The following is a 56,450-nucleotide window of genomic DNA, read 5'->3' on the forward strand; positions in this document are numbered from 1 at the left end:
TCCGGTTTCGATGTAATTCTCAAAGGAACCATATTCCCGGTGCGCGGTTTCAAAACTTGTGCAAAGATAGTCCTGGTCCACACTCAACGCTGTCTCCACTGCTTTAAGCATCTCTTCAGATGCACATTTTTGTCTCAGGCCGTCCAGAATCACCTGATTGGCTGCCGCCCGCATATGGTTTGTTTCCATATAATCTTCCATGATCGTATCCCGAGGCACTCCCAGAATCGTCAGAATCACTGCTGCGGAAATGCCTGTCCGGTCTTTTCCGGCAAAGCAGTGAAAGACAGTCGCTCCTTCTTCTGTCTCAAGCAGGATCTGCACAAAACTGCGGATCGAGTCTCTGGCGGTCCGGGTCGTAATAAATTCCCCATACAGCTTTTTCATATAGTCATGGAGCAGCTGTGCGTTCTGCATGTTCATCAACTGTTCCCTGCTTCCTGTCGCCTGTCCTCTTCCCATCAGCTTCTCTCCCGGGAAGAAATCAAGTACATACGCCCTGGCTCCCGGTACTTCGCAGTCCGGTGCCTTTCCCCGCTCTTCTGCTGTCCGAAGATCAACCACATTGACCACGTGATACTCTTCCTGTAAGCTACGGATCGTCTCCCCGGTCAGTTCAGACATATCTCCGCACCGCAGCAGCCGCTTTGGTGCAACTTCTCTTCCATCCTTTGTCCGGAGTCCTCCCAGATCCCGGAAATTTGCCAATTCTGCTCCAATCATATGCAGCCTCCTCCTTCGATTCCGCTTTTCTCTATACTAAAACAATTCATCCAGCAAAATATAATACCGGATCTTCTCCCAGTCCGGTGCAATTCCAAGTTCCTTGAACAGCAAAAGATCGTCATAACCGGAATACGCTTTCCCGTGAAATCTTCCGCTGTAATTCTGGGAAAGGCTCCGGTAACAAAGTGCGATGTCGCACCATTTATCTGCAATCCCTGCCCGTCCAAGATCAAGATAGCCTGTCAAACGGTCTCCTTTTCCAAATACATTTGGCAGGCAGTAATCGCCGTGGGAGAGAACTGCTTCTTCCTCCGGCCGGTTTCCTAAAAGCCAGTCCAGAAGTTCTTCCGGATCGCGAAATCCATCCGTCCCAAATGTATCCGGCTCCACATTGTCAAGATCTACCCGCCCCTGTTCCACCTGCTCTGCCGCCCGCATCAGCTTGTGATCGAGCCGGCAGTCGGCCGGGCATCCGGAAAGATCCACTGCCCACAGTCTTTTTAATCCTTCTGCCAGCACCTTTGTCTGAAGAACAGGATTTTCCATGTAAGTCTCCTCACACATCATCTCCCCTTCCAGCCTGCTCATCAGCAGAAACTGTTCCTTCCCGGACTCTTCTTTTACGAGAATCCCTGGAACCGGAAGTCTGTCCTGCAGCCACTCCATCATACACAGTTCCTGCTCCGTTTCCCTGCTTTTCCTTTGCACTTTCAGCACCATATCGGAAAACAGCAAAATCCGGGAGCCGGACATACCGGTTTCATCGATCTGGTACTCTTTTCCTTCTATTTGATTTCTAATACTTTGTGGTAATTCCATACTCCATTTCCTCAAACTTTTCCATTGGTTCGTACTTCTTATTTTACTCAATGGCAGGATAGAAGTCCAGTCTCTCTATTTCTGCATCAATTCTGTTTCACAGGCCAGAAGGAGCTCCCGGATCTCTTCATTCAGATCTCTGTGCTGGTCTTTTGGCGGCTCCTGTTCCAGCCGGAAATAAAAGTCCACGTCCACTTTCGCCTTGTGAGGCCAGCCTCTCCTATTCTCTTTCACATCCCGTACATGCATCCGGACCTTGGCGCATTTCTCTTTCAGAAGAGGAATCAGGCAGAAGTACAGGTAGTCCTCGTCAAAGGACAGATGCCCCAGTACCTTCCCTTCCCGGTTCTTTACGAGAATCCGGTGTCCCTGAAATGCTTTTGGATAAATGGGAACTCCTTTTTTCAGTTCTCCCGTTGCCTGGAAAGCTTCGCCCGAGCCTTCTGCGCCGACCCACGCCCGGAACTGATAAACCGCCCTTCCCTCCAAATCGATCATCTTCGGCTTTGCCGCTTTTCTCAGCGCCGCCAACGGATCAATGAACTGCCGGGTGAGAAGATGAAAGAGCTTTGCCTGCACCTGAAAGCGATGGTCGCTTTGCAGGGTATCCTCTTCCCGGAATGTCCCCTGTCTTCTCTCCACCTGTTCCAGCAGCTCTTTCGCAGCATGACGGAGGCTTATAAGAAACAGACTGAATTCTTCTTCCTCCGGGTCCCACATATACTTCCCCCGGGCCGCCTGATAATACAAAGGCTCCCCTTCCACATCCATACTGTAATGCAGGTAGACATTTCGTTCGCAGAAGGCATCCGCATTGACTGTGCCCGTCCATTCCCATTTCCGTCTCTTTCGTGCAGACCGCAGGATCGGGACTTCCTGTTTCATCAAAAGGTGATAGGCTTCATTCATCTGCTGCACCCGCCTGATCTGTTCCGGCCGGTCCGATCCCAGAGCGTCCGGATGATACCTCCGCATCAGGCTGCGGTACTTCTTCCTGATCTTCGCTTTATCCTCGCCCTGCACCACATCCAGTATCTCCATCGCTTCTTCCAGATTCATGCCTCTTCTCACCTCATTTCCTCTGCTGCTGTTTTCCGTCAAATCCGGACAGCCAGTTCTAGTGCAATCATGGCAATCCGGTCTTTTTCCATCAGTTTTGCGTCATTGCCAAGACTTCTTATATCCCATTGTTCCGCGTCCAGATTATCCGCCGCATAGAAAAACTGAAACAGTTCTCTTCCCCGGAATCTGGCTGCAGCTGCATTGGCGGAACATTCCATATCCACACAAATACATCCCTGCAATCGGATCCACAAAATCTTCCGCATTGATTACCGCCTTTTGCGATGGATCAAATTCCTTTAGAACCATACTCATTCTCCTCATTCCTTTAAAATAGTACTGCTAATTTTTCATAATTTTATCTATTTTTGATATTATAGCAGAAAAAGAGACAAAAATGCCTCTTTTTTCGTTCTATCAATTTGAATCTGTGCTGACAATCAGCCGGATTTTTTCTTCCTTCATCAATGCGACAACTTCCTTGATATTATGGACATCCTTCTCTGTCTCGATTCCACCGAATCCCACCTGATCCAGATCATGGCAGTCGCTGCCGGAAACCAGTTTCAATTCCGGATATGCCTTTCTCCATTCATCCAGCTTTTCATTATGATTCCCGCTGTTCGGACGCTGATTGTATTCCACTCCATCTAAAAATTCCGGCTCACGAGGTACACATAGTTCCCGGAACGGATGTGCCTGATAAAATAACGCACCGCAGGAATGGCAGAGATGATAGATTTCTTCCTGGCTTAGGAAACAAAGATCCGGATGTTGGAATAAAAAGTCCTCGTCGATCCCGTAAATCAGGAAATCTTCCTCGTTCGGTTCCAGTCGGATTTCCACACCAAGCATAACCTGAATTCCATACTTTTCTTCTGCCGCTTTAGCTTTTCTGTATCCCAGAAGATACCGTTCTATTTTCTCCTCGTCCGTCTTTCCAAACTCGTTCAGCAAAACGGAGTCAAAGTGATTCGTAATCACAAGCGCATCATATCCCGCTTCAGCGTATGCTTTCATGATTGACTCTGCATCTGCTTTTGCGCAGGGACTTCCCTCACTTGTATGGACGTGCATCTCAATTTTCATAACATTTCTCCTTCCTGTCTCACATCGGAAACAATGTCATCTGCTCATAATCTGCCTGTCGTTTCAGTCCTTCCGGCGTCTGGCACAGCATTGCTTCAGCCGCTTTTTCGTCCCGGAGCCAGTCCTCGATCTGATCCTGTCTTAGAATCAGCGGCATCCGGTCATGAACCGGTTTCATCGATGCATTTGCCTCTGTCGTCAGAATCACAAAGCGTTCTTCATTCTCCATGATATCGAAAAATCCTGCCAGATAAAGGATCTCTCCATCCTTGCTTTTAAAGGTATTTTTCTCTTTCCTCTGATTCCACTCGTAAAAATGACTTGCAGGGATGACTGCCCGGTGATACCGGATTCCGTCCACGAAAATCTTTTTCTCCAGAACGGATTCAGCCCTTGCATTGATCAGCACGCCACTCTTTTGAATCCCCGGATAGCCCCATTTTACACCGGAAAGACAGATTCCTTTTCCATTCCACTTCAAAATCAGCGCCCGTTCTGTCGGGCGGATATCACGCCCCAGGCATACGTTTTTGGCTTCGCTGTCCATCTCTGTCGCGAACGCTTTTAGTTTCTCCAGGATTGTCTCATCAATGTAAAACAGGCTGCACATCTTTTGTCCCTTTCCGGCGTCTTACTATTTCATCGCTTTTTTGATCCACTGATTCACCTTGTTCTTCGCGTCCTGAATTCCGTTACGGATCGGGTACACAAGATCAAGCTCTGATACGATCTCATTTCCTTCCAGCGCCTTATGGAAGTTCTTCCATGTATTTCTCATATTACCACCATTGCACACCAGAAGATAGATCTTCTTTCCTTTTATTTGATTTTCACTCAGAAATGTGTTGACTGCCGGCGCACAGGTGCCAAATCTGCACGCCTCCCCACACAAAGCGGAACATACTTTTCATCGGTTTTCATCCGCCACGGTAAGTTTCAGCACGTCGGCGTCAATTGCCTCCTTCATTTCTCCTACAAGTGCCTCTGCATTTCCTTCATAAGAATAATAAACAATTAAAAATCTGTGCTTTTTTTGCTTCGATTCTTGACTCTCACGCTGCGTGATACGGTATGATAGGGATAGAAGGAGTGGAGCACATGAAGACAATAAGTCAAATCGCAAAATTGAGTGGAATCAGTGTACGAACACTGCAATATTATGATGAAATCGGACTGCTGAAACCGTCCAGTCTCTCGGAATCCGGATACCGCCTGTACGACGAAGAGGCCCTTGGAAAACTCCAGCAGATCCTGACGTTGAAAGAACTTGACTTTTCACTGAAAGAAATTCAGCACCTTCTGAGCGGGGCAAAATCTGACCGCGCTGCGGCATTTTGCAGGAAAAAACATCAATTTTTAATTGAACGAGGGCATCTTGACCGGCAGATCGAACTTCTGACCCGCTTGGAAGAGCGCGATACGATTGATAATCTCCAAGAATATGATCTTTCTGAATATTTCCGCGCACTGGAAGAGTTCAAAACCAGTCACAAAGATGAGGTTATTACCTACTGGGGAAGTGAAGAAAATTTCGACCTGTTTATTCAGCAAATCCGTAAAAGCGAGACACAGGCTGCCCGCCTCGCCGTCCAGGAATTCGGCAGTGTCGAGGCGTACACTGAGGCAATGAAATACAATCTGGAACATTTTTCAGAAATCATGAAGAAGTGGCAGGCCCAGATTCCAGAAGAGTTGAAAGCGAAAGATCCGTTTGTCAAACTCGCCTCTCATAAAGGAGAACCCGTTTCCTCAGATGTTGTTCAGCAGCTTGTCCGGGATGCAATTTCCCGGGCCAGAGACACCGCATCTTCGGAGCTGTTCTGCGATCATGCATCTTACTGCGATCTGATCATCGAACTTTACTCCGGTGACTACATTCAGGCTGTCACAGACACAAAACACGGAACCGGGTCCGCTGAATATATTGTCAGCGCATTTCAGTATTATCTGGATCATTTCCGGGAGCGAGGATAAGATACCGGAAATAAAAAATAGAAAGAAAAAACCGGGAGGATCGCAAACATACTGCCTCTCCCGGTAGTTTTTGAAATTAAAATCAGAACAGTTCCTTCAAATAGGCTATAAAAAATAGTATTCCCCCGCCAATCTCTATGACTGCCAAAATCAAATCCCACTTGTTTCTCAACTTTAGAAACATCATCAGTTCCATTGAACCGTAAATCGTACAGAAAATAATCCATGCACTGTAATTTTCTCCTTTGTCTGCCCATGATGCCAATATAGAAAGTACCGCGCACATAAAGATACCAAATCCGGCCGCCATTCTTCCAGCCCACATCTGAACATTGCGTTCCCTTTCATCCACAATCTTGTTTTCTTTTCTGCTTTTTAATAAAACTTCTTCTTTTTTCATACTGATTCCCTCCAAATAAGGCCAGGTTTGCTTGTAGCCCTCAGCATATCATCGACAAGTAAACTTGTCAACAGATTTAAAATTACTTTCTTTCTGGAAAGAATCGATGTAACTTCTACTTTTAAAAAGAACGTTTATTCGTTCCTCGCGGAAAATTCACGAATATAGTCTTCCGTCTTTTCCATGATCTCTCTCATAATCTCCAGATCCCGTAGCGTTTCCCCGGTCTCCATGGAATGATTGGCATGCTCCGTCAGATAAAGAGGAATCTTTCTTTTCTCACATTCACTGACAATAACTTCCGTCTTCGCCCAGTCATCTCCGGTTCCGTGAAAAACAATTCCTTCCGTCCCGATGGCCTGAAATGACGCCTCCACCGGGGTATAATAGACATGTCCGGCTCCGATCCGGTTCATTGCATCATAGGACGCCGCCAAAGCGGTCCCGATACTCTTGGACAAAAACAGTATTTTATCATAAGAACCAAAGTCAATTTCAGAAAGCTGTTCTGCTACCTTTGCAAGTGCCTGTTCGTAGGCGGCATACATTTTCTTTGCGTCTCCCTTGATGCCCGATGGAAGTTTCCCGTAATCTGCGCAGACAATCTCATATCCGTACCGTCCGACAATCTTTCTGCTGTAATATAAAAGCGGCTTGTCCGCATGATATCCGACTCCTGGAAATACTACTGCTATCTTCTTCATCGTTTCCTCTCCTTTATTCCAATTTTCCTGTTTCTCTCTCATGTTCTACGAACGCTTTTTGTATCAGTTCTTCCAGAGACTTCACAAACCGTTCATCATCCTCTGCCGTTCTTTTCTTCGGCCCCTTCAGGTGATTCTTTTTGGAAGCTCTTCTTGCTTTTCCGGCAAGATGCCGTTCCATCAACATCTGGTCAATATTATCATTCGTGTACCACCTGCCGGACTGATGGATGCAAAAAGCCCCTTTTCCAAGAGCCATTGCCGCCACTCCATAGTCCTGCGTCACCACCAGATCCCCTTTTTTGCACAATCCGATCAGTGCAAAATCCACAGCATCCGCTCCGGAACCAATCACCTTCACTTCACTATACTCTGACTTCAATACATGATTCGTATCGCAAAGCAACGTCACAGACACACTGTATTTCTTTGCGGTCTCTTCCACTATCCTGACTACAGGGCAGGCATCCGCATCTACATAAATCCGCATCCATTCATCCTCCTATAAAGGAAACTGTTCTTTCGGGAACGTATAACGCGGAAGTCCCTTGCTGTGTTTCCCATATTCAATCGCTTCCGCCGGACATTTGCAGATGCAGGCCATGCAGTGCGTACATTGATCTCCCCATACCGGACGCCCATGATGGAACCGGATATTATTCATCGGACAGACTTTTGCACATTTTTCACAGGAAATGCAGTCTCCCGTTACATAAAACTTTTTAGCATGTACAAACAGTGGATAAAACACCTGATTGACCGGACCGCTGCTCAGTCTGTCCACCGGAGTGATTTTAGCCGGAGGAAACGGAAGCTTTTTCTGAATCCGCGAAACCGCCTCATCAATCCTTTTCTCCGCACGGCGGATAATTTTCACCGCCTCCTCTTTGTGCGGTGTCTGAAACAAGGCTATATAATTTTCCGGCATCACGATTTGCATACACCCCAAATACTGCATCTGTTTTCCCGCGCAAAGCTCCTGCAGATATTTCCCGGCATTTCCTGCATTTAATCCGCACGTCATAACAAAATAGATCTTCTTATTTCCTGAAAGTTCTGTTCTCTTTATCCATGCTTCCAGAATCCGCGGGATTCTCCACGCATAAGTAGGCGATACAATCACCCAGGGCCTGTCCGAATATACCTCTCTGCTGTCTCTGTTTTTCAGTCTGGAAAACAAATCCAGTACTTCATCCCCGACAGCCTTTCCAATTCTCTTTGCCACATACTCACTGTTTCCTGTTCCCGAAAAATATAAAATCACGTTTCTTTCCTCCTTCCATTCGTTACTTCTTCCAACACGATTACAACTTTCCTGCAACGATCAGATACCGGTCATTGTCACCGCCTACCTGTTCTGTAATAAAAACGCCTCCGCTCTTTAAAAGCCGGTAAAGTTCCGGTGCATCAAAGTCGCCGTGACGGTTGATAATCAAATCAAAGCTCTCATCCGGATAAGGGATTTTCGCCGGATCCTGACACTCTTTAAAATGAATTCCCAAAGGCAGCAATGTTTCCCGGCACAGTTCCACATTCGGAGGGTATCCCTCCGTTGCGGATGTCTTCTGCCACGGATGTCCAAGCGAGAGCAGAAATTCTCCCCCGCCGGTGTCATAATCCAGAAGTTCTGCATCCGATTTTCCCTCCCTTGAAATATCGTTTCTTACTTTGCATACACAAAAGCGCCCATACAGGCGCTTTTGTATTCCAGACAGCGTTGCTGCTATCTCACTTCTATTTCTCCAGCTTCTCCATCAATTCCCGAATCTGATTCTGGAGCCTTGCATTTTCTTCTTCTTTTTCTTTTAAGGATGCTTCTGTCTCCCGCAGTCTGCTGTCTTTTTCCTGTAGCACAGTTTCCTTTTTCTGCAGATCTCCTTTAAGTCCGTCAATTTCTTCCTGCATCTCATCAATCATATACTGTACCGTGTTCCGATCCAGCTGCAACAATTCTTTTGAGAACATCTCCATCACCTTCTCTACATTCTGGCACAGTTCGTAGATCTCCTGATACATCTGTTTGAACTCCGGATATTCCTTCAAAAGTTCTGCAATCCTCCGCGGTTCATCTGTACTGAAAAACTCAAGCCATGCCTCCAGTCTGTTTCCTATACCTTTATTTTGCACAACATTCTGAAATACGTCAAGCGGAATGTATACATATAAACAAATAGCCGAGTTTCTGTACAGACATCCAGAAATTCTTCCTGCTGCCCTTCGTTCCACTGCCGGAACATCTCAGAGAGTTTTTCGCTTTCGGAAATCTCCTCTAATTACTTCTTTGCGCGTGCGTATGGTTGGAAAATACGTCTTTAAAATCGTTGCCATAACCATGTTCCTCCTTTTCTTTTTTCAGTTGTCATTTCGTTCATTTGCGGGTTTTATGACTCCGATGTGGAGTTTCCGAAAATGAGAATGCCTTTCGGCAAAAGAGATCTTCTTCTCTGATAGAAGAAGACAGAAACGGCAGTCAGAATGCCGCCAATATAGATAGTTTTACTGTAGCACAACGAGCTTCCGCAATCAAGAAAAAAAGCCTGCACAGAACAGCCATTCTGCGCAGGCTTTTTTCATCCAGGATAAAATTCTATAAGACGAGAGACGGTGCTGTATATACGCGGGCACCAAGTTCTCCGTCCAACATGTAAAGGGCTCTCGGATCGGATCCGAACAATTCATACTTCTTGATCAGATTTTCCGCATTGGTCTCTTCTTCTCCCTGTTCTTTTACAAACCAGTCAAGGAACTGCATCGTACGGAAGTCTTTTACCTGATTTGCCGCATCGTAAACATTGTGAATCAGTCCTGTTACATACTGTTCATGCTCATATCCTGCCCGAAGTGGATCTGCAAATGACTCGTATTTCTGATCCGGCTTGTCAATGGCCTCCAGAGTCACCTTACATCCATTATTCTGTAAATATTTCAGAATCAGCATCGCATGGTCGCGCTCCTCCTGAGCCTGAATATTGTACCAGTTGGCAAAGCCGTCCAGTCCCTCTTCTGTATAATAATTTGCAAAATCCAGATATAAATAAGCGGAATAAAACTCCTTATTAATCTGAGTGTTCAGCAATTCTGCTACTTTTGCATCTAACATCTTCATTCCTCCTGCATTTTCCTTTTTTCGTACGGCAACATATACCTAAATCGAGTTATAGCACCTTCCTGCCGCCATGTCAAGCGCACACTCTCACCGATCTGCTAACGTCCACAGCCTGATCCTGTTTGTCCGGCCAGCGTCGGGATTACCCCTCCCTGATCCATCTCGCCGCCTGAGGTGCATAGTAGGTAATTAACATTCCCGCACCGGCACGTTTCATGGCTGTCAGGCTTTCCATCACTACTGCTTTTTCATCAACCCAGCCATTCAGGGCCGCCGCCTTTATCATGGAATACTCTCCGCTGACACTGTAGGTGCATATCGGAAATTCAAATCTGTCACTGACTGTTTTTACGATATCCAGATAGGCCATCGCCGGTTTCACCATGATGATATCGGCCCCTTCTTCGATATCCAGCTGTGTCTCCACAATGGCCTCTTTTTTATTCCTCCAGTCCATCTGATATGTCTTTCTGTCCCCAAATGCCGGCGCAGAATCCGCCGCCTCCCGAAACGGTCCGTAAAAAGCCGACGCATACTTTACAGAGTAAGCCATGATGAGCGTATCCTCATATCCTGCCTCATCCAGTGATCGGCGCATATGTCCGATCCGTCCGTCCATCATGTCAGACGGCGCTACGATATCCGCCCCTGCTCCTGCACAGGATACTGCCGCTTTTGATAAATATGCAAGTGTCTCGTCATTGAGGATTTTTCCATCCCGCACAATCCCGCAATGGCCGTGATCCGTATACTCGCACAGGCAAATGTCTGCAATACAGATCAGATCCGGGAAACATTCCTTTGCCATGCGAAGTGCGCTCTGAACCGCCCCATGTTCATCCCATGCGCCGCTGCCGCATGCATCCTTGTGATCCGGCACGCCGAAAAAGATCACCGAACGTATTCCGGTTTCCCACACTTCTTTCAAATGAATTTTCAGCATATCCACTGAATAACGGTAAATTCCCGGCATGGATGGAACCGGCTCCTTCACCTTTTCTCCTTCCACAACAAATACCGGGTAAATCAAATCTGTCACTCTAACATCTGTCTCATGAACCAGTTCACGGACAGCCGAAGATCTTCTTAATCTTCTTGGTCTTCTTATCAATTCCATCATTTAGCCTTTCTTTTTCCTGTCAAGTTCATTTTCCTACTTACTTCTGCCGCCATAAATGCGCGGTCCTGGTTTGATGCGGCAGTCTCCAGGGAATTATATAAACTTTTTTCTCTATTCCAGAGTTCCAAGAGAAATCCGGTACTCGGTCTGCACATGGATCTTTCGTATCCCGCATCTTTGCTCCGGTTTCTTTTCGACATACACATGCTCTCTCACCGGATAAATCCGAATCGTCATCTGCTTTGACCAGTCAAAATATTTCAGTCCGATCTGCCAGTCATTCCCTGTATAAAACCAGTCACCGCACAGTTCTCCGTCCATCCAGAGTTCGGCCCTGTCTCCGTCAAATCCTATAATAAGCCAGTAGTTTTCCGGAAAGTCTTTATCCGGATATTGAATGTTCATTTCATACTCCGTATAGTTCTGTCCTTCTGTTATCCTGCTGATTTCTGCTCCCGAATGTTTTTCTTCACATCGATACGATATTTTTTCTTCCGACGGCAGACAGCAGATCTGTCCATCCGGACTGTATGTGAGCAGATCGTACTTGTCTCCCGCCCGGCAGAATGAACTCTGTTTCCGCCATCATGCTTCCGAACTCTTTCAGCATCAGATGATACGGCCGAAGGTGATAAAACACATCATGAATCCTTCCATACTCTCCGACCGGTGCCTGGAAATCATAGGAATATACCGGGAGATCATTTAAATAACCAGTATCTTTTGACTCCTGAAGCGTACTGTACCTTCCCTTTGGATTTGTCCCTCCATGGTACATGTAATATCCCAGAAGACTGGCTCCGCTTCCAAGCTTGCAGATCACCATTGCACATGTGTCTTTTTTGTCCACCACAGGACGCCGGTGCATCGTTACCTGCACGCCTCCGCCCAGCTCTGCTGTAAAATATGGATATTTCTCCGTGTCATAAGTAAATTCCTGTTCCCGCTCCTTCTGCAGGTCACTGCCAATACTTCCATCATCCTTATTGTGAGAAAACAGATAATTCGCATTCAACGGCATCTCATGTATGTGCTGTTCCCATGGTGCATCGCAGTATCCTCCCAGGACAGGAAGCATCTCCCCTTCCGGGACAATCGCTCCGCCCCATCCTGTAGCCGTATAATACGGCACACGGAACCCGGCTTCTTTTGCCAGCTGTTTGATCGTCTTCATATGCCGGACTCCAGCCTCTCCGGTCAGACCTCCACAGTGTCCGTATTCATTTTCCACCTGAATACCAAGCACCGGCCCTCTCTGTTTCCAGAGAAAACCGTCCGTCTGCCCGTAAATTTTCTCGAAAAACCGCTTCACATAAGACAGGTAAAGCGGCTGATCTGTCCGCACTTCGATTCCCTCTTTCTGAATCAGCCAGTCCGGGAATCCTCCATTCCTGCACTCGCCATGACTCCATGGACCAATCCGCAGAAACACCGGCATTTCACACTTCCGGCAGATTTCCAGAAATTCCCGAAGGTTCCTTTGCCCTTCAAAATTCCATTCTCCTTCCTTTTCCTCATGGTGAATCCAAAACACATATGTAGCCAGAATCTGTACTTCTCCAGCTTTCATTTTTTCAATTTCTTCTTCCCAGAATTCGCTTCGGAACCTGGAAAAATGAAACTCTCCCATTACAGGAATCCACGGCCTGCCGTTCCTTGTCAGGTACCGGTCCGTCGCCCCCAAAGTCCTTTCCGGACAGGAAGGATCATCATAGCCAAACGGAAGCTTTTTCCTTTTCATATTCTTCCTCTCCTTATCACAAAATGTTATGAACTCCTCATTCTGTCCAGTATATCACATTTCAGGCGAATAAAGCGGCGTTCTTTCTGTTTCTTTCCAGAAAAAAAGATCGGAATCCTCTTTCATTGATGATTCCGACCTTTTTTCTGGATTTAAGCCGATACGGCCGATGATTTTGATGTTCTCTTTCTGAGCAGTTCCTTTCCCGAAGTTACAACGATGGTCACGCCAAGGATCATCAGGAGAACCGCAACGATCAGCTGTAGTCCCTCGACCATAAATACGCCTTTTCCGTCAGAAAATGCCTTGACCAGCGAGATGAATCTCTGCACAAGGGCGGTAAATGTGACAACCAGCATAATCACAAATGGAGGTACCAGTGTCCTGAGTTCTCGACCTGTCACTTTCAGAAATACACACAGTGTAATCAGTACGAGAGCGCTCAGCAGCTGATTGGCGCTTCCAAACAACGGCCAGATATTCGAATAGCCGACCTGAGTCAGAATATAGCCAAATACCAGGGTAATCACCGTTGCGAAATATTTATTGCAGAGTACCTTTCTCCATCCCTCCGCATGCTCCATATCATCCACACTGAACAGCTCCTGGAACGACATCCGTCCGATCCGCGCAACAGAATCCAGCGTTGTAAACGCAAGCGCTGATACACACATAGTCATGAAACTCTGCGCCACATAGACCGGAATGCCGAACATCTCAAGGAATCCGGCCACTCCTGAGGAAAAAATCTGGAACGGCGTGCCGGCCGCTGCTGTCCCGTCTGCTCCTGCCGCCGCACCGGCAACACAAAGAGCGATAACTGCCAGCAGACTTTCCAGGACCATTGCCCCGTATCCGACTTTCAGCATATCCTTCTCATTGGAAACCGTCTTGGATGAGGTACCGGAAGAAACCAGGCTGTGAAATCCGGATACTGCACCGCAGGCAACCGTTACAAACAGAATCGGGAACAGCGTTCCGAGATTCTCATTCTGAAACCCGGTAAATGCCGGAAGATTCATGGACGGATGAGCAAACACCAGGCCCAGCACCGCTCCGGCGATCATTCCGATAAACATAAAGGTGGACATGTAGTCTCTTGGCTGCATGACAAACCACATCGGAAGCACTGCCGCCAGAAAGATGTAAAGGAATGCGATATATACCCACATCTCTTTTCCAAGAATTACCGGGAAATTCATTCCAAATACAAATGCAAGCACTGTGCAGACCAGTCCAAAGACCGCTTCTTTCCATCCGGTCAGTTTCAGCTTATGCTGGCTCACTCCAAAGATCACCGCAAACAGGATGAAAAACAGAGAAATACTTCCCGCCGCTCCGTTTACAGTGGCATTCTCAGAAAGTGTCCTCACTCCGTCCGTCACAACATAGGCATTGAATGTATCCGCTACCATGTCCGCAAATGCCGCGATCACGATCAGACAGAACAGCCAGCAGAATCCAAGAAACAGCTTCCGTCCCGTCTTTCCAATATACTTCTCAATCAGCAGCCCCATGGATTTTCCATCATTTTTTACGCTCGCATAAAGTGCACCAAAGTCCGTGACAGCTCCAAAGAAGATTCCTCCGATGAGAATCCAGAGCAGTACCGGAAGCCACCCAAATGCTGCAGCCTGAATGGCCCCGGTTACAGGTCCTGCACCTGCGATGGAAGAAAACTGATGGGCAAAGACGGTCCACCCATCTGTCGGAACATAGTCCTGCCCGTCATTATGCAGAACTGCCGGCGTCTTCGCCTTCGGGTCGATTCCCCATTTCCTGGCAAGCCAGCGTCCGTACAGCGCATATGCCGCAATCAGACAGACCGCCGCCGCTAAAACAATTACCAGTGAGTTCATGATTTTCCACTCTCCTTTTCTATCAGGCCAAACGACCGGTTCCTTCCCTTTTGGAGGGTTCCGACCTGCGAATCAAGCGCAGCGGTAAAGAACAAAGTTTTAATTAAAACAAAAAAACGCCCTCTGACAGATTGCTCTGTCAGAAGACGAAACTTCTCTTCTCCGCGTTACCACTTCTGCTTACCGGACAACGTCCGGTCACTCTGTACTGTCGTCCGGACTAATCGTACGGATTAACAGCTTTCCCTCTAACGGTGGAACTCCGGTCCGGGCTACTCACTCACTTTTCACCCCGACTGCTTGCAGGGGATGGCTTCCTCGTCATGCTGTTTCCTCACACCAGCCGGAAACTCTCTGAAAGCATTGGTACACAGGAAGTCCTGTCCTGTTCTTCGCATTGGCTTTTTAATTTTGTTTTATTATAGCTCTTTTAAACAGATTGTCAATAGGAAAACCGAGTGCATTCTGTTTTTTTGTCAAACATGAATAAAATATTTTCTCTTCATCCTTGCAATTTGTGCATGATTTCATCACTTTAAAATGTTTTCTCAGAAAAGTGCAGACTCCTTATTTATCTTTTCTTTCAGATCCAGCTGCGGCCCAAAAAAACACTGTAAAAACGAATCCCACTATGAAAAAGAGAATGAGAAAAATCTGTTCCCCTGATTCCATTCCCTCTAATCCCCCGTAACTCTGATAATCAAACAGCGTTAACAAAAGAAAATAAACGCCTCCCACAATCCCCTGTATAACCGGACTGGACATCCGAAACATTCTCTCCGGAATCTTCTTGTCCAGATAGACCGCACAGGCAAACGTACCCACACAGACCAGCCCGCATAAAATCATCTCCCTCGTCGGCGGCAGCCACTCGCCGTCACCTTTCAGGACAAGGAGTAGCTGGAAGGCTGTAATAAAAGAAAACATTAAAATGTAAATGATAATCTGAAATCCATACAGCTGAGACCTGCCGACCGCCGTCATCAGCAGTTTCTCCGTCTCTTTCTGATACTGCTCCGTCTCGATCCGCTTGCCCGCCAGCAGCTCGCTCACACTGATATCCAGCTCCCTGCACAGGTCTTCCATAATATGGACGTCCGGAAACGCCTTTCCGTTTTCCCATTTGGAAACAGCACGGTCCGTTACATGGAGTTTCTCTCCCAGCTGCTTCTGTGTCAGCTGCTTTTTCTTTCTACATTCTGCTATAAATTTTCCAGTTTGATTCAGGTTCACCATAACTTCTGCCCCCTCTCTCTGAAGAAAGGATAACACAAAACCGCTATTTTTGCACTCTACCATCGGTTGAATGCCCTGATTTCCTGTATAAAACGATTTCTACATAATCCATTCCTTGTTTTCGCGGTATGGCCTGGTTATTTCCACGATGTATACCACATCGTAATCCTGAAATAAATCTTTGGTAACATTTGGATTCACCCTGGATCCTTCTAAATAAGCTGCCCGGATATTCTCATCCTCCAGTGCAATTTCTTCAATCAATGAGAGCATTTCTTTTTCAGAACGCATATAAGTTTTCCCCTTTTTATGATTTATAAATTTAGTTTTTTCACATATGCCGGCTGCAGCCGGTAATACATTTCTTTCGACTGTTGATTTTATTATATCCGGCTGCTTTGATCCTGTAAATGAGAGTAAATGAAAAAATTCTCTGAATAATTGACAGAGAATTTTTTCATGGTATACTATTTAGTGTAATTATAAAAAGAATACGGATAACGATAGAGTGAACAGGAGTTCATGAAGGGGTGCACCACCACGGGTGTAATTCTTTGTGGACTCCTTTTTTATTGCAGAATGACATTTGATTCCTTCCGTGTCTTTATCCATACAGATTCTGCAGCGCACTCTATCCTGTTCATCCGGGAAGGAGGAAGCGATGGTCCGGATAAATGGAGAGGACAAACCGTTAGAAGAACCAACCACACTGCTGGTTTATCTGGAGCAGGAAGGCTACCAGACAAACCGGATCGCTGTTGAAAAAAACGGTGAGATCATTCCCAAAAGCTGTTATAAGGAAACTTTACTCCACAGCGGGGATGTACTCGAGATTGTAAGTTTTGTAGGAGGGGGCTGATATGAGATTTACCGAAAGAGAGATACAGGAGGCACTTTGTGAACGCCACACAGCAGCTATACAGGAAAAGCTGAACCGTGGAAGAGTCGCCATAGCAGGTCTTGGCGGCCTGGGTTCCAATATTGCTTTTTCCCTTGCAAGAATCGGAACAGGACACCTTCATCTGATCGATTTTGACCGGGTAGATCTGACCAATCTGAACCGGCAGCAGTACCTGATGCGTCATGTAGGTATGTTCAAAACGGATGCTTTAAAAGAACAGCTGCTGGAGATCAATCCTTATCTGGATATCCGGACAGACTGCGTCCGGGTCTCTGATGAAAATGTCGCTTCACTTTTTAAAGAAGACACCATCCTGTGCGAAGCCTTTGATGTCCCGGAAAATAAGGCCATGCTTGTAAACGGTATTCTGGAAAATTACCGGGATCTGATCATAATCAGCGCTTCCGGAATGGCCGGATACGGAAACAGCAATACGATTCTTTCAAAGAAAATCACCAGCCGTTTCTACTTGTGCGGGGACGGGGTCAGCGATTCACGCAAAGGCCCGGGCCTGATGGCCCCCAGGGTGGCACTTTGCGCTGCTCACCAGGCGAATCTGGCTGCAGATCTGATCATAAACGGAACAGCCGGAGACCGTCTATGAGAAAACAGATTTCAAACACTATTTTATAAAGGAGAAAAACAATGATAGATTTAACAAAAGACACATTTTGTCTGGGAGGACATGAATTCCAGTCACGTTTCATACTTGGATCAGGGAAATATTCCCTTGAACTGATTAAGGCAGCTGTTGAGAACGCAGGGGCCCAGATTATCACACTTGCACTGCGCCGTACAAATCAGGACAGTTCGGCAAATATACTTGACTATATTCCGGAAGGTGTGACACTTCTTCCAAATACATCCGGATCAAAAACCGCAGAAGAAGCAGTCCGCATCGCCCGGCTGTCGCGGGAAATCTGCCATAGTGATTTTGTCAAACTTGAAGTGATTCCGGATTCCAAATACCTTCTTCCGGACAACTATGAGACGATCAAGGCAACCGAGATTCTTGCAAACGAAGGATTTATCGTTATGCCGTATATGTATCCGGATCTCAATGCCGCCAGAGATCTGGTCAATGCCGGCGCCGCATGTGTTATGCCTCTCGGTGCCCCGATTGGATCCAATAAAGGAATCTGCACAAAAGAATTTATCCAGATTCTCATCGATGAAATCGATCTGCCTATCATCGTCGATGCCGGTATCGGCCGACCTTCCCATGCATGTGAAGCCATGGAAATGGGTGCCGCCGCAGTCATGTCCAATACCGCTATCGCTACAGCAGGAGACATTCCCGCAATGGCAGGCGCTTTCCGCAAAGCAATCGAAGCAGGACGTACTGCATACCTTTCCGGCATGGGACGGGTAATCGAAAAAGGGTCCAGCGCCTCCTCCCCGGTTACAGGAGTGAGTCAAAAATAGATTCTTTGAATGAGGCATGGCCGCTGCCCGGTCAAATGTGGTTTCAGCTTTGTTTTACGCTGAAAAACAAGATATCAGATACAAAAGGAACAGGAAATAAAATCATGTACAACGAAATTGATTTTTCAAAAGTGATTGCCGTCTCTAACCGCCATCTGACACGGCTTCCATATCTGGATCAGGTAGAACGAATCTGCAGTTTTCAGCCTCGTGCTTTTCTTCTCAGAGAAAAAGATCTTCCGGTCAAAGACTACCTGAATCTTTCCCTGGCTGTAAAAAAAATCTGTGACCGGCATCAGGTCACGATGATCCCTCACTTCTATCCTGAAGCTGCAGACGCTGCAGACACGGATATCCTTCATTTACCGCTCTGGAAACTGAAGGAGCTGAAAGAAAAAGGCGCCGGCCGTCTTACGGGGATGCGGATCGGCGTTTCGATCCATTCTACAGAAGAGGCAGAAGAAGCTGCCGCTCTTGGAGCATCCTATGCAACGGCAGGTCATATTTTTGCTACCGACTGCAAAAAAGGACTTCCACCGCGAGGTCTCGATTTTCTGAAACAGATCTGTGACCGCTCGCCGATCCCGATATACGCCATCGGCGGGATCCGTCTGGATCCCGAACAAATACAAACTGTGTTGAAGCACGGAGCATCAGGAGTATGTATCATGTCTCAGATGATGGGCATGTAAAAAAATAGTTAACAAAGATAGGGGCATGTTATCTGCCCCTATGCTTTTCTTTCTTTTTCTGCTTTTTTATTGACTGTATCATAAGAGATGTTTTATTCCCACCGAAATGAAATGGCAGTTTTCCGCCTACTTCTTTGCATTTGCACCGAAGCGACTGTTTCATTACCCTGAAGATTCCCCACATGCCGGATTCCACATCCCATCCAAAACTTCCTGACCGGTACAGATAGTCGCCCGGACAGGAAGCTCCGTCTTTCAGTTCCATATCAAACCGGTTCCCGATGCTGATTCCTCCCTGAATCGGAATCTCTCTGGATAAGGCATCGTCAGGCTGTTCCCTCCACAAATGTCCGTGAATGGCAAGTGATACATTTCGCGGCTTATCCGCCGGCATCATCGTCTGGAAAATGACCCTGTCCCCGGAATATGCTTTCCATACGGGTGTTGCAGGATCGCCGTGAATTTTGCTGCTGAATACTTTCCAGCACGTATAACAGTCCATTCGGGTCATAATCGCCGTACGAATTGTATACGATTGGAATCTGAATCGCTTCCAGCGTAAAACGGCGAACCTGGTTCTGACAAGGGTACTGGCACAGCTGCATGGATTACTCTCCCTTCTGCTTCAAAAGCCGGAGATAGTGGTTTGCCTCCCGGAGCACATGGTCTGCCAACAGCGGAAGAATGATGGAGCGAATCTCGCATCCGGTTATTCCCTTTGTCCCCGCTGCCTTAAAATCACGGTACTTCTTTGTCGTTTCCAGTGTTTTCCTCGTCAGTCCGTTCATGGCTCTGCAATCCTTCTGCCTTGCCTCCTCCAGAAGTCTCTGATAATCACCGGCAAAGGAATCTGCCGTTTCGATCAGTTCGCCTTCCGTCGGATCAAGCAGGCCGCGGATAAACAACGCATGTTCCATCATGATCTGATTCCAGAACCGCTCTGTCTCAGCCATCTGTTCCACCGATTTGCAGGTTCCATCCTCCAGGGAAGCAATCATCTTCTGATATAATTCCGCCTCCCGGATGATATGCTCGATCAGCAACGGATAGTTGGCCGTGAACAATCTGCAGCAGGTCACTTCCTGCAATATCTGCTTTTTAAACTCAATCAGCCCGCCAAGCAGGTGCAGAACATGATGATTCAGCTGGCGGATCCGCCTGGCCATTCTTTCGTCCTTGCATGCTTCTCTTCCCGCCTGCAGATTTTCTTCCGCCTGTGTGATCCGGACATCGATCGGAATCTTCGTAAGTCTTCCTGTCTGCTGCTCCGCCATAACCGTGTATTCTGTGAACACTTCTCCGGAACACAGCACATCCTTTCCTACCATGCCGTCCGAAAACCGTACGGTCTGCCACAGTACCTTTTCAAATTCGTCCCGGTACCAGCTTGCTTTGCTTCTGTATCCCGTTTCCCCGGCCGGGAATCCCGCCTGAAGAAACAACGAATGTTCCTTCATGATTCTTCCGAAAAATAAATGCGTTTCCAGTGATGCTCTTACATAGTTTTCCATATTCATGCACATCCTGATATTTCCTATTCTTTATAATATATGATGGGATTGGGAATTGGATATTATAGAGAAATGGCGGTATGGCCCTTAATACCGGGCCATACCGCCTGACTACTGTTTATATTCTTGACTGCGTTGCAGACTTCTTCTAACACAACGTTCCCTGATACACTCCCTTTTCCAGACGCATATAACATTCCTGCAGGTTCGGATTCATCATGATCTCCATTACTTCTTTCATTCCTTTGGCAAGTTCTTTTTTCATAAACTCCGCCATAGAAATCCAGTATACCGGGCCCTCATCTGAACTTTGCAGTTCCCCGGAAAACTCTTTCGTCTGATACAGAAAAATCATATTGTGTGTGTGCGCTTTATTCCAGTGATAGATGCCGCAAAGCTCGGGATTTTGGATCACAAGGCCTGTTTCCTCCCGGACTTCCCGGATCACTGCTTCACGAAAAGTTTCTCCCGGCTCTACATGCCCGCCCGGAAACGTCGTCCCGGTATAGCTGTCATTCATCTTGTCAAGAGCCAGAACATTTCCCTGCTCATCCTGAATCATGCACAGATTCATAAAGCAGGCTTTCTCTTTGTACTTTTCTTCACCAACATTCAGTTCCCTCCGCACCCGGCTGTTCAGATCCGAACGCTTCTTTTTGTAATGATGCCACACCTCTTCATAAGGGATCCAGATTTCCGCCTGCTCAATCCTGTCGTAAACCTTCTCTACGACATCATCCAGATGTGCTTCATTCGGAAACACGTAGTTCTTTTCATAATACGCCTTTGTTTCCTGATACATCCATTCCGCAATCCGGTTCTTTTGCTTCAGCTTCAGATGGGAATATTTCTTATTGGTTTGAAGGAGATGGCCATCGACAACTTTATGATTTTTCATAAGTACCTCCACACCAAAATCTTATCACTTCTTTCTGTGCCTCGATCTATTCTTCCATAATCTATCTGTTCAGGATCAACTTTACTTCCTGCTGTAAGTCTTCACTGAAATCTGCCAGATCATCGAAAGAAATCACTCCAAATCTGACAAGACTGATAATATCATATATGGCTTTGGATTGTTCCATATTCAGAATTACTCCCGGGTGACGTCTGTCGGTTTTAATCTTCTTCTCAAGCTCCCAAAATTTATCGGACGCATTTTTATCCTCTGCGCTTAGCAAGCTAATATATTCCTTGATCAGACGGGCCATATAATTCTCCTGCCAGCCAGGTAATTTTTCTCGAAAAAGTTTCCAGTCTCTTTTGGACATTTCCATTTCTACTCCTTCCTTTAGTACAATGATTGAAGCTCAATAATCTCACTCACTGATGTCATACTCATCTCGCACAACTCTATTAGTTTATGAATCAAAGATACTTGTAATATCCTGATATCGGTTAATTACACGATAAATCTCCACATATTCGCTACTTACTTTATAGATAATCACATAATCTTCCCATATCGCATATTTATAATCTGTCCGAAAGCTGACTCGTTTAGAAAGATTTGTACCTATTCCCGGAAACATCTGGAGATTCTCAAATTTACCATAAATCTCGTTTATAGTCTTTGCAGCATACTCTTCATTATCTTCTGCAATATAATCCCGGATATCTTTTAAATCCTTTACAACAATCGGATTAATCCGCAACTTTAACATCTTACTCCCCCATAAGTGCTTTTAGTTCATCCAGATCAAGCCATCCTTCTCCATCTTTCACTGCTTCTTCCGCTTCCTGCAGCTTCATCCAGAGCTTCTTCTCTGCATGATCACGCTCAAAATCTTCAATATCCATGACCACATAGCGCCCCCTGCCATTCTTAGTAAGATATACAGGCTCTCCTTTACGACAATTCTTCAGAACTTCATTATAATTTCTCAAATCAGATACCGGCAAAATGTTTGGCATATCGTTCAGCTCCTTCCTTCGATTTCTATTGTTTCTGTTATCTTTATTATACGAAAAAAGCCGTAAAATTCAACGTAAAATTTTACAGCTTTTTCTTCTGTTTGTTCCCGTAATCAGTGATTCTCCAACTGAATCCGCATATCACAGGAATCACAACCGATCACTGTGTGTGAACTTTCCTGTTCCAGCAGAGTCACATTGCCGCCACAGAAAGGACAGATCCAATTTACTTTCTTTCCCGCTTTCAGGGCTTCCATTTTTGAGACAAATTCCTCTGTATTCACATTCGCTTTCTTGCATCTTTCAGTCCAGTCACCTCGAATCCGCTTCTGCAGTTTTCCATTTTCATCAAAGATCACCTGATCTCCCTCATTGATTTCACGATCATACAAAAGCTGATCCGGTATCTTGACTCTCTTTTCTGCTCCTGCCTCATCCTGCAATGTCACAACAGCCATAACAGGCTCATCATCCATTCGCTCTTCACAGCCAAAATCTATATCTTCCTCTATTTTCTGTACTTTGAATATCATTGAGGTCCCTCCAATACTGTCTGCTAATCCAGTTTCATCAAATCATCCGGATAAATATTTCTGGCACGTCCTAAATCAGGAAAAGCATTGATTTTTGATTTTGATGTTTTAAATCTGACCCGATCCCCTGCCTCCAAAGGCGGAAATTGGTCGATCCTGTAAAAAAGCCAGTCGCTTTTTGCATTCTCTCCGTCCGGCGGATCCGCAATATGTCCTTTGATTCCATAGCATCGAAACTGTTTCTGGGCTACTTTTCTCACGCAAGAAATCTCTGTTTCGTAATAACCTTCTTCGTCTTTCTCTATCTGATAGCCGCCCTCCACTATCTTTTTCGCCTGTTTGACATAATCTTTCGCCTGCTTATGAAAGTCCGCTGTCTGATATTCCACCAGCACACCACACCGATGCAACTCATCATAAATCACACTTAAATCGTCTATGCTGATCAATTTGCGCATCTGCATTCCCATAAGCGGAGTTTTATTTAATCGGTCATATGGCACTGTTACCAGAGGAAAGTAATGCTTGCTCATTGCCCATGCTGCACCCATTTCCACAAGACAGAATGCACTTTGTTTCTGTATCCGTAACAAGCCGCACAACTAATGTAAACATTGGAATTAATTCATCTCCCCAATCCACTAGCGAACCGGAAATGACTACATTTTCATTTTCTATAATATCCTCTTTCATCAATGCAAGCCGCTCTTCGCTTTTTCTTTTAGTGGTATATTGCGGATTGGCAGGTACCCAGAAGTAATCATCTGTATCCATAAATTTATATCCCAATTCTTCACTGATTTTTCTGCCTAATGTACTCGTTCCAGAGCCTGAAGCTCCATAAATATGTATTACATTTTTCATATTTCAATCGCCACCTTATCTAAGCCTGATTTGAAATAAAATGTACTATTTCTTTTCCTGGTTCAAGTATATATGATACCAGGTCTAACGGATATACCTTTATGCACTTTTCTACAAATTTTTAATGCGTTTTAATGCGTGTGAAACGCATTAAAACGCATTAGAACTCATTAATTACCTGCCATTTTTCTGTCCGTATGGCCTCCCACATATTTTATATATTCCACAAACTTCCATCCGGCATCAGATAGAGATTTCCCTTTTCTACGCAAAGCTCTTCCCCGGTCTCCATATCTATTGTCACTACATATTCATGATAAACCGGATCTTCCACCCACCGTGAAAGAAACAGCACATTGCCGTCTCTGCAGATCATGCTTTCGTTGTCTCCGATCGGGAACTTCCTTTTTACCGGCCAGATTGCCTCATATTCGTTATGCGTCTGCCTTCCCAATATCCACGGAGTCATCTCCAGCTTCAGATTGTAACAGTCCTCCACTTCATCCAGATCCAGGGAATGCAGGATCTCCGGTTTTGCCCCGGGAATATAAGTGTAGATCAGAATTTTCCGCAAAGAAAAATCTACTGCCAGAATCCCAAAACGATCCTTGTCCCAAACCGGATTCTCATAATAGACATGTTTCTTTTGTGGGAAGGGATGGTACACTGCCCCGTCAGGATAATGAAAAAAATAAGGGCAATTACCCGGAAATTCTTTCCCTTCTTTCTCCATAATTTCCGCGTCAAACAAATCGCATACATCTTCCTCAAAGGCAACTCCCAGATACCATTCCTCCGAACCTTCCACACGTTCCACATACATCTCGGGAGTCATGAATTTTTTTATTCTCATAGGATACTTCTCCTTTCTCATGCCATTCATCCTCAAATTTACTTCATACTAGCATGGCACAATTCGGCCCTCAAGGAAGATATCTGTAATTATTTCTTAATGTTTTTAAAAACTCCATATCCTATACTTTTTCTATTTGTTTTTCATCATCCTAATAAAGTTTTCGATAAATCTTCTCCAGATCGTCAGCCCCAAATTTCACATAGCTCTGGCCCAGTAGACGCTGCTGCGATTTCTCCACACTCTCGGCAAAACTTCGGATTTCTTCTTCTTTCATTCCGTATTCATGAAGCGGTGTCCTCCGGACCAGGCCATCCAGCAATTTTTCAATCTCCTTGTAAACCATATCAGGTTCACACGAAAAAATTTCCGCCAGAAATGTATTCAGCTCCAAGATTCCTCCATCTGGATTTGTTTCCTGATATGCCTGGAATACTGCTGTCAGGAACTGATAATTGGCCTCTCCGTGTGTCACATGGTAAGTTCCGCTAAGCGGATAGGACATAGCATGCACTGTTCCTGTTCCGGCAATGGCAAAGGAAATGCCTGCAAGATCACTGGCTATCAGAAAGTCTTCAAACAATTCCTCTCTGCTGTCTGGTCCTTTCTCTTCCAACATACGGAAGCCCTTGAGAAAAATCTGCATAGCCTCTTTTGCAAACATCCGTGTATACAATGTACTTTTCGGCGATACATAGGACTCGATAGCATGGATCAGGGCATCAATCGCACTCGTTACAAAAAAGTGCCATGGCAGTTTCCCGAGAAGTTCCGGAATAAGTACCGCCTGATCCGGATACATCTCCTCACCGGCCAGTCCCAGCTTTGTCTGAAGAGCTGTCATCTCCGCGATAGATACATTTGACACCTCTGCACCGGCTCCACAGGTCGTCGGCACAGCAACCAAGGTCCGTATCTTTCTGACCGGCACCTTCCTTTGATAATATTCCGCAGCTTTTGCCTCTCCGTCCAGCACCAGGATCTTTGCCATATCAATCACTGCTCCGCCGCCGATCGCAATGACCCTGTTACAATCCGTTCTTCTGAAATCTTTTAACAGAGCATCTACCATCAGATCTGTAGGTTCGCCCTGTCCGTATTCGCTTTTAAAATGTACAACAGCACCGCTTGATCGAAGTTCTTGAAAATAAGTCTCAAATACTGACTGACTCGTAAAAACAAAGTCTCCCTCTCCGATCTGAAACTCCTTTATAAATTCACTCGCTTTTTGATATTTGTATACTTCTGTAATTTCCTGAAATAATTTCATCCTCTGCTCTCCTTCCAAATAGTCCAGTCCGGCAATCCCTGATTCCCGTTTCATCTGGTCATCTTTTAATCTATTTTTGATATATTCTCATTTTATCACAAAACACGGTCAGCTACACAGACAGCTTCTTTAACATACTCTCCGTCCTTTTCTCTATCAGAAAAATACAATTATTAATATACTGTCTGTACGCCGCTTTCGCTTCATCCTCCTGAAGGTTCAGGCCAAATTGTCTCCCCGGTAAATAGCAGTTGTTTTTTGTACTGATCTTGTATTGATTGATACGCCGGCATTCTTCTTTTACCAGCTCATAACATCCTTCCCTGCAGTTGGATATGGACAGGGAGATGACGTCATAGTTCCCATTCACATAATCATTGAGCAGGAAGAAATCAATAAAGTTTGAAAACCCTTTCCATCCTCTTCCAAATAATTCGAACCATTCTTTTTCTTCACAGATCTCCTGCCACAAAGACTGTTTATGGCTGGATACCCCTTCAAACCCACATTCATAGGCATTCTTGATTTCATCCAGACACAAATCGATCCTGTCATAGATACCTTTTCCGCCTTTCGTTGTGTTGATGGAAGGAGTCTTTCTCAACCAAAGCATATGCCCTCCGAGAAGTCTGGTCCTCTTCAATCCCTCTCCGATCTCCCTGTCTGTAAATCCATATTCCAGTCTGGCCCAGTTCCAGGAAGGTCCGATGTAGTCTGACCCGTATCTACGACCTTCCTCATCCGTAAGTTCCGTCTCCTCTGTTTTTGAAAATAACAACTCATTTTCCGCATAATTCGTTTTCCCACCAAACACTTTTGCCAGATCTTCATATAATCTATGACTCCGGCAATCCGGATCCAGGCTCTTCCTGCCACAATCCTTATCATAGCAGTATTTTTCGGGATCAAATGCTCCTTTATTTTTCATTTCCAGAACATCATCAATATAGCAATAATCTCTGTTCATCTTAATTTTCTCCATATTTTTCATATAATCTCCTGGCTTTCTCCGCCACCTGGCGTCTGATACTCTCCGGTTCCAGAACTTCCACCCGGTCACTATATTGAAGTGCCCAGTTCACCATTGCAAACGGGCTGCACATTACCTCCACAATATCACTCTTTCCCACGAATCGGAATGTATCTCCAAACCAGTCGTGAAGAAAAGTATAGTCTGCCTTTTCCCGCACTCTTGTTATCTTCAATCTGATTTTTACCGGCTCATCAAAAGCCATGTTAAGGTGTGAAAGATGAAAGTCTTCACTCCATTGCTTTGGAAGATTTTCCACGCTCTCTTTTTTCAATGCCGGAATTCCTGGAATTCCAAGTTTTTCATCACGTCCCGGTATCTCCATTTCTCCCATCAAATCCACTCTCCAGATAGACATATTCCGGACAATTTCTCCGTTGATCGTCACCTCTTTACATGCCAGAAGATAATATTTCCCTCCATTTGCAACAAGGTAATACGGGCTCACTGTATCTTTCTCTTTCCTGACAGGTTCCAGTTCCTTTCTCCTGTTGTAGCCATAAAACCGAAATCTGATCTGCACTCTCTCCTCAATCGCCTGCTGGATCATCTTGAGATTCTCTCGTATTCGCCCCTGATCCGCAAGCTGCGGTTCATTCACTCTGCAAATCTGTTTTGCTCCCTTAGGATAAAATTTTGTTGTAAGATGGCTCTCTATCTTTTCTATGAGTTTCTCCCCGTCTTCAGGTGTCATTGTCTTTGAAAATAAAATGCCTTCTATCAGACTGTTGATCTCGTCGTAAGAAAATATATGATGATAGTACAATCCCCGGATCGGCATCCGCTGGGTACCCTCTTCATCTTCTTCCTCAGTTCCTTCGCTCCCATATCGCTTGGCAAAGGCGTCAAAAACAATACGCCATTCTTCCTCCGGATTTATCCTTTCGTTACTGTCCGAATTCATGGCATTTGCCATATTCACTATAGTATCATTAAATGTTTCCTTGTTCCCGATATATTGCTTCAAATACTCAATCTTTCTCAGATCTGACTGCTTCACCTTATGCTCCTGATCCGTATTCTTTTTCAGATACTCAAGTATTCTGTAGGATCTCTCATATTTGGATGGTTTATTTGAATACCGCTCTGCCATACACCATTTCCTTTCAAACTACAGGGCAAGGGCATTTAGCCCCGCCCCCTTTTCTTTTATCTTAATATAAACTGATAATGATGTACAACGATATTCTCTTTCTTTTCCTCAAGAGGGAAAATCCAACGAATCAGCAGATCTGCTTTCTCCTGCGGTTCAAGCCATTCCGGATGCTCAGCTACCTGATCTCTAAAATCTTTATTCCAGATAACGGCATCCTCTCTCGGGTATTTCCCTTTCCTGTCATACATCGTCACTTCATATTCACTGTTGTAGATCTCAACCAGTATCTTTAGCCCGGTATGTTCGTAAAACTTCTGAAGTTCTGTCGGATGAAAGCTTTCCGGAATGATTTCTAAAAGATTCTGCACTTCAGGGATATATCTGTTCTTCATCAACTCAATAAATCGCAGATGCTTTCCATTTCTTGCATCCAGTTTCAGATAATCTTCGACAGCCTGAAAATGATTGATCAGTATGTTTTTCTGCGGTAAACCCATAAAAGCACCTCTTTCTTGATTCTCATGAATCACATATTCTCTTTTCCATGTACGTTACGCTTTTCATTATACAAAGTAAATGGGCGGAAAAATCCGCCCATTTAACATTTTTTCACTATTTTAACCTCTCCACTTTTATTCACTCTTTCCCGTGTCAATAATCTTTTGTAAGTTAAATCCATGCCAATCGCTCCCAGTGGAGTGGTAATCAGAATTGCCAGTACTACAACTAACAGCACAAGTCAGATCAGCAAAAATGCGATGAAAAAGCAGTATATAAAATTCTTCTGGTGATTACGGATCAGAGTAAGAAGATTAATGTATCTTCTCCAAAGATTCCATAAAATAACCTCCCTTCAATTAAATGTCTATTGTATCTTATTTTTTATACGCAAACAGGCTTCTGTGTGCATAATCCAATGTCTGGAGAACGGCATTTGAATTAGTCCACGAATATCTTTATTGCACCAATAATCAATCAGCCAATTTGCTTTTTCATCTTCCTTTACCACCTTCAACGATTTCAGGTATTCTTTTCTTTCTATCGAAATTTTCCTTTTTAATTCATCATAAGATAACTGTTCAAGCATTTTTTCTGTGCTTTCCCGCACTTCAAAAATATATGAATATAATTCTTCCAGATTCAGCTGTTTTGAAAAATCTGCAATCTGCTGTTTCACGAGTTCATTTCCTGTTGTAATGATGGGCGAATTGATACGCTTTTGATAATTTCCCACAAAAAATACTTGTTCATCTTCCTTTATCACCGAATGTGCTACGATATCTTCAATACGGAAAATATGCCAGATCGAATAAGCGATCGTCTTACTATGATAGCCATCAGCATTAATGAACGGGATCGAGTTAAAATCTTCTCTGCGTAGTTCCTCTTTTAAAGATACTAAGGTTTGCATTAACTGACTTCGTAAACTGAACAAAGTATCAACCCCCATCTTATATGTATCTTTCTTTTTAATTTGTCCCTGCATTGTTTTATTAAGTTCAGACCATTCTTTATTCATGTTCTATTTACTCCTTTTCTATTATTTTACCAAGATTGAAACAAGAGTAACAAGATTAATTTTTCTATAATTGAAAAGCACTTGGGCAAGGAGTCATAAATAACTCCTTGCCCTTCATTTTGTCCTTCATTCTGAATTATCTCAATTCACTCACTTCTATTGCATAAATTTCCGACCACTCATTCATGTTTAGCAATTCTTCCTTTTTCGCAATTCCCGAATACCCATAAATAAGCATTCCATTCTCTTCGATATACTCTGCTGCCTCTTTGTATATTTCAGAAGTCTCATTCATCATTTTTAAAAATGATTCTTGTTCTCCCATATATCTCAGCATACTTTCAAAATGGGTCTGCATAACCTCTGTATTCTCAATTTTATTCTCCAAAGGCTGCGTTTCTTCGTCATGATTCCATATAATCATCTCTGGATATTCCTTTGTGTCCCATCCCAGATTACATGAACGTAACAATTCGCACTCAATGCCCAGATTTTGAATTCTTCCTCCAGTATATACGGCACACCAGTTAGCATATGAATTCTTTTCCTTTTTAAATTTAACAAATTCATTGTAATCGACCATTTTATCCAATGTTGCATAAAAAACATACTTTACATTTTCTTCTAAGCCTTGAAGAGCTTCTGTGGCCTGTTCTCTGGTTCCACCTGAGAAAAACATCTCTTTGCCCGCTGCCTCTATCTCACGAAGCGATTGTTCTTTCAAATCCTCTAACTGAAACCAGGCAAATACATTATCGTGAGGTGGATTTAGCAAATTCATATCATAAAGATTCAAATTTCCTTTATTCAAGGCACCTGCAATATTCGTAAATTTCCCATTATAGGAAACATTTTGATAAATGTTGATATCATAATTTCCATAACCTTTATCTCGTACTACAACATTATCCCGAACATATCCTGGAATTTTTAATTCTGTATACACCCTGAGATCCAAACTCATTTGATTTGTATTTTCAAATATCTCCTTTCCCGGGTCATAATAAAACAATGAAACAATGTTAGGAAATACAAACAAAATCAAACATACAATCACAATGACAATACTTCCAGTGATAATCCCCATTTTTATAAATGCCTTACGAATACTTTTTTTAATCATACCTGCAAATTGTTCTGTTTTGTCGTATTCTTCACTTTGATTATACTCAACATGTAATTCTTCACCTAATTCATCTTTTTCAAATAAATATTCGCTGATTGCCTCTTGTCTTTCGATATCCTGCTCCACTTTCTTTTGAAGTTCTTCCGGCAATTTCTTTTTATCATATAATTCTAATAATTCACGGTACTTCATATCCTTCCACCTCCATCAATTTCTTTAAATCTTTTTTTGCTCTGTGACTAAGCACTCTCACATTTTCCTGGGAAAGCTGTAAAACATTTGCAATTTCTTTTAATGGCATCTGCCCAAAATACTGTAGCTCCAGTACTTCCCTCTTAACAGGGGATAATTTTTGCATTGCTGTGTACAAAATTCTTGTCTCCTGTTTGGAAATATATTCTTCTAGAAATTCGTCAACCTCTAATTTAGAAATCTTCTTCAAATATTCCTCATCACAAATTTCCCGCCTGTTTCGTTTATACAAATTGTAAAAAAGATTTCTTGCGACTTTATACAACCATGCCCGCATATTTGTGTGATATTCCGGTAATGCCAGGATTGCTTTTAAGAAAGTTTCTTGTAATAAGTCTTCTGCCAACTCTTTTTGCTGGCACATAGAATACAAATACAAAAACAATTCTTTTCCATACTGATGATATAATTGTTTTATCATTTTTTCTTCCAAGCATCTCACCTCTTTTTCATAACTTAATCCTATCTACCCATATAACAAATTAAATGTCAATATGTTACACATAAAAAGAGAGGGCCGCTCCATCATCTGATTTGGATGACTTTACGACCCTCTCTACGCTTTGGACTCCATCATTTATATCCCATAAATTGGTCAGTGCTAAACTTCCATTGTACCTGAATTCTTTTTAGCAAGCCCTCTTATCAATACGCCAATCAATACGACTGTATCTACAACTAACATTGCTATAATATTTTTTACTATTCCATAAATAAAAAGTATAGAAAAAAGTTCCACTGATAAAGCAAGGAAGCACATATAGTTTGTTAAATACTCTGTCATAACCTCACAATAAAAATTCATCTGCAATTTTCCGTAAATAATCGGCCTGACAAAATAACGGATTACAATACACGCTATCGGATAAGCAAAAATAAATTTCTTGTCCCGTAATGATACGTTTTCTGATATAATACTTCGTATATCCTCAATAGAAATTCCCAATGTTCTAAGATATGCAATCTTTTTAAGATTCTCTATATCGCTATTGGAATAGTCTCTATAACCGTTTCTTTCATTTCTTACAGGAACAATCAGTTTTTCTTTTTCATAAAAGCGTACATTTGAACGTGATAACCCTGTCAGTTTTTCAACCTCTTTTATTGTCATATCATGCACCTCTTCTCAAGCACCTATATTCTATTTTTGAATATAAATTATAAACAGTGTTTACAGTCAAGCAGAACTTGCAGCAATCAACACCTTAAGCTCTGAAGAACTACATTGTTTTATTAAGTTTACACCATTCTTTATTCATGTTCTATTCCTTCTCAAATTGCATATTCTCGAATCTGCCCTCCCTTCATTTACCGAAAAAAACTTGAATCCTATTTTCGATTTCAGAACGATATGATAGAATGGGGAGGAAATTGAGAGAATACGGGGAGAATATATATGAATCTGAAAGCAAAACTGGAAAAACTCAGGGAACACCCATTGGTTCAGGTCTTGGAAAATAATCCTGGAAACCCGCGCACACTGGCATTGATCGAGCCCTTATGGGGCATTCCTTACAATCTGATCGCACCGTTTGCCACGCTGTACATGTACACCCAGGGCATCACAGACGTGCAGATCGGTCTGATTCTATCCATCGCCATGGTGTTTCAAGTGTTTTTCTCATTTTCCGGTGGCATCCTGACCGATAAAGTCGGTAGAAAATTCACCACCATGATGGGCGACTTCTTTGGTTGGGCACTGGCTTGTCTCGTATGGGCTATATCCGACAACTTCTGGCTGTTTTTACTCGCTGCCGTCCTGAACTGTTTTGAGCAGATCAACCAGACCGCGTGGTACTGTCTGCTGATCGAGGACGCACGCTCAAAAGACCTTGTCAATATCTACACCTGGGTGAGCATCGGCGGTCTGGTGTCCATCTTCTTTGCACCGCTTTCCGGCTTGTTTGTCAATGCCTATTCGGTAGTACCGGTTGTGCGTGTTCTGTATCTGCTTTTCACCGTGTCGATGATCATCAAAATGCTCATCACCTTGAAATTCTGCAGGGAAACAAAGCAGGGGAAAATCCGACGTGCCGAAACCAAGGGTGTTTCCGTTTTCCAAATGCTCGGCGAATATCGGCAACTGATTCCTTACCTTCTGAAGGACAAGGGCGCTCTGAAGGCCGTTGCCGTTTCGGTCCTGCTGTATATCAGCAATATGGTAAACACCAACTTTTTCGGGCTGTATGTAACCCAAAGGCTCGGGCTTTCTGAAAACTACCTGGCCGTGTTTCCGATTTTAAACGCTGCCGTCATGCTTGTCTTTATGGTCGGTATCCAACACCGTATGAGCGTTGCAAAATTCAAGGTTCCGCTGTGGACCGGGCTCGTTCTGTACTGTGCAGCTGCTCTGGTGTTGATTCTCTCTCCTGTCAACAGTTTGGTGCCTGTTCTTGTCTACGTATTCACTGCTGCCGTTGCCGCCGCATTGGTGAATCCGCGCAAGGATGCACTGCTCCAGCTCAGCATCAACGCACAGGAGCGCGCGCGCCTGAACGCTCTGATCATGGCCTCAACCATTGCACTCTCCTCTCCGTTCGGCTACCTGGCCGGATGGCTTTCCAGCCTGGACCGCCGTCTGCCCTTTATATTTACCATCGCGCTGTTCATTCTGGCGATGTTGGTCATCGGCCACATTCAGGATCCCCAAACAGAGGAAGCACGCGCCTGAATAAAACGACTGCATCCTCCATTTGTCGAGAAAATAAATTTAACAAACTCAGACAAACAGAGAGCCGGAAAGTCCGCTGTTTATGCGTCTTCCCGGCTCTCTGTTTACTATTCGCCACCAACATATAACATAATTGTTAAATGCCAAGTTGACTTTTATGGGTTTTTATATTCGTAATATCCTTATTTTACTCATTATCCATGGTTTCCGACCAAACAGGTATCATACGGGTATCACGAATATTTCTCCTTAATCGCCCTATCTACATGGTGCTAACACCATGTAATTCTATCCAATAAGCCAGGATTTATAGGGACTTTACCGTACCTTTTTGAAAACAATTAGTCGTCATCCCAAGACGTTCCCATCAGCTCTTTTATCTCAGCACCAGTCGCATAATCGCAACTAATTTCTTCAACCGCACAACTCTCACAAACATCACCGTTTGGATAGTATTCATTATATATTCCAGCCCCATAAGAACGACCGATTCGTCTTCTTGCATCAGAAAGTTCAAATTCTTCTCCACAAAATTTGCATATTGGCATAGCAAATCCTCCATTTAACTAATTCTTATAATTTCTAAAATCTTCTTCTGATTCGTAAATATCATCAGAAGAAATACTATTTTTATGACCGCATTCTGTACTTTAGCTGAAGCACCATTAACATCACCCTAACATCACAGCAAAAAAGAAATCCCAAGAACGCCCATTTTACAAGGATTCTTGGGATTTACTAATTATTCAAACTCGTAAACCAAATCTAATTCTATACAGTTTTGTATAGAATATTTGGTTCTATTTGATTTTATTTGTTTCCAACTGTCATGTTTCTATGGTCTGTCTCTGCTAGTGTTATCAATTCGTTATCATGATGATGTTATCATGCTCACTTAAATGTCTGGGTCTGCCTTATGTCTTGCTTTCAGTCTTGCATGCACATTTGAAGCTCCGTATAACACATCTGTGACTGTCACTTTATCCGGATCTACAATGTAACAGACAAGATAATTATCAATTACCATTCTGCGCATTCTCCAAGATCGTTCCGGCTCTACCTCGAAAACCGGACATCTCTCAGGATTACTTTCCAAAGTGAGAATTGCATCTGCAATACGATTATATTGACCCATAGCATTCTCCGCTGCCAAAAGAACATCTGCTATATAATCATAGATCCCTTCCATATCGTCAAGAGCTGTCTGGGTAATTTCTACAATCCGTTTCCCCATCACCTATGAGTCTCCCTAAACTTTTTGAATGCTTCTGCAGCGTTCTCTGTCCTTCCGGCTCTGTAATCATCATAACCTTTCTGAAGCTTCGCATGAAGAGCCGCATCTGTCATCTGAGAGGCATCTATATCTGCCGGTGCCTTTGGAAGCGTAACGGAAAACGGAATCCCTCCAACTAAAACTACTTGATTCAGGAACATATCGACAGCCGTTGACATTGGTATGCCCAGACGCGAAAGAACTGTCTCTGCCTCTGATTTTAATGTGGGATTAATCCGTAGATTAAGTGTTGCTGATTTCTCCATAATGTCACCTCCGTTTATACTTTAATTGTAACGTCTTCGTCGTTACGTGTCAATAATGAGTTGTAGAATAGTTTAATACTATTTCTTCTTTAGCCCATATCGACTATAACCTCTGTATATTCTTAACTTCCTGACTTTTTCTCACTCAAACTCGGCGTGTTTCCCGATGTTATTAACTATATTTGTTTAGGTTTTGTGTGGATTCATGCCGATATTTACTTCTATTACATCAGTTATTTTGGTTTACTGATTTTCTGTTGCCAAAATGTTGCCACGCCTTTATTATAGCAAATTCTTGCAGATTGACACCCTATTTTTGAATGTTACGCAATAAAAGCCCGTTTTCAGGGCGATAGGCATAAAATATCACCTATGTTCCTATTTTTCATCATGTAACCACTGAATGAATTCTGGAACACCTGGCAATATCTGATTGCCATGATAAATCACACCATCCATATCGCAGATAAACCTTTTTTTCTCGTTAAAATCAATTATGGAATTTCCCATATTCATATATGCCCTGCCTTTCTTTTTCTTTAGAGTACGCCTTGTTCTTTTACTTCTGAAAAATCTATTTTCTACGACCATTGTAATATCGTATCATACGCACATAAAATCAAATACATAACGGCGTGAAATCAAAGTAAATTATTCTATCAGCAGAACCTTTTATGACAATATATCTTTTACACATGTACTCCGATAGTCACTAGGCGATATTTTATATCTTTCCTTAAATACCCGGTTAAATGTTCTCTGACTTTCAAAGCCACTATCCAGGCAAATATTTGTAATAGAATCACTCGTATTTTCCAAACGATGACATGCGTAGTTGAGCCTTGCATCGTTAAGATACTGGTTGAAATTCCTATGAAATGTTTTGGAAAAGAGTCTGGATAAGACATATTTGCTTACTCCAAGGTCTTTCGCCATCTCTTCCAGTGAAAGCTTCTTTTTGAAATTTGCTGATATATAGGAAACCGTCTGGTAAATAAGGTCATTGCTCCCCACATGGCTCTTCTCTACCAGATTCAGTTTTCCTATGCAGCGTGCCAACACAATTTGAAGATAAGCCTGTGCGACTGTAATATCCGACTGTTCTGTCTCTAAGATCGCATTGATAACCCTATATACCTCCGGCTCAACCTTTTCCGCTTTGATAACTGGATATTCAGGAGCCATGGACTGCATGATATCTGCAAATTTACCAATCGTAAAGGGCGATGCGATCAGATAAGTCGCTTTATTTACACCGGGTGTCAGTACCTGATAGTGATGAATAATATCCGGAAATACAAAGCCTATATCTCCTTTTTCCATATGGTAAAGTTCCTGTCCGACACCAAGCTCTAATGTTCCACTTGTTACACAAACAATCTCCAGTGCATTATGAAGATGTGGTTCAATATGTTTTGACTTTTTATTTACTGCTATGATCTCCTCTTTTGTGTCAACATATTTTAACTGCATGAAATACTCCCCTTTGCAACATTTGTCTATATCTTCTTTCGATTTGGCAAGCAATCCTTTTTCATCTATCCTATAATCAACTTGTAAACAAGGAAAGGAGGAATCGCAAATGAGCAATCTTAAAAAATATCTGAACGACCTTTTAGTATTCTACGCTGACTATTTTGAGCATCCATATCATGTATAAATACTAAAAGGACTATTTTGTGAAAACTGAATATTTTTTCTTAAGACCATTTCACAAAAATGAAGTGGTCCTTTTTTTATAAACTTTCAATAAATCTTTTGAATGCAGCTTTCCCGTTAAGCATTCCAATTGCTTCTTCTATATTCAAAATACTGTCCCCCGCTCTTTTGCCTGTTTCATTGTTTCATAATATGTAAAAGCATTGTCTAATTGAAGATTCAATCAGACAATGCTTTTCCCTTCAAATTTTACTCCATGTCTGATGCATCTGTTACTTCATCTGCAGTGATTCCTTTTTCTGCTTTCAGTTTCTTATTTGCACCTTCTACATTCATTCTTGAAAGTACAAACATAATCAATACATCAAAGATTAATGGAAGCCACAGATACATAAACTGCATCATATCAAGTGCGGACTGTGGCTGAGTTGCATTTGTTCCAACGTAACCACTGAAATCAAGCATCCATCCAACAACAGCCGTTCCAATACCTCCACCGATCTTTACACCAAGAGACGTACAAGAGTACATAGTTCCGTCAATTCTCTTTCCCTGTGTAAGATAAGTGTATTCAGAGCAGGATGCGATAACCGCATTCATATCTCCCTGCCATGGTCCCTGTCCTAATGCTGCAAGAGCCGTAAATGCCATCATCAGCGGAACGCTACCCATATATCCGGCAACAACAACAAGTGCTCTACCGATAACTGCTAAGATATAACCTCTTAAGTTCAGTTTGTACATACCTTTCCACTTACCAACTAAAGTTGGTGTGAAAATCAAAGCAATGATCAGTGGAATATTAACTGCCCATGCAAACTGTCCGAACAAGTTTTTGTTTTTCAGTACCCATGTCATGTAATAAATACCGGCTCCAATCATGGCACTGTATAACTGCTGTAAAATGTAAGTTCCACAGATCATCATGTAATATTTGTTTTTGATAAGAAGCTTAAATGCCTGTACCATTCCGTACTTCTCATCCTCATTTTTTACTTCCCCTTCGTTAAGTTCCTCTTCTGGAAGTTCTTTAACAGAAAGAGCAGAAATTGTATTTACAATAAGACCAATAATTGCATAAATAATTGCTACAGTTCTCCATGCAGCTGCATCTCCACCACACTTATCTACAAATCCAACTGTAATTGCCTGAATCAGAAGGCTTGTTAAAAATGCAAAAATGAAACGGTAAGATCCCATCTGCACACGTTCTTTGCTGTTCTTTGTGATGAGTGATGTAAGTGCTGAATATGCAATATTATTAGCTGTATAAAACACACCATTTAACAGTGTATAAGAAATAAAGAACCATGCATATTTAGCGGTTGTTCCCCAGCTGACTGGTACTGCAAAACAGCAGACTAATGTAATGGCACATCCAATATAGCCATATAACATCCAAGGCTTTGCTTTTCCCATTTTGCTGTGTGTTTTGTCGATCATTGATCCAAAGAATATATCTGTAAAACCATCAATTAATTTTGATACGGCAATCAGGGTACCTACGACACCAGCAGCAAGTCCTACTGAGTCTGTCAGATAGACCATCATAAAAGATGTCAGGAATGCATAGACTACATTACCTGCGATATCACCTGAACCATATCCAATTTTGTTATACCATTTTAAATACTTTTTTTCTTCCATAGAATTCTTTTGCTCCTCATATTCATCGCACTTAGAATCTCAAGATGCCTAACAGTATGGTGCCTAATTCTAAATTTTTTTGCTTTGTTTTTGTCTGATTGTTCTGTATATCCGGACTTTACAAAACACCCAGACTCTCCTTCCTTGTTAACGGGTTACTTAAAACTTTATTATCCCTTTACATACGGAACCAGAGTAAACTGGAACCGGAATAATACATCATTAAATCGATACTGATCCAATACAACCGGACCACAACTGTTAGAACCTATTCCATTTAATGCATAGTCAACACAAAATACCATGCTGTCTGATTCTGTCAATTCATAATTATGCGTTTTCTTCTCAAGTTCTTCCTGTGTATAATAAGAAGCATTGAATGAAAATGCCTTTTCTGCGGATGCCACAATTCCATATCGGCTGTTGTTAAGCTCTACATATTCACAATCATAATGGCTTCCGTTTTCCTGTGGACGGATATAGTCCTCATGTAAATCCCCTACATTTGCCCGGTACAGACCGTGACTCGCTGCCTGATGTTTATCACGATAGCTCTCCTGTGGTCCCATTCCAAAGTATCTGGCATCTGAAAGTTTCTTATCCAAAAACATTCTCACTCCAAATCTCGGAAGATCCGGGAACTCTCCATCTTTTGTTACTGCTATATCTGCATCAATCTTTCCTGCAGCATCTATTTTCCATGTAATCGTCACATCAAGAATCTTCTGTACCGTCTCTGCCACAACGGAAGCATGGCTTGTAATCTTCACACCATGTTTTCCCTGTGCAACCTCTGTCGTATAGGCTCTTGTGTAAGCCTTATCATAGTGAGCTTTCTTCCATTCAGACTTGATGTACATATCGTTATCTGTTGGAGCTCTCCAAATATTCAACTCCATCGGATGATTCAGATATTCCCGTCCTGCAAATTTCATCTCTGTAAAGAGAGCCGTACGTCTGTCTATGGTGTAGGAAAATTCACGACCTTTGATATGAATCTGTGTATCATTTTCATTCACCTGTAATTCAGAGTTCGTTGCTGTTTTTTCCATCCATTTCTCTGCGAGCTGACATTTTGCATCTTTCTGACTTACCTCAATTTCATCAAATCCCAGAATGTGGTCTTCCTCTAACAGTGGCATTTCTTTTTTCAGATGGTAAATAAGTTTTAAATAGCATTTTCCGCTTTCTGGAACATTGACTTTCAGATTTGTCTTTCCTTCACTGTGTGGTGCCACAGACACTTCTGAAAGTTTACCTTTTCCGATTACAAGACCATCTTGCGTCAGTTCATAACTGATGTTTACATAATCATTCAGGTCATCAAAATCCATATAATTGTGAAGTACCAGCTCTCCACTTTCTTTATCATAAGAAACCACCCTTGCCGGACGATAGACATTCTTGTATTCCAAAAGTCCTGTGTGGGCAGTTCTGTCCGGATATACTAATCCATCCATGCAGAAATTGCCATCATGGATATCTTCGCCATGATCTCCTCCGTAGGCATAGATTGTCTTTCCATTCTCAGCAGTGCCATGAGCAATCGCATGGTCACACCATTCCCAGACAAAGCCGCCGCACATTTTATCATTATCCTGTATCATCTGGAAGTAATCTTCAAAATCTCCAGGGCCATTTCCCATGCTGTGGCAATATTCTACCAGAAGGAATGGTTTGCTTCCGTCCTTGTCCAGATATTCCTGAATCTCGGAAAGTGCCGGGTACATACGGCTGTACACATCCAAGTTGCTGTAATCATATGTTTCATCATAATTACGGTATCTTGCACTCTCATACTGTGTGATACGGTCCGGATCAAATTTCTTTGTCCAAGCAAGTGCTTTTTCAAAGTTGCAACCATAAGCACTTTCATTTCCCATTGACCACATGACAATACAAAAACGGTTTTTATCACGTTCTACCATGAGTTTCACACGGTCAACGATAGCTGCTTCCCACGCCGGATCATCCGCAATTTTTTCATTCCACCGCTTGAATCGATTGTAATCCGTGTCTTCTTTTCTGTAGAGCATAAATGGTCCATGAGCCTCTATATCTGCTTCATCTATCACCATAAATCCATACTTGTCACACATTTCATAGAAAAATGGTGCATTCGGATAATGGCTGGAACGGATAGCGTTAAAATTGTGCTGCTTCATTAGCGTAAGATCGGTTGTAATCTGTTCCACACTAATTGTAAATCCAGTAACCGGATCAGAATCATGTCGATTGACACCACGGAATTTAATCTTCTGTCCGTTTAAGTAAATAATCTGATCTTTGATCTCTATCTGTCTGAGTGCGATATGATCTACAATTACTTCATTTTCTGTTTCAAGGATCAGTTTGTACAGGTATGGATTTTCTGTATTCCAAAGCTCCGGACTTGCAATCTCTAACACCGCTGTTCCTTCTTCGGTAATACTTCCTACTGCGACAACTGCTCCATTTTTATCTTCAATCGAAATTTTTACATTTGCCGGAGAGTAGAATTTCACATCAAGTTCTATCTTTGCAAGCATATCCTCAATCTTTGTTTTTATATGATAATCGCTGATTGCCTGCTCCGGACGTTTCAAAATGTACACATCCCGGAAAATTCCACTCATACGGAATTTGTCCTGATCTTCCAAGTAAGAACCGTCACACCACTTCATTACCAATACTGCTATGGTATTCTTTCCATCCTGAAGAAGGTCGGTAATATCAAACTCACTGGTCATATGAGAAACCTGGCTGTATCCCACATAAGAACCATTGACCCATACATAAAAGCAACTGTCTACTCCCTCAAAATTTAAAAATGCTTTTGGTGCATTTTCATCTTTATGATAGTCAAAAGTATGTGCATATGCTCCACACGGGATATCCTGTGGTACATACGGTGGATCAAATGGGAACGGATACCGGATGTTTGTATACTGGTGTGTGTCATATCCTGCCATCTGCCATACACTCGGAACCTGAATCTCGTCAAAGTTTTCTGTATCATAATCCTTCTCAAAAAAAGATTCCTGAATATCATAGATGCTGTTATAATACTGAAATTTCCAAGTTCCGTTTAATAACTGCATACGGTCTGATTCTTCCCTGTGTTCCACCAGGTTGTCCATTCTTTTGGATGCCGGAACATAATAGGCTCTGGCTGGCATTGTGTTTTCATGCAGTACACTTAAATCCTCATAATAACGTGGTACAATCATAAATAACTCTCCTTCAATACATATACATTTTTTTATACGTTGTTCTCCCACAGCAAGTCTTGTTCTTTACTTTTTTGTTTACGTTTCTTTGTTTTTCTATACATATCTTATCCTAATCCGCAAAATATGTCTATGAATTGGATTAGACAAAATATGCACTAAATGATACAATGGTAAAAAGTAGGAAAAGAGGTGCTGCCCTATGTATATGAATACTGGTTATCTGAACCACTCCCATATGGATTTCAAAGACAAAAGTCGCCCACTGATTGTAGGAAGCTGTGGTACTTATCGCCTTTCCAGCCATCCAAAATTACCAACCTACCGTCCAAGGGGACGCCTGGATTATCAGATCATCTATATCACTGCCGGTTGTGGACATTTTCATTTTGACAATGTAGATAATGAAACGATTGTTCCCGCCGGTAATATTGTACTGTACAGACCGAAAGAGCTTCAGAAATATGAATATTATGGGGAAGATAAGACAGAAGTATACTGGATTCATTTTACAGGCAGCAATGTTAAAAATATCTTACGTCAGTATGGATTTTCGGATAAAGAACGGGTTTTCCAAGTTGGCACATCTATGGAATATGAACGGGTTTTCAAGCGTATTATCATCGAACTCCAACGCTGTCAGGATGATTATGAGGAAATGCTTGTTCTTCTGCTTCGTCATCTACTAATCACTTTCCACCGAGAACTGACACGAGAACATATTCTGAAAAACGAATACCTGGATCAGGAAATGAACACTGCAGTTACCTATTTCAGCGAAAATTATAATCAGGACATCAACATAGAGGATTACGCAGCCTCACGAGGCATGAGTGTCAGTTGGTTTATCCGGAATTTCAAAAAATACACCGGTTCCACACCAATGCAATTCATCGTAGGAATCCGGATCAACAATGCTCAGATGTTACTTGAAACAACAACCTATTCCATCAATGAAATCTCTAAAATCGTCGGATATGATAACCAGCTGTATTTCAGTCGGCTTTTTCACAAGCTGAGAGGATATTCACCGCGAGAATACCGAAAGCTGAGAAACAAATTCTGAAATCCACAAAGAGGATACCACAGAATCATCAAAGCAATGATTTGTGGTATCCTCTTCTCTCTTTTACTATTCTTATTTTACGAACTCAACCGAATAATAATACATATACTCATTATCTGTATCTATGTATTCACCTTTAATATCCTGTATCGGCAACGAACTCACTCCTTGTTCGCCATAGATCAGTGCTGCCAATCCTTGCTCTGTTCCGTATTCTATCGGGCTTTTGTTCTCTATAGACGTTGCAGATCTGCCATAATATTCTCTGTTTGCAACACCCTCCAAGATTGGCATTTCTGTCATATATTTTGAATATTCATCTGCCGCAATAAGCTTTGCAGTAAAATTATCAAAATCCGGCGTAATAACAATCCATCCATTTTTTGCAGATTTCACATCCTCATAGGAAAGTTCCAAAACCTTCTTATGAGAAATTCGTTTTCCAGACTGGTATTCTGACAAGTAAACATACAATGTTTGAAATGTATCTTTTGAATTGTATCGAAACATCATGGTTCCATCAATTCCAGATAACAATTCAGCTGTTTTCATTTCTACACTATCTGGTGCTACTGCTTCTATATAATTTTGTGGTTGCCGCAATTTATTACATACCATGATTCCAAAAACAATAACACATACTCCCACAACAATAAGAAGTACAGCAATAATCTTCTTTAAATAACGCTGTTTATGACTACTATCTTTTGATATCTGTATCAGTGTATCTTCCGATTTTTTTTCTACATTAGTTACCTCAATATCTTCACCAGCCAAAAATTCATTTAGACTGATGCCTAATATTTCACATAATTCTAAATACACAGACACATCTGGTAAACAGATCCCTCGTTCCCACTTAGAAACTGACTTATCACTCTTCCCCAGTTTCTCAGCGAGCTGTTTTTGAGTCATACCAAGTTTTTTTCTTTTTTCTGCAATATAGCTTCCGATTTTCACAAGGTCCATAGCCATTCCCCCTTTTGGGATTATAGTATCTATTTTCTCAGAAAAAGTACACCCCTTAATGGTAGAATCATGCTGTATTCAACAGATTTTCATTGAATTACCAGAAATTGCTGGAATAGAATCTTCTGATTTTTTGAAGGCGGAAAAAGCGGTCAACCATAAAGATCAACCGCTTAGAATTGTTATTTACCCAAAAACGAATATACCTCTACCAACAATCACACACTATTCTTTGCTATTTGAATTTTTCCCGATTGTATATTTCCAAATCGTATTCATCAGTTTCTTTTCATCCAACGGCTTCGATAAGTGTTCATTCATTCCGGCTTCTTTGCTTTGTTTTTTATCATCCAGAAACGCATTTGCAGTCATTGCAAAAATAGGAATTGTTTTTGCTTCTTGCCGTTCCAGTGATCTAATTGTTTTTGTAGCAGTCAGTCCATCCATCACCGGCATCATAATATCCATGAGAATCACATCAAAATAATGCACCTCTGATTTCGCAAAAATATCGACTGCCTCTTTTCCATCTTTTGCAGTGACGACATTGATTCCAGCATTTTCCAGAATAAACTTAGCAATCTCCATATTCAACTCATTATCTTCTACCAAAAGTGCTGTCAATCCCGAAAGATTTTTCGATAAATTTTCCTCTTCCAGCGTGTCTTCTTCTTTATAATCTGAATCGAGTTCAAATGAAATTGTAACTGTGAAGGTTGTACCGACATTTAATTCGCTTTCTACCGCAATCTTTCCGCCCATCATTTCTGTGAGTTGTTTGGCAATCGGCATTCCAAGCCCAGTTCCCATATAACTGGTCCTTGCACTGGAATCTTCTTGTGCGAACGGTTCAAACACATGAGAAAGAAAACTTTTACTCATACCACGCCCTGTATCTGAGCATCTAAACTTATAGGTTGCCTTTCCACCTTCACATGCTACTTACGCATGAAACCATTCCTTTCCTTCTTCCTGTGGGATTTCGCAGGTGTCTTCTACTCCATAGAAACGCTTTACAAAATATTTTGTTGGAACTTTTCCTCTAAGTGTCAGATATCCCTGTTCTTCCAGTTCTTTGTTCAGGTTACCAATGATTTCATAAGCCGATGTCTGTTTTACTTTTCATCGACACCTGCGCTGAGGAGCATCCTCACCATTCTCAAAAACGGACAGGATAGGATTCCCCTCAATCAAGCCGCTGAAGCACCTGTGCCGAAAAATGGCACCCGCCACGGGATCACACGAGGCGCTGATGCTTTCCGGAAAGGGGGTGCAAACATATGATCAACCAGTCAACGATTGATACCCTCAAGCAGATGCGGTTCTCAGCCATGGCCAAAGAACTGGAGTCCCAGCTGAGCGATCCTGATACCTACAGCAGTCTCGGCTTCGAGGAGCGGATCGCTCTCCTGGTCGATGCAGAGTGGAACCGCCGCCAGGCCAATAAGCTCGCCAAATGCATCCGTGATGCCGGATTTTCAGCGCCAAATGCTTGTATGGAAGAGATCGAATACCATCCGGACCGTAAGCTGGACAAGACGCAGCTGACACGCTTCTCTACGATAACCTGGCGTACCAGGAGTACATGAGGATCTACTATGATGGCGGAGATCCAATGTCATTTAAGGAGCATGTGGATTCCATGATAAGGATTGCCCAGGGTCAGGATGACGACCGGTATTAAGTTGTCAAGGTAATAATCTATAGTCATCAGCGTATGTGCTGGAATGACTCTATGTAAGATGTCCTGAAAACATCAGGTCATCGGCTGTGGAGTCAACGCTCCATCAGCACGGAATGCGTTTGCTTTGTTTAGCTGTCATTCATCTGGCAGGATGGCACTTGTCAATGTCGTAGTTGCGTCAGCGAGGCGATAACAGCCATTGCAAGCTCCATTCTCGCCAGATACCGTCTTTAGGCAAAGTAATCGAATATCGAGTGGATCAACCATCCGGAAGGATGGTTCACTTCACCGGAAAAGTGGTTCGCATCGTTGGCAAAGTGCAGTTGCCGACCGGTACAGCCAACCGGCAAGGCGGTACTCTTGTTTCGGCAGGGTGGTACAGTTAGACCGTGCAGATGGTACTAATTCACCGTTATTTACATCCTGTATTTTGAATATTTATCTTTTCATATACTCTGTACTGACAGGTGCAAAACAGGACATCCTATTTCGGATTTTTGCAAAAATTATTTTTTTTACGGTTGCTTCCATAATGTATCTGGTATCAGGAGCTCATTGAAAAAGAGTATAAAAAAAACAGTTTGCTCCAACGGAAAATACTTCCATTAAAACAAACTGTTCTTTAATTTCCACTAATTATATCTTTCTGAATTTGGATGATTTTGCGAAAATCTCGTCATTGTCCGGAATAAAAGCAAGAGAAAAAAATAAATTTTAACTCCATTTGCACTCCACCGGGCAATTCAGAAGTCCCGCAAAGCCTTTATTTACGGGCTTTTTCGCATTTTCGTCCGCTATTCAAACTCGGCAAGCCCAAAGATATTCTTAAATATATTTGTTTAAGTTTTCTATCTTTTTTGCCGTTATTTTATTTCAGTTGCATATATTATTTTGGCTCGCTGATTTTCTGTTGCCAATTTGTTGCCACATTCTCTTTGTTATAAACGTTGTTTTAACACATCATAAAAATGTTCTGTTTTTCGCTGTTGGCTCACAGATTCATAAATAAAGCGATATTCTCTATCCACATCATTTCTCGCTAATACGTATTTTTTAATATCCGTATACCTCTTTAATCGAGGCCAATATTGCAAAAAATCTGGCAAAGAAACATCTTCCTTCAAAAAAGTCGCTGTCGGCATATCTTTTTGTGCTGCCATACCTACTTCAAATGGAACCCATTGTGAAAATCTTGTTATATTCGACATAACAACGATTATATCTGTGCAATCATTCAAGTTTGCACGTATATGATCAGTTAAAGCTTTACCGTTTTCTGTTATAGAATTATCAAGCAAGTCAAGATAACATTCCACTTTAATTTCTTGCAATTCTTTTGCTATCAAATTTGCCGTAGCTACATCTTCTAATTTATGAGATATAAATATCCGCATTTCTTACCACCTTATCTTTAATAAACGTTAATACACATTCCGTCGAATCCAATCCTCCAATGAATCTTTTCGTTTAGCTATTACCGGAATATTTAAATTTGTAATATTAGAACTTGTACTTTCAGTAATCTTAACAGCAACAACCGGCTTACCAATAGAAATAGCAAATCGTATCTCATCCATCGACATTCCGTAATTATTTGCTGGACGATTTGAACAAACAACAACATTTGCATATTTAATCTGTCTTTGGATTTGCGGATCTACATTATATCGCCTATCAATACTGTCAAACGGTGAGCTACTTGGGACAGAATAATCTCTTACATTGTATTTTGTTCTATCCAATAATGCAGTAATTGTTTCATAGTCATCATTGTTCCAACGATGTGGTATAAATACATTTATCATTTAAATCTTCTCCTTCTACATTGCTTTCACTTAGATGGTATTCTTATTTACCAGTTGCCAATAATGTTGTCCCTGTGCCGTTAACTTACAAGATTTATGATGAATTGCAGCATAATACATATGTTCTTCTCCCACCGGAATTACCAAATTCAATTTTACAAATCTTTGCAAAGTTGCGAATATAGCCTCATGCTCTTTGTTTACATCTTTAACATCTGCTTCATGTTTATCAGGTTCATAAGTTGGATCTAATGGATATTCATCATATTGTGAAGTAAATATTTCCGTTATTTGTCGTAATTCTGCAATAGGAATCGGCGGTGCATTTTTTCTTAATGAAACAAAGCTACTAATGTTGGCCTTAAATAACGGTCTTTGCTCATCCCACGCTCCCAATGAACGATCAATATAAGAATAGATGCTACCTGGTGACACTTCACCTAATAAATTCATAGCACCACCATACAATGCTTCAACTAAAAGAGAAGTAAAAATGCCATGTCCATTTTCTTCTGAAGCATATTCTGATGGTCCACAAGCTGCAAGTATCGTTGTCCCATTATGTAACACAGAATAATTCTGCATTTCTACAGGATTAGAAATTGCTCCACTAAAACAACTATCCAGTATAATGATCTTATTTCTTGCTTTCGATTGTGCCACAAATCCCATCACTTCATTTAATGACACGCCTTCATCAGGACGTTGTATTTCACTCGTACATAAATATCCTCCTAATGCATCGAATGAGCCATGACCTGAATAATATAAAACTGCTATTTCCGAATCAGTTTTAAATAAATTTTCTATAGCATCCCTTAAATCATTTCTGTTTATATATGATGCCTCACTGGTAGCACACATGAGTTTTACTTCAAAATTTAAAGTTCCATCCCCATTTCGCTCTAAAGCTGCTTTTACTGAATTAGCATCATTTACACAACCATGCAAATCATCCACATGCTCATAACAATCAATTCCTACACACAATGCTTTTCTCATTTTCATCCCCCTTTCTTATCTCTAAGTATACACCTACATTACTACTCCCCACAACCGATTATCTTTTATTTCTTTTTGGGCGGTTTTACCGGTGGCATTGGTGGTTTCGAAGTTGTCGGAGGAAGTGAAAACCCCCTTTTTCCTCCTTTTTTTTCTCCAGTTGGTTTATTTTGTTTATTATTTTCGTCCATCCTTACACCTCTTAAAAATTATTTGCAAAATATGCATCATTTTTCCTATCGGCAATTTCTCTAAAATTATCTTTTTCTAATAATGTCTCTTCTTTTAAGTTTTTATTTTCTATATTGGCAAACTCATCCTTAAAAGAATATAATAATTCATTTATCTCGTTCTCTGACAAATCTCCCGATGCTACTTTAAACCAATTATATTCTATTTTGTTATATAGAAATTTTAAATCTTCCATAAATGGAACTAACATCTTTAATCGCTTACTATACGGCAAAAAACCTTTAATCGTTGTTAACACCTGCGAAATTGCTATTATAATAGACCAGACAAACGAATATTTCTGCCATATAGCCCATGCCGCAATACTTGTTGAAGACGCAATTGCCACAACAATATTAATGATCCTATCCCATCTGTAAGAATCTTCTGTATACACATCTAAATAGAATATCCATGCTTTAATTTGAACCATATATTTCCAGTACTTCTCTTGCATATTATTTTCCCCAACTCTGATAAAAACCGGATCCCCTTATCCTCATATCTTTAGCAGATCCGTGTAAATCTTTCTCCGAGCAGTATTTGATTTATTAGTAAATTCAACACCATTATACCAATTTATCAATTTCTCTCTTTGCTTATCCGAAATATCTTCTCTATGGAATACAAAATACCCAACGAGATAATTCACATAATCAGAACGATTAAATTTTTCCAAATCATTATTTTCTATAAACTTCAAAGCTCTTTCCAATGCTTCTAATGTCATTTCAAAGCATTCTTTTAATTTATCTGGCTCTAAGTTGCAAAGCTGATTTTCTTTTGTGTCAGATGAAATGGGTGCAAAATTATTCGAATGTTTACCGGAAACAAGCACTTCATACGCTGGATTTAATGCTGCAATTGAATATGAAACATTTGTCTTCTGCGGTGTAAAAAAATCATATCCATATTCCTGTACCTTATTACGATATACATGCGTATATTGTGTATACACATCAATACCATGTGCTTTCAATTTAGAAAATCTCATTTGAATAATACTTACACGACTTCCTGCATTATTCAAGACCTCAAACCAGTTAATCTGCTCATCTTCGGTAAGATCTGTTGCAAAATTAATTGTATATTGGTAAGTCTTTATTTTATTTCTAATCTGTAGTAACGCATTTACTACCATTGGTGATGCCAAAGCTTTATTTTTTTCTGTATAAGCAATTAGTTTGTTATCATCTTTATTCAAGAGCACACCAACTGGTACCTGATTTTTCCGATATGCTTCTGCGTTTATAACAAATTCTCCCTTTCCTAAATCTAACACTACACTTTTTAAATCTGGATGATTGCAATATGCTTTATAATTTGTTGTTAACCTCTGTTGCCCATCTACAACAGACATCTGCCCTCTTACAGTTTCAGAAAGTAATTCCCTTTCTATAAAAGAAACTTGTGGTACTGCAAATTCCTTTTCTGTATTATTTATTATGTTAATGGAGATTGCAGATATGGGAGATTTACTTAAAAGTTGATAATTTAACAATTCAACACATTTTGCCAATGTCCAACTAACATCTCTTTGATATAAAGGCAATGTTAATTCATTCTTTTCTATATACTCACATAACGTAAAAATATATTCTTGTCTACTATTTTTTGTTGGATTAAGATTTGCAGCCTCCAACAATTGTTTGTTAATATTCATTCCGTCTCCTTTCTAGCTGCTTTTTTTAGCAGCTTCATTGTTTTTTATTAAATTTATCAGTTTTTATTCATTTTGTCAATAGCTGCTACTATATTTTAATTTATGTGTCAATACAATTTGTGACTTATAATCCGTTGTCTTATAATCTTCTTAATTTTATGATAAAAAAGAGGTGATTTTATGAATATTCAATTATATTTTGGCATGGCAATTAAACAATTACGAATTTCTCAAAAAATTAGCCAAGAAAAATTTGCATTACATATAAATATGGATCGAACCTATTACGCTTCTGTAGAAAATGGTCATCGTAATATTTCAATAAATAATATACAAAAAATTGCTGATGGCTTTAATATTTCACTAACTGAACTTTTTAGACTTGTTGATAAAATACGCATCGAAACAAATAATTAACTCAGGAGGTAAAAACTATGGCTAAGAAACTACCAAAATTACCAGAACTACTTGAAAGAAAAATAAGCAAAACAGGACAAACTAGAGGTGCTGATGATGATGTTATCTTTCAGAACAGAGTTAGCAGAAATAACACTGTTCTTATTCCATTCCATCAGTGGATTAGAGATGAAAATCTGAGAACACTTGCTCTAGAAAATAAATTTGAGAAGGGATATATCGTACTTATCTCGCCTAAGGATTACTTTAACTCAGACAATCCGACACAGTTCCTCGCTAATAATCATTTATCTCTTGGGGATAACTGCTTAGTTTTTTACGAAACACGTTCAGATTGGGATACATATAATCCCGAAAAATTAAAATGGACACCTGCCAATAGCCGAGAAAAACCTTTAGGTGGAAATTTTGTTGCAAGAGTACCTGCTACAACAGCTCTTGATTCAACTCGTTCCAAAAAAGTAAACCTAGGTTTTGCTTCCCAATCTCCCAAAGGTGCAGGCATTCGCTTATATGAATATGCACGTAAATTAACAATACAAGAATGTCGTCTTCAACTTGAAGCTGAATATTGGCTTTGCTTTGACAGTATAAAAGTTGCCTCTGAAAATGGTATGACCTTGGAAGATGCTCAATTTCGAAAATCTGAAATACTTAAGCGTTGCGAAGCAAATGGATTACTCGATTATCAAAAATTAAAAGAAATGCGAATTATAAATGAAAACAACTGTACAATTTGTCCTCTTTGTCTAAAAGAACTTTCAGGAAATGAATTTTTAAATAAAGTAGCTCAACCCGAAGGGCGTGAGGTTCCCGACCTAACAGTTACACAAGTGAATCTATTTCATATAAACGAACTAAAATATGGTGCATTTAATCATAAACCTTATAACCTTGGTTGGGGACATCATTTCTGTAATGTTGTAGTAAAAGACTCTGGTATATATCCTACTCTAGAATGGATGCAAAGCGTTCTAGATGCAAACAAAGAAAATGGATTCTTTTAAACTCTAGCAAAAAATTAGGAAAGTCGGATTATTTTCCGACTTTCCCTTTTGCAAAATATTCTACGCTCTGCATCTTATCTGCCGCATAGTTACTCCATTTTTCTTCTATTTCAAACAATATACTTTTTCTCTCAAGTTCTAATGCTGCAACTCCTGTTGAACCTGAGCCTGCAAAGCAATCTAACACAATATCTCCAGGATAAGTTGTTGCATTGATGGCATGTTTTAATAAATCAACTGGCTTTTCTGCTGGATGTTTTCCACGATATTGCCGAACATTTTCAAATGTCCATACATCAGTAAATTCCACGTCTTTATTTACATTAAATGGTCTTATAATATCCTCAAAATCAGGAATGTCTTCTACTCCCGCCCCTGTTAACGCAGCCTTTATTTTTTCATATTGTTCTCTGCTCGGAATATTTCTCCCTGCTTCCCAATTTGCAACTGCTCCACCATGATTTACTTTTCCATATGCCCCCGTAATTTCTGCTAGTTTTATTGTAGACATCTTAACACTTTTCCTCCAAGCAGTTAATTGGCTTCCAAAATAACTTTTAAAAAGATTTCCGTCTACTGCATTTTCCATAAAAATAATTCTTTCAGAATGTGGATACCACTGTCTTAATGATTCCTTTTTCATTTTTTGTTTCCAGCCATCATATCCTGGAGCGTTAGGTTTAGTCCACGTAATTTCCGATAAAATATTAAAGTACTGTGAAAACATTATTTGTAATTGAGCCGACATAGCTGTCGAACAAAAACAAAAAATACTTCCATTGTGCTTCAGTACCCGTTTCCACTCAATTGCATACTTTTTCATCCACTCAATATAATCTGAATCTTTTGAAAAGCTTGTATCGCCTACAATATTACGTTTTTTAGTGGAATGATATGGTGGATCCGTTAAAATCAAAGCAATTGAATGATCCGGCACTTTATTTAGCAACTCTAAAGAATCTCCATTAACAACAATACTTGATTCTGTCCCCAAATCAATATCATAAAATTTTTCTTTTATATCTCCAAAAATTTTTTCTTTTTCCATTTTGGCAATCTCCAAATTCCATAAATTATATACAGCCATACTATGAGATCCGAATCAAAAGGTCAAAAGCCGTTCATGCTTGCACCACAATAAGGTATCTAAATTGTCCTCTCAAACATGAGAAGTATTAATTCACACGATAAATCTGCGCTTTCCAAATGTTTTAAGATTACGGTAGCTCCGGAGCAATTCATAAATGTCAAGTTAAAGATGAAATAGCTTTTCCTCCCTATTTAGTCAAGTGTTTTTCCCCTTAAAATCAAGGGATTTCTAAGTTTCTATCTCAGATGAATGAGCCTCGATCATGAGCGTTTTTCTGTATCTGGTACGAAAATAGATGGTTATGGGTATACGAAATAAAACGTCTCTGTTTTTCCGTTTTACATGGCCTTGTATATCCCTTTCCTCCTATGGCGGCGCACCTCCCGTGTCTACCAGGATCTCTGCACATTTCTGTACTGGTCCTCACTTCCTTCGTTCCGCCTGCCCATAACCAGGGTGTCAGCTTAGCTCCTTGCCTGGGTCTTGCCCTATGGAAAATATTCCTGCCGACTACTGGCTCATTCTTTGTAAATATAACATTTACTGACTGGCTTCCCGTGACAGCGCTGTTCCCAGCGGACGTTCCCCTCCCACGTTCTGCCTTTTCCTCTGCTTCACAGCAGTTCTTTCAGCCATCCGTTTTCTTCCCGGCGTGGCTGAGGTCAGCAGTCAGTTCTCTTTGTATCTGACTGCTCACTTCAACCACGTCAGTCTTCCTTCGGTTAGCTTATCTTCTTATGCAGCCTGGACACCCCTTTCGGGTCTCCTGATATCTCCCAGCATCTTTTCTCCATCGTAATCTACACCTTTTGTCAGTATGGCATAGAAGACTCGAAGGACTTTACATGCTACCGTTACCACCGACTGCATCTTCTTCAGAGGATTTTTCTCTCTTGTTTGATAATACTGGTGGATCTCCCTGAATTCACTATTTTTCCCTATCACGGATATCGCCGCTTCATACAGCACGTATCTCAGTCTTTTCCGCCCCCGGTAACTGATATGGCTTTCACCTGCATGTTTCCCGGAGCTGTTCTTTACAATCGCATATCCTGCCAGCTTCTGTACCTGCTTTGGGTCATCAAACCTGCTCAGGACGCCGACCTCCGCGATAAATCCGCATACCGTTTTCAGCCCGATCCCTTTGATCTCAAGAAGTTTATCTACATAGAGGATTTCTTTGATTTTTTCTTCTATCTTAACCATCAGGTCATCCATGCGTCTGCTGTACTTCTCATAGTCTTCCAACAGATTCCGGATCTCCATGCTTGCCGCTTCTGGTGCCTCCTGGCTCCCAACGCTGTGCTCCGCTGCCGATAACAGGGTCTTTGCCCTCTTCATCCCGACGCCCCTCAGCTTTGCGTTCCGCCAGATCTGATTGATCCCTTCCGCTCCCAATTCTTTTATCTTCATCGGAAGCGGAGCCTCCTGAAGCACCATCATCCCGCTTACTGCATCCAGTTCCCCATAAACGTCTTTATATTCCGGAAAATAGATGCTGATCCATCGTGCGATCCGGTTTCGGATCCTTGTGATCTCTTCCTGTGTCTGAAAACGCAGATTGGAAAGGCTCCGGATCTCTGCATAAACTCCTGTTGGAATATAGGGATAGGAAAAGCGCCCTTCATTTACCAGTGCAGCGATGGTCTTCGGATCTTTGCGGTCATTCTTGTCGGGATTATTGTCGTCCATCTCCTTCGATTTTTTTACATGGTGCGGATTCACATGAACCGGTCTCATTCCGCTGTCCTGCAGGGACTTCCCAAGATTGAACCAGTAATGTCCTGTTGGTTCCATTCCGGGGATTACAGCAGTTTTACCGGCTTTCTCCTTGATATCCTCAACCCATGCCATGAATGTCAGGAATCCGGCTTCATCATTACTGAACGCCAACGGTTTATCAGAAAATTCATAATTGCGCCAGTCGAATGCCCTTACGTAATGAGTTTCACTTCCGACATCAATCCCAAGGACTAAAGTTTCTTCCTTAATAGATGCAATTTTTGCGTTTTGTGTGTTATACTTCATTTCAGATACCTCTCTGTTTCATAAGATTTTTACTAACCCGCAAAGTCAGCAAATCTTATTTTACTCTGAGGTATCCTTTTTTCTCAACCACCTTTCACGGGATTCCCTATATTTGAATTATACAGGAAGCTCCTAATATCGTACTATATAATTTTCTATTATTTTTCTTAATTTATGCACTTGGTTATTATAACAAAGCAATTCCCTCATATCAATGATTTTCTATAATCGTAATCAGACATAAATATGAATGTTTCATAGATTATCTCCTCCGCACATGCCCGGATATTATTCATTTTCCCAACCCATACCATCTGATCCTGCATCTTCAGTTCTTCTGTCACTCCCTGCTTTTCTTTCATCTGCTCCACCAGTCTGTCCATCATCTGATTACACTTCTCGTCAATCTGATGCAGATGTTCATTTAACTTTCCAGCAAGTACCAACTCCAGATATAATCCCTTCCGATGCTCCTGCAAATATGTCTTTCTCAACATTCCATACTTTCCAATCGGATACTCTGTCTCTTCCGGGAGGTACAGGTCTGGATAATACAGACCGTCCTCTCCTAAAGTATAACTGATTCCATTTTCTCCCATAATGTGTTTCTCCATGATTGTCCTCCTATCTTGCTCCCCGATTTTTGTTCTGACTACGGGTATGCTGTTTATTTTTCTGTTCATTCTGTATTTCTTGTTTCTTTTCAGCCAGCTTCGCCCTAATACCATGTGCTACTGGCTCTTTTCCTGTTTCTTTCTTCCATTTTTCTATTGCAGTTCGATATTGGCTATACTCAGATTGAGAATCCTTAAAATCTTTTAAAAATTCCTGTACACTTCTATATCCGATTTTCTGTACAATCCTTGGAAGGTAATCTTTCATATCTCTGATCTGACTTTTCAGTTCATCAATTTCTTTCTGCAATTCTTTTTTCTTTCTTCCTTTAAACCATCCCGTGACCTCTGACAGTTCTTTCTTCTTTGCAGAAAGCTGTTTTTGTTTCTGTTGAATTGCACCGTTTTGATCTTCCAGTTCTTTATTCACTTTAAATAGTTTCGGATACTTTGATGCAAGCCTCGTCATTTTAGGTTGTTCCGGTTCTGCCTTTTCTTCTTTTGTTGTCTTGATTGCTGCCATGCTATTTTCAGCAACATGCTCTTGGTGTTCGGCTTCCGTTCGCTCTGTCTGTGCCACACTTGTCTGCTCCGGCACTTCCCTGGGCTTCTTAAACAGCACACTTGCTATCAAAAACTCCAATGCCTCGACCGCCACTGTTACAACTCTGGAAAATAATCGTGGTCTGTTTCCACGCCGGGCAATTGATTCCCTGATCGGCTCCGTGATTTCTTTCCGCTTCACTTCCATTATCTTCGGTTCCGGCACTCCACTAATCAATGCCATATCAACAGCTCTGTTCCATTCTCGGCGTTTTTGATTATCCGCTTCTATTTCCTGTGCCTTCGGATTATTTTTTCCGATTTTCTTTGTTGCAAGATACACTCTGCCACGCTCAAATACCTGCAACTTCTGGCTCTCGTTCTGCACATAAATATTGATTAAATCTGTATAAGAATGCTTTACCTCATCCAGAAACGAATTACTTTTGAAGCGTTCCTCTTTCACTGTAAACAATTTTTTCTCATATACTTCACCTTTTTTCACGATACTGCAGCCTTCTCGTATCTCACCATCTTCTCCCAATATCTCTTTCTTGGTTCGGACATGCTTTCCATTTTCATCATAAAACATATTTCTGCCGGCAATCTTAATGATTGGTTCATCCAGTAGTTTCCGTTCTGCAAATATCAAATGAATGTGATAATTGGTCTTTCTTTTATTGTGGTGCAAAGCAGCAATACACTCTGTTCCATAATTCTGTTTAAAATGATTTGTAAAAAGCTGCAGCAATCTATCCGGCTGATATTCTGTAAAACTCTCTGG

General features: G+C 41.7%; 67 protein-coding genes and 2 pseudogenes (2 of these 69 cut by a window edge). 10 read left to right on the forward strand and 59 right to left on the reverse strand.

The window, feature by feature from the left end:
* The 7 genes from B5G11_RS03070 to B5G11_RS16475 form a co-directional block, all read right to left on the reverse strand.
* Positions 1–723, reverse strand: partial view of a tyrosine-protein phosphatase gene (locus tag B5G11_RS03070; protein ID WP_087252142.1) — the 5' portion only. The gene continues 69 nt to the left of window position 1, outside the view; only the first 723 of its 792 coding nucleotides appear in the window; it begins with the start codon at positions 721–723; its stop codon lies off the left edge, out of view.
* Positions 724–759: 36 nt separating this feature from the next.
* On the reverse strand, positions 760–1,545 hold the full coding sequence (locus B5G11_RS03075) for an APH(3') family aminoglycoside O-phosphotransferase (RefSeq protein WP_087252143.1): 786 nt from the start codon (positions 1,543–1,545) through the stop codon (positions 760–762).
* A gap of 75 nt (positions 1,546–1,620) precedes the next feature.
* Complete coding sequence (locus B5G11_RS03080; RefSeq protein WP_087252144.1) at positions 1,621–2,604, reverse strand: J domain-containing protein; 984 nt, start codon at positions 2,602–2,604, stop codon at positions 1,621–1,623.
* 38 nt (positions 2,605–2,642) lie between these two features.
* On the reverse strand, positions 2,643–2,873 hold the full coding sequence (locus B5G11_RS03085; RefSeq protein WP_087252145.1) for a hypothetical protein: 231 nt from the start codon (positions 2,871–2,873) through the stop codon (positions 2,643–2,645).
* A 151-nt stretch (positions 2,874–3,024) separates the two neighbouring features.
* Positions 3,025–3,696 carry a PHP domain-containing protein gene (locus B5G11_RS03090; protein WP_087168968.1) on the reverse strand — a complete coding sequence of 224 codons (672 nt, stop codon included), beginning with the start codon at positions 3,694–3,696 and terminating at the stop codon, positions 3,025–3,027.
* Between the two features lie 19 nt (positions 3,697–3,715).
* Positions 3,716–4,306: an SOS response-associated peptidase family protein gene (locus tag B5G11_RS03095; protein ID WP_087252146.1), complete on the reverse strand. Its 591-nt coding sequence runs from the start codon at positions 4,304–4,306 to the stop codon at positions 3,716–3,718.
* Positions 4,307–4,330: 24 nt separating this feature from the next.
* On the reverse strand, positions 4,331–4,588 hold the full coding sequence (locus B5G11_RS16475) for a hypothetical protein (RefSeq protein ID WP_087252147.1): 258 nt from the start codon (positions 4,586–4,588) through the stop codon (positions 4,331–4,333).
* Positions 4,589–4,794: 206 nt separating this feature from the next.
* Here B5G11_RS16475 and B5G11_RS03105 point away from each other — a divergent pair, with 206 nt between their 5' ends.
* Positions 4,795–5,670 carry a MerR family transcriptional regulator gene (locus B5G11_RS03105; RefSeq protein ID WP_087252148.1) on the forward strand — a complete coding sequence of 292 codons (876 nt, stop codon included), beginning with the start codon at positions 4,795–4,797 and terminating at the stop codon, positions 5,668–5,670.
* An 82-nt stretch (positions 5,671–5,752) separates the two neighbouring features.
* Here B5G11_RS03105 and B5G11_RS03110 read toward each other — a convergent pair whose 3' ends face one another.
* The 13 genes from B5G11_RS03110 to B5G11_RS03170 all read right to left on the reverse strand — a co-directional run bounded on the left by B5G11_RS03110 (position 5,753) and on the right by B5G11_RS03170 (position 16,127).
* On the reverse strand, positions 5,753–6,070 hold the full coding sequence (locus B5G11_RS03110) for a DUF6442 family protein (RefSeq protein ID WP_087252149.1): 318 nt from the start codon (positions 6,068–6,070) through the stop codon (positions 5,753–5,755).
* A 134-nt stretch (positions 6,071–6,204) separates the two neighbouring features.
* A complete protein-coding gene (locus B5G11_RS03115) occupies positions 6,205–6,774 on the reverse strand; it encodes a hypothetical protein (protein WP_087168964.1) in 570 nt (189 codons plus the stop codon).
* 13 nt (positions 6,775–6,787) lie between these two features.
* Positions 6,788–7,264, reverse strand: coding sequence for a YaiI/YqxD family protein (locus B5G11_RS03120; RefSeq protein WP_087168963.1), 477 nt, complete (start codon positions 7,262–7,264; stop codon positions 6,788–6,790).
* A 12-nt stretch (positions 7,265–7,276) separates the two neighbouring features.
* Positions 7,277–8,038 (reverse strand): EFR1 family ferrodoxin, encoded by a 762-nt coding sequence (locus B5G11_RS03125; protein WP_087168962.1) that lies wholly within the window; start codon positions 8,036–8,038, stop codon positions 7,277–7,279.
* A 40-nt stretch (positions 8,039–8,078) separates the two neighbouring features.
* Positions 8,079–8,501: a methyltransferase domain-containing protein gene (locus B5G11_RS16645; RefSeq protein ID WP_343215469.1), complete on the reverse strand. Its 423-nt coding sequence runs from the start codon at positions 8,499–8,501 to the stop codon at positions 8,079–8,081.
* Positions 8,502–8,508: 7 nt separating this feature from the next.
* Entirely contained in the window at positions 8,509–9,000 is a 492-nt protein-coding gene (locus B5G11_RS03135) for a hypothetical protein (RefSeq protein ID WP_087252150.1), read from the reverse strand.
* 361 nt (positions 9,001–9,361) lie between these two features.
* Positions 9,362–9,874: a ferritin gene (locus B5G11_RS03140; protein ID WP_087252151.1), complete on the reverse strand. Its 513-nt coding sequence runs from the start codon at positions 9,872–9,874 to the stop codon at positions 9,362–9,364.
* 148 nt (positions 9,875–10,022) lie between these two features.
* Positions 10,023–10,997, reverse strand: a complete 975-nt coding sequence (gene hemB / locus B5G11_RS03145) for a porphobilinogen synthase (protein ID WP_087252260.1) — start codon at positions 10,995–10,997, stop codon at positions 10,023–10,025.
* Between the two features lie 114 nt (positions 10,998–11,111).
* Positions 11,112–11,405, reverse strand: a complete 294-nt coding sequence (locus tag B5G11_RS03150; RefSeq protein ID WP_087252152.1) for a hypothetical protein — start codon at positions 11,403–11,405, stop codon at positions 11,112–11,114.
* 64 nt (positions 11,406–11,469) lie between these two features.
* Positions 11,470–12,741 carry a beta-galactosidase gene (locus B5G11_RS03155; RefSeq protein WP_087252153.1) on the reverse strand — a complete coding sequence of 424 codons (1,272 nt, stop codon included), beginning with the start codon at positions 12,739–12,741 and terminating at the stop codon, positions 11,470–11,472.
* A gap of 152 nt (positions 12,742–12,893) precedes the next feature.
* Complete coding sequence (locus B5G11_RS03160; RefSeq protein WP_087252154.1) at positions 12,894–14,600, reverse strand: carbon starvation protein A; 1,707 nt, start codon at positions 14,598–14,600, stop codon at positions 12,894–12,896.
* Between the two features lie 567 nt (positions 14,601–15,167).
* A complete protein-coding gene (locus B5G11_RS03165) occupies positions 15,168–15,836 on the reverse strand; it encodes a helix-turn-helix transcriptional regulator (protein ID WP_242958898.1) in 669 nt (222 codons plus the stop codon).
* 99 nt (positions 15,837–15,935) lie between these two features.
* Positions 15,936–16,127 carry an aminoglycoside 6-adenylyltransferase gene (locus B5G11_RS03170; RefSeq protein ID WP_087252155.1) on the reverse strand — a complete coding sequence of 64 codons (192 nt, stop codon included), beginning with the start codon at positions 16,125–16,127 and terminating at the stop codon, positions 15,936–15,938.
* A 370-nt stretch (positions 16,128–16,497) separates the two neighbouring features.
* Here B5G11_RS03170 and thiS point away from each other — a divergent pair, with 370 nt between their 5' ends.
* The 4 genes from thiS (at position 16,498) to B5G11_RS03190 (ending at position 18,854) form a co-directional block, all read left to right on the forward strand.
* Positions 16,498–16,695: a sulfur carrier protein ThiS gene (gene thiS, locus B5G11_RS03175; protein WP_087168955.1), complete on the forward strand. Its 198-nt coding sequence runs from the start codon at positions 16,498–16,500 to the stop codon at positions 16,693–16,695.
* A 1-nt stretch (position 16,696) separates the two neighbouring features.
* Positions 16,697–17,341 (forward strand): sulfur carrier protein ThiS adenylyltransferase ThiF, encoded by a 645-nt coding sequence (thiF, locus tag B5G11_RS03180; protein ID WP_087168954.1) that lies wholly within the window; start codon positions 16,697–16,699, stop codon positions 17,339–17,341.
* Positions 17,342–17,382: 41 nt separating this feature from the next.
* The gene (locus tag B5G11_RS03185; RefSeq protein ID WP_087252156.1) at positions 17,383–18,162 is read left to right on the forward strand and encodes a thiazole synthase; all 780 of its coding nucleotides are present in this window, start codon (positions 17,383–17,385) and stop codon (positions 18,160–18,162) included.
* A 104-nt stretch (positions 18,163–18,266) separates the two neighbouring features.
* Positions 18,267–18,854: a thiamine phosphate synthase gene (locus tag B5G11_RS03190; RefSeq protein WP_087252261.1), complete on the forward strand. Its 588-nt coding sequence runs from the start codon at positions 18,267–18,269 to the stop codon at positions 18,852–18,854.
* 28 nt (positions 18,855–18,882) lie between these two features.
* Here the strand turns inward: B5G11_RS03190 and B5G11_RS03195 are convergent, their stop codons facing one another.
* The 19 genes from B5G11_RS03195 to B5G11_RS03280 form a co-directional block, all read right to left on the reverse strand.
* Complete coding sequence (locus tag B5G11_RS03195) at positions 18,883–19,248, reverse strand: hypothetical protein (protein WP_204229562.1); 366 nt, start codon at positions 19,246–19,248, stop codon at positions 18,883–18,885.
* Positions 19,235–19,459, reverse strand: coding sequence for a hypothetical protein (locus tag B5G11_RS16485; RefSeq protein WP_204229563.1), 225 nt, complete (start codon positions 19,457–19,459; stop codon positions 19,235–19,237). The genes B5G11_RS03195 and B5G11_RS16485 overlap by 14 nt, the downstream gene beginning before the upstream one ends.
* Before the next feature lie 3 nt (positions 19,460–19,462).
* Positions 19,463–20,365: a DUF2935 domain-containing protein gene (locus tag B5G11_RS03200; protein WP_087252262.1), complete on the reverse strand. Its 903-nt coding sequence runs from the start codon at positions 20,363–20,365 to the stop codon at positions 19,463–19,465.
* Between the two features lie 148 nt (positions 20,366–20,513).
* Entirely contained in the window at positions 20,514–21,263 is a 750-nt protein-coding gene (locus tag B5G11_RS03205) for an 8-oxo-dGTP diphosphatase (protein ID WP_087252157.1), read from the reverse strand.
* A gap of 61 nt (positions 21,264–21,324) precedes the next feature.
* Positions 21,325–21,642, reverse strand: a complete 318-nt coding sequence (locus tag B5G11_RS03210; protein ID WP_087252158.1) for a hypothetical protein — start codon at positions 21,640–21,642, stop codon at positions 21,325–21,327.
* Between the two features lie 84 nt (positions 21,643–21,726).
* Positions 21,727–22,029 carry a type II toxin-antitoxin system RelE/ParE family toxin gene (locus tag B5G11_RS03215; RefSeq protein ID WP_087252159.1) on the reverse strand — a complete coding sequence of 101 codons (303 nt, stop codon included), beginning with the start codon at positions 22,027–22,029 and terminating at the stop codon, positions 21,727–21,729.
* A gap of 1 nt (position 22,030) precedes the next feature.
* A complete protein-coding gene (locus B5G11_RS03220; RefSeq protein WP_087252160.1) occupies positions 22,031–22,279 on the reverse strand; it encodes a type II toxin-antitoxin system prevent-host-death family antitoxin in 249 nt (82 codons plus the stop codon).
* 113 nt (positions 22,280–22,392) lie between these two features.
* The gene (locus B5G11_RS16490; protein ID WP_191436321.1) at positions 22,393–22,812 is read right to left on the reverse strand and encodes a hypothetical protein; all 420 of its coding nucleotides are present in this window, start codon (positions 22,810–22,812) and stop codon (positions 22,393–22,395) included.
* Positions 22,813–22,835: 23 nt separating this feature from the next.
* A complete protein-coding gene (locus B5G11_RS03230) occupies positions 22,836–23,363 on the reverse strand; it encodes a hypothetical protein (protein ID WP_158099199.1) in 528 nt (175 codons plus the stop codon).
* Positions 23,305–23,676: a shikimate kinase gene (locus tag B5G11_RS03235; RefSeq protein WP_144289667.1), complete on the reverse strand. Its 372-nt coding sequence runs from the start codon at positions 23,674–23,676 to the stop codon at positions 23,305–23,307. Before B5G11_RS03235 ends, B5G11_RS03230 begins: the two co-directional genes overlap by 59 nt.
* Positions 23,677–23,890: 214 nt before the next feature.
* Positions 23,891–24,529 (reverse strand): hypothetical protein, encoded by a 639-nt coding sequence (locus tag B5G11_RS03240; RefSeq protein WP_087252162.1) that lies wholly within the window; start codon positions 24,527–24,529, stop codon positions 23,891–23,893.
* A 151-nt stretch (positions 24,530–24,680) separates the two neighbouring features.
* On the reverse strand, positions 24,681–25,853 hold the full coding sequence (locus B5G11_RS03245; protein ID WP_242958900.1) for a 4-hydroxybutyrate dehydrogenase: 1,173 nt from the start codon (positions 25,851–25,853) through the stop codon (positions 24,681–24,683).
* A 58-nt stretch (positions 25,854–25,911) separates the two neighbouring features.
* Positions 25,912–26,781: a hypothetical protein gene (locus tag B5G11_RS03250; RefSeq protein WP_158099200.1), complete on the reverse strand. Its 870-nt coding sequence runs from the start codon at positions 26,779–26,781 to the stop codon at positions 25,912–25,914.
* Positions 26,768–27,922, reverse strand: a complete 1,155-nt coding sequence (locus B5G11_RS03255; protein ID WP_087252164.1) for a WYL domain-containing protein — start codon at positions 27,920–27,922, stop codon at positions 26,768–26,770. Before B5G11_RS03255 ends, B5G11_RS03250 begins: the two co-directional genes overlap by 14 nt.
* A gap of 56 nt (positions 27,923–27,978) precedes the next feature.
* Positions 27,979–28,422 carry a hypothetical protein gene (locus B5G11_RS03260; protein WP_087252165.1) on the reverse strand — a complete coding sequence of 148 codons (444 nt, stop codon included), beginning with the start codon at positions 28,420–28,422 and terminating at the stop codon, positions 27,979–27,981.
* 368 nt (positions 28,423–28,790) lie between these two features.
* Entirely contained in the window at positions 28,791–29,444 is a 654-nt protein-coding gene (locus B5G11_RS03265) for a phage head-tail adapter protein (protein ID WP_087166895.1), read from the reverse strand.
* A gap of 136 nt (positions 29,445–29,580) precedes the next feature.
* Complete coding sequence (locus B5G11_RS03270) at positions 29,581–30,762, reverse strand: anti sigma factor C-terminal domain-containing protein (RefSeq protein ID WP_087252166.1); 1,182 nt, start codon at positions 30,760–30,762, stop codon at positions 29,581–29,583.
* The gene (locus B5G11_RS03275) at positions 30,749–31,255 is read right to left on the reverse strand and encodes an RNA polymerase sigma factor (RefSeq protein WP_242958902.1); all 507 of its coding nucleotides are present in this window, start codon (positions 31,253–31,255) and stop codon (positions 30,749–30,751) included. The genes B5G11_RS03270 and B5G11_RS03275 overlap by 14 nt, the downstream gene beginning before the upstream one ends.
* Positions 31,256–31,423: 168 nt before the next feature.
* Positions 31,424–31,933, reverse strand: a complete 510-nt coding sequence (locus B5G11_RS03280) for a MerR family transcriptional regulator (RefSeq protein WP_087252167.1) — start codon at positions 31,931–31,933, stop codon at positions 31,424–31,426.
* Positions 31,934–32,218: 285 nt separating this feature from the next.
* Here B5G11_RS03280 and B5G11_RS03285 point away from each other — a divergent pair, with 285 nt between their 5' ends.
* Complete coding sequence (locus B5G11_RS03285) at positions 32,219–33,493, forward strand: MFS transporter (protein WP_087166892.1); 1,275 nt, start codon at positions 32,219–32,221, stop codon at positions 33,491–33,493.
* Between the two features lie 341 nt (positions 33,494–33,834).
* On the opposite strand, the gene B5G11_RS03290 is transcribed toward B5G11_RS03285, so the two are convergent.
* The 7 genes and pseudogenes from B5G11_RS03290 to B5G11_RS03325 all read right to left on the reverse strand — a co-directional run bounded on the left by B5G11_RS03290 (position 33,835) and on the right by B5G11_RS03325 (position 41,547).
* Positions 33,835–34,041 (reverse strand): hypothetical protein, encoded by a 207-nt coding sequence (locus B5G11_RS03290; RefSeq protein WP_087252168.1) that lies wholly within the window; start codon positions 34,039–34,041, stop codon positions 33,835–33,837.
* 347 nt (positions 34,042–34,388) lie between these two features.
* Entirely contained in the window at positions 34,389–34,727 is a 339-nt protein-coding gene (locus B5G11_RS03300) for a type II toxin-antitoxin system RelE/ParE family toxin (protein WP_087252169.1), read from the reverse strand.
* On the reverse strand, positions 34,727–35,032 hold the full coding sequence (locus tag B5G11_RS03305) for a type II toxin-antitoxin system RelB/DinJ family antitoxin (protein WP_087166891.1): 306 nt from the start codon (positions 35,030–35,032) through the stop codon (positions 34,727–34,729). Before B5G11_RS03305 ends, B5G11_RS03300 begins: the two co-directional genes overlap by 1 nt.
* 381 nt (positions 35,033–35,413) lie before the next feature.
* Positions 35,414–35,548 (reverse strand): annotated as a pseudogene (locus B5G11_RS03310) (TIGR01457 family HAD-type hydrolase); the annotation flags it as partial.
* 156 nt (positions 35,549–35,704) lie between these two features.
* Positions 35,705–36,505, reverse strand: a complete 801-nt coding sequence (locus tag B5G11_RS03315) for an AraC family transcriptional regulator (RefSeq protein ID WP_087151638.1) — start codon at positions 36,503–36,505, stop codon at positions 35,705–35,707.
* Between the two features lie 435 nt (positions 36,506–36,940).
* Entirely contained in the window at positions 36,941–38,338 is a 1,398-nt protein-coding gene (locus B5G11_RS03320) for a glycoside-pentoside-hexuronide (GPH):cation symporter (protein ID WP_087252170.1), read from the reverse strand.
* Positions 38,339–38,508: 170 nt separating this feature from the next.
* Positions 38,509–41,547, reverse strand: a complete 3,039-nt coding sequence (locus B5G11_RS03325) for a glycoside hydrolase family 2 TIM barrel-domain containing protein (protein ID WP_087252171.1) — start codon at positions 41,545–41,547, stop codon at positions 38,509–38,511.
* Between the two features lie 202 nt (positions 41,548–41,749).
* On the opposite strand from B5G11_RS03325, the gene B5G11_RS03330 reads away from it, so the two are divergent.
* A complete protein-coding gene (locus B5G11_RS03330; protein ID WP_087252172.1) occupies positions 41,750–42,613 on the forward strand; it encodes an AraC family transcriptional regulator in 864 nt (287 codons plus the stop codon).
* 72 nt (positions 42,614–42,685) lie between these two features.
* Here the strand turns inward: B5G11_RS03330 and B5G11_RS03335 are convergent, their stop codons facing one another.
* The 3 genes and pseudogenes from B5G11_RS03335 to B5G11_RS16865 all read right to left on the reverse strand — a co-directional run.
* The gene (locus B5G11_RS03335) at positions 42,686–43,582 is read right to left on the reverse strand and encodes a helix-turn-helix transcriptional regulator (protein WP_087166887.1); all 897 of its coding nucleotides are present in this window, start codon (positions 43,580–43,582) and stop codon (positions 42,686–42,688) included.
* 225 nt (positions 43,583–43,807) lie between these two features.
* The gene (locus B5G11_RS16860; RefSeq protein ID WP_255396383.1) at positions 43,808–44,206 is read right to left on the reverse strand and encodes a response regulator; all 399 of its coding nucleotides are present in this window, start codon (positions 44,204–44,206) and stop codon (positions 43,808–43,810) included.
* 81 nt (positions 44,207–44,287) lie between these two features.
* A pseudogene (locus tag B5G11_RS16865) lies at positions 44,288–44,491 on the reverse strand (ATP-binding protein); the annotation flags it as partial.
* Between the two features lie 371 nt (positions 44,492–44,862).
* On the opposite strand from B5G11_RS16865, the gene B5G11_RS03350 reads away from it, so the two are divergent.
* The gene (locus tag B5G11_RS03350; protein WP_087166885.1) at positions 44,863–45,171 is read left to right on the forward strand and encodes an ATP-binding protein; all 309 of its coding nucleotides are present in this window, start codon (positions 44,863–44,865) and stop codon (positions 45,169–45,171) included.
* 1,033 nt (positions 45,172–46,204) lie between these two features.
* On the opposite strand, the gene B5G11_RS03355 is transcribed toward B5G11_RS03350, so the two are convergent.
* The 6 genes from B5G11_RS03355 to B5G11_RS03375 form a co-directional block, all read right to left on the reverse strand.
* Positions 46,205–46,660 carry a toll/interleukin-1 receptor domain-containing protein gene (locus tag B5G11_RS03355; RefSeq protein WP_087252174.1) on the reverse strand — a complete coding sequence of 152 codons (456 nt, stop codon included), beginning with the start codon at positions 46,658–46,660 and terminating at the stop codon, positions 46,205–46,207.
* 27 nt (positions 46,661–46,687) lie between these two features.
* Positions 46,688–47,071 (reverse strand): hypothetical protein, encoded by a 384-nt coding sequence (locus B5G11_RS03360; protein ID WP_087252175.1) that lies wholly within the window; start codon positions 47,069–47,071, stop codon positions 46,688–46,690.
* A gap of 30 nt (positions 47,072–47,101) precedes the next feature.
* Complete coding sequence (locus B5G11_RS03365; protein ID WP_022425277.1) at positions 47,102–48,073, reverse strand: caspase family protein; 972 nt, start codon at positions 48,071–48,073, stop codon at positions 47,102–47,104.
* A gap of 65 nt (positions 48,074–48,138) precedes the next feature.
* Positions 48,139–48,264 carry a hypothetical protein gene (locus tag B5G11_RS16870; protein WP_022425278.1) on the reverse strand — a complete coding sequence of 42 codons (126 nt, stop codon included), beginning with the start codon at positions 48,262–48,264 and terminating at the stop codon, positions 48,139–48,141.
* A gap of 11 nt (positions 48,265–48,275) precedes the next feature.
* Positions 48,276–48,761 carry a hypothetical protein gene (locus B5G11_RS03370; RefSeq protein ID WP_087252176.1) on the reverse strand — a complete coding sequence of 162 codons (486 nt, stop codon included), beginning with the start codon at positions 48,759–48,761 and terminating at the stop codon, positions 48,276–48,278.
* A 42-nt stretch (positions 48,762–48,803) separates the two neighbouring features.
* On the reverse strand, positions 48,804–49,967 hold the full coding sequence (locus B5G11_RS03375) for a DUF262 domain-containing protein (protein WP_087252177.1): 1,164 nt from the start codon (positions 49,965–49,967) through the stop codon (positions 48,804–48,806).
* Between the two features lie 180 nt (positions 49,968–50,147).
* On the opposite strand from B5G11_RS03375, the gene B5G11_RS03380 reads away from it, so the two are divergent.
* A complete protein-coding gene (locus B5G11_RS03380) occupies positions 50,148–50,384 on the forward strand; it encodes a helix-turn-helix transcriptional regulator (protein ID WP_087252178.1) in 237 nt (78 codons plus the stop codon).
* 17 nt (positions 50,385–50,401) lie between these two features.
* Positions 50,402–51,391, forward strand: a complete 990-nt coding sequence (locus B5G11_RS03385) for a BstXI family restriction endonuclease (RefSeq protein ID WP_087252179.1) — start codon at positions 50,402–50,404, stop codon at positions 51,389–51,391.
* A gap of 28 nt (positions 51,392–51,419) precedes the next feature.
* Here B5G11_RS03385 and B5G11_RS03390 read toward each other — a convergent pair whose 3' ends face one another.
* From B5G11_RS03390 to B5G11_RS03405, 4 genes are all read right to left on the reverse strand, one after another.
* Positions 51,420–52,439, reverse strand: coding sequence for a DNA methyltransferase (locus tag B5G11_RS03390; protein ID WP_087252180.1), 1,020 nt, complete (start codon positions 52,437–52,439; stop codon positions 51,420–51,422).
* 777 nt (positions 52,440–53,216) lie between these two features.
* Positions 53,217–54,509, reverse strand: a complete 1,293-nt coding sequence (locus B5G11_RS03395; RefSeq protein ID WP_087252181.1) for an IS110 family transposase — start codon at positions 54,507–54,509, stop codon at positions 53,217–53,219.
* 206 nt (positions 54,510–54,715) lie between these two features.
* Positions 54,716–55,123, reverse strand: coding sequence for a TnpV protein (locus B5G11_RS03400; RefSeq protein ID WP_087252182.1), 408 nt, complete (start codon positions 55,121–55,123; stop codon positions 54,716–54,718).
* 10 nt (positions 55,124–55,133) lie between these two features.
* Positions 55,134–56,450 carry the 3' portion of a MobA/MobL family protein gene (locus B5G11_RS03405; protein ID WP_204229564.1) on the reverse strand. It continues 195 nt past the right edge of the window, so the window shows 1,317 of its 1,512 coding nt (coding positions 196–1,512); its start codon lies off the right edge, out of view — the gene reads right to left on this strand; it ends in the stop codon at positions 55,134–55,136.

It is taken from the genome of Drancourtella sp. An57 (genome assembly GCF_002161525.1).
Taxonomy (GTDB): Bacteria; Bacillota; Clostridia; order Lachnospirales; family Lachnospiraceae; genus Sellimonas; species Sellimonas catena.

Excerpts from the sequence above, each read along its gene's own strand:
- B5G11_RS03230 (WP_158099199.1), bottom strand. The coding sequence starts at position 23,363 with ATGGGTGCAGCATGGGCAATGAGCAAGCATTACTTTCCTCTGGTAACA.
- B5G11_RS03120 (WP_087168963.1), bottom strand. The coding sequence starts at position 7,264 with ATGCGGATTTATGTAGATGCGGATGCCTGCCCTGTAGTCAGGATAGTG.
- hemB (WP_087252260.1), bottom strand. The coding sequence starts at position 10,997 with ATGGAATTGATAAGAAGACCAAGAAGATTAAGAAGATCTTCGGCTGTC.
- B5G11_RS03400 (WP_087252182.1), bottom strand. The coding sequence starts at position 55,123 with ATGGAGAAACACATTATGGGAGAAAATGGAATCAGTTATACTTTAGGA.
- B5G11_RS03140 (WP_087252151.1), bottom strand. The coding sequence starts at position 9,874 with ATGTTAGATGCAAAAGTAGCAGAATTGCTGAACACTCAGATTAATAAG.
- B5G11_RS03375 (WP_087252177.1), bottom strand. The coding sequence starts at position 49,967 with ATGAATATTAACAAACAATTGTTGGAGGCTGCAAATCTTAATCCAACA.
- B5G11_RS03305 (WP_087166891.1), bottom strand. The coding sequence starts at position 35,032 with ATGGAGAAATCAGCAACACTTAATCTACGGATTAATCCCACATTAAAA.
- B5G11_RS03090 (WP_087168968.1), bottom strand. The coding sequence starts at position 3,696 with ATGAAAATTGAGATGCACGTCCATACAAGTGAGGGAAGTCCCTGCGCA.
- B5G11_RS03265 (WP_087166895.1), bottom strand. The coding sequence starts at position 29,444 with ATGAATAAAGAATGGTCTGAACTTAATAAAACAATGCAGGGACAAATT.
- B5G11_RS03365 (WP_022425277.1), bottom strand. The coding sequence starts at position 48,073 with ATGAGAAAAGCATTGTGTGTAGGAATTGATTGTTATGAGCATGTGGAT.
- B5G11_RS03235 (WP_144289667.1), bottom strand. The coding sequence starts at position 23,676 with ATGAAAAATGTAATACATATTTATGGAGCTTCAGGCTCTGGAACGAGT.
- B5G11_RS03110 (WP_087252149.1), bottom strand. The coding sequence starts at position 6,070 with ATGAAAAAAGAAGAAGTTTTATTAAAAAGCAGAAAAGAAAACAAGATT.
- B5G11_RS03335 (WP_087166887.1), bottom strand. The coding sequence starts at position 43,582 with ATGGACCTTGTGAAAATCGGAAGCTATATTGCAGAAAAAAGAAAAAAA.
- B5G11_RS03260 (WP_087252165.1), bottom strand. The coding sequence starts at position 28,422 with ATGGGTTTACCGCAGAAAAACATACTGATCAATCATTTTCAGGCTGTC.
- thiF (WP_087168954.1), top strand. The coding sequence starts at position 16,697 with ATGAGATTTACCGAAAGAGAGATACAGGAGGCACTTTGTGAACGCCAC.
- B5G11_RS03255 (WP_087252164.1), bottom strand. The coding sequence starts at position 27,922 with ATGGCAGAGCGGTATTCAAATAAACCATCCAAATATGAGAGATCCTAC.
- B5G11_RS03220 (WP_087252160.1), bottom strand. The coding sequence starts at position 22,279 with ATGCCAAACATTTTGCCGGTATCTGATTTGAGAAATTATAATGAAGTT.
- B5G11_RS03215 (WP_087252159.1), bottom strand. The coding sequence starts at position 22,029 with ATGTTAAAGTTGCGGATTAATCCGATTGTTGTAAAGGATTTAAAAGAT.
- B5G11_RS03085 (WP_087252145.1), bottom strand. The coding sequence starts at position 2,873 with ATGCGGAAGATTTTGTGGATCCGATTGCAGGGATGTATTTGTGTGGAT.
- B5G11_RS03150 (WP_087252152.1), bottom strand. The coding sequence starts at position 11,405 with ATGAACATTCAATATCCGGATAAAGACTTTCCGGAAAACTACTGGCTT.
- B5G11_RS03390 (WP_087252180.1), bottom strand. The coding sequence starts at position 52,439 with ATGGAAAAAGAAAAAATTTTTGGAGATATAAAAGAAAAATTTTATGAT.
- B5G11_RS03195 (WP_204229562.1), bottom strand. The coding sequence starts at position 19,248 with ATGCCGGCGGATAAGCCGCGAAATGTATCACTTGCCATTCACGGACAT.
- B5G11_RS03285 (WP_087166892.1), top strand. The coding sequence starts at position 32,219 with ATGAATCTGAAAGCAAAACTGGAAAAACTCAGGGAACACCCATTGGTT.
- B5G11_RS03325 (WP_087252171.1), bottom strand. The coding sequence starts at position 41,547 with ATGATTGTACCACGTTATTATGAGGATTTAAGTGTACTGCATGAAAAC.
- B5G11_RS03240 (WP_087252162.1), bottom strand. The coding sequence starts at position 24,529 with ATGAGAATAAAAAAATTCATGACTCCCGAGATGTATGTGGAACGTGTG.
- B5G11_RS03250 (WP_158099200.1), bottom strand. The coding sequence starts at position 26,781 with ATGGAGAAAATTAAGATGAACAGAGATTATTGCTATATTGATGATGTT.
- B5G11_RS03210 (WP_087252158.1), bottom strand. The coding sequence starts at position 21,642 with ATGGAAATGTCCAAAAGAGACTGGAAACTTTTTCGAGAAAAATTACCT.
- B5G11_RS03315 (WP_087151638.1), bottom strand. The coding sequence starts at position 36,505 with ATGCAGTTAAAATATGTTGACACAAAAGAGGAGATCATAGCAGTAAAT.
- B5G11_RS03395 (WP_087252181.1), bottom strand. The coding sequence starts at position 54,509 with ATGAAGTATAACACACAAAACGCAAAAATTGCATCTATTAAGGAAGAA.
- B5G11_RS03360 (WP_087252175.1), bottom strand. The coding sequence starts at position 47,071 with ATGATAAATGTATTTATACCACATCGTTGGAACAATGATGACTATGAA.
- B5G11_RS16490 (WP_191436321.1), bottom strand. The coding sequence starts at position 22,812 with ATGATATTCAAAGTACAGAAAATAGAGGAAGATATAGATTTTGGCTGT.
- B5G11_RS03290 (WP_087252168.1), bottom strand. The coding sequence starts at position 34,041 with ATGCCAATATGCAAATTTTGTGGAGAAGAATTTGAACTTTCTGATGCA.
- B5G11_RS03190 (WP_087252261.1), top strand. The coding sequence starts at position 18,267 with ATGTACAACGAAATTGATTTTTCAAAAGTGATTGCCGTCTCTAACCGC.
- B5G11_RS03370 (WP_087252176.1), bottom strand. The coding sequence starts at position 48,761 with ATGCAAGAGAAGTACTGGAAATATATGGTTCAAATTAAAGCATGGATA.
- B5G11_RS16485 (WP_204229563.1), bottom strand. The coding sequence starts at position 19,459 with ATGCAGCTGTGCCAGTACCCTTGTCAGAACCAGGTTCGCCGTTTTACG.
- B5G11_RS03095 (WP_087252146.1), bottom strand. The coding sequence starts at position 4,306 with ATGTGCAGCCTGTTTTACATTGATGAGACAATCCTGGAGAAACTAAAA.
- B5G11_RS03270 (WP_087252166.1), bottom strand. The coding sequence starts at position 30,762 with ATGAAGTACCGTGAATTATTAGAATTATATGATAAAAAGAAATTGCCG.
- thiS (WP_087168955.1), top strand. The coding sequence starts at position 16,498 with ATGGTCCGGATAAATGGAGAGGACAAACCGTTAGAAGAACCAACCACA.
- B5G11_RS03385 (WP_087252179.1), top strand. The coding sequence starts at position 50,402 with ATGGCTAAGAAACTACCAAAATTACCAGAACTACTTGAAAGAAAAATA.
- B5G11_RS03105 (WP_087252148.1), top strand. The coding sequence starts at position 4,795 with ATGAAGACAATAAGTCAAATCGCAAAATTGAGTGGAATCAGTGTACGA.
- B5G11_RS03245 (WP_242958900.1), bottom strand. The coding sequence starts at position 25,853 with ATGAAACGGGAATCAGGGATTGCCGGACTGGACTATTTGGAAGGAGAG.
- B5G11_RS03205 (WP_087252157.1), bottom strand. The coding sequence starts at position 21,263 with ATGAAAAATCATAAAGTTGTCGATGGCCATCTCCTTCAAACCAATAAG.
- B5G11_RS03330 (WP_087252172.1), top strand. The coding sequence starts at position 41,750 with ATGTATATGAATACTGGTTATCTGAACCACTCCCATATGGATTTCAAA.
- B5G11_RS16870 (WP_022425278.1), bottom strand. The coding sequence starts at position 48,264 with ATGGACGAAAATAATAAACAAAATAAACCAACTGGAGAAAAAAAAGGA.
- B5G11_RS03280 (WP_087252167.1), bottom strand. The coding sequence starts at position 31,933 with ATGACAATAAAAGAGGTTGAAAAACTGACAGGGTTATCACGTTCAAAT.
- B5G11_RS03300 (WP_087252169.1), bottom strand. The coding sequence starts at position 34,727 with ATGGGGAAACGGATTGTAGAAATTACCCAGACAGCTCTTGACGATATG.
- B5G11_RS03355 (WP_087252174.1), bottom strand. The coding sequence starts at position 46,660 with ATGCGGATATTTATATCTCATAAATTAGAAGATGTAGCTACGGCAAAT.
- B5G11_RS03350 (WP_087166885.1), top strand. The coding sequence starts at position 44,863 with ATGATCAACCAGTCAACGATTGATACCCTCAAGCAGATGCGGTTCTCA.
- B5G11_RS03320 (WP_087252170.1), bottom strand. The coding sequence starts at position 38,338 with ATGGAAGAAAAAAAGTATTTAAAATGGTATAACAAAATTGGATATGGT.
- B5G11_RS03080 (WP_087252144.1), bottom strand. The coding sequence starts at position 2,604 with ATGAATCTGGAAGAAGCGATGGAGATACTGGATGTGGTGCAGGGCGAG.
- B5G11_RS03170 (WP_087252155.1), bottom strand. The coding sequence starts at position 16,127 with ATGCGTTCTGAAAAAGAAATGCTCTCATTGATTGAAGAAATTGCACTG.
- B5G11_RS03115 (WP_087168964.1), bottom strand. The coding sequence starts at position 6,774 with ATGAAGAAGATAGCAGTAGTATTTCCAGGAGTCGGATATCATGCGGAC.
- B5G11_RS03165 (WP_242958898.1), bottom strand. The coding sequence starts at position 15,836 with ATGGTGAACCTGAATCAAACTGGAAAATTTATAGCAGAATGTAGAAAG.
- B5G11_RS03155 (WP_087252153.1), bottom strand. The coding sequence starts at position 12,741 with ATGAAAAGGAAAAAGCTTCCGTTTGGCTATGATGATCCTTCCTGTCCG.
- B5G11_RS03200 (WP_087252262.1), bottom strand. The coding sequence starts at position 20,365 with ATGGAAAACTATGTAAGAGCATCACTGGAAACGCATTTATTTTTCGGA.
- B5G11_RS03380 (WP_087252178.1), top strand. The coding sequence starts at position 50,148 with ATGAATATTCAATTATATTTTGGCATGGCAATTAAACAATTACGAATT.
- B5G11_RS03185 (WP_087252156.1), top strand. The coding sequence starts at position 17,383 with ATGATAGATTTAACAAAAGACACATTTTGTCTGGGAGGACATGAATTC.
- B5G11_RS03160 (WP_087252154.1), bottom strand. The coding sequence starts at position 14,600 with ATGAACTCACTGGTAATTGTTTTAGCGGCGGCGGTCTGTCTGATTGCG.
- B5G11_RS03075 (WP_087252143.1), bottom strand. The coding sequence starts at position 1,545 with ATGGAATTACCACAAAGTATTAGAAATCAAATAGAAGGAAAAGAGTAC.